Genomic DNA, 44,666 nt, shown 5'->3' with positions numbered 1-44,666 from the left:
TGATCAACAATGTCAAAGAACTCAAAGGCCGAAACCCTAAACCGCCTAACCCGCGTCGCCAATCTCGTCAGCGCCGCGCCTCGTCGGTGGAGGCGGGTTATAGGGTGCCGTCACAGAACTGTCAAACCCTTTTTGGCGAAAAAATGCATCTAAAATGCAAAAACTTCAAACGGCTTGCAAAACACTGAAAATGGCCGCTTGCCGCACTTTCACCCACTGATTGACAACATCCAGCCGTCGATAAACCAGAAGGATCAATTCGCATTCATAAGGCTCTTAATTCCTCACCTTTCCGAGACATTCAGATCTGCAAAACCAACCCCGATTTTAACCCACATATATATGTGTCTGTTTGTCGCCCCAACGCAGATCAGCTGCATCCATAAATTTCGACAAATTTCTTAGGCGTCATTGATCGCTCAATATCCAGATCAAATAACAGCACCTCCTCCTGCGAAGATGCATTTTTTTCTTCACCGGAAAAGTATAGCCCGATGCCCCACGTCGACCTGGATCAAAGCAGCCCGCATTGCCAACAAATGTTTGTTTTAATTTACGAAGCCTGCCTGGTTATCCGGGAAACGGAGCGGTTTCATTGCCCGAGAGACTGCAATTTTGATGGCGCCGAGCATCTCTTGTTATGAACTTTGGTCATTACGCGCCTTTATCTTGCCATTGTCAGGTGGCACCTCAGCGCCGCCCAACATCGAAATGGCGCGTAACTTCTTCAACGGTTCGTAAAGGAAATAGCGCCATGATGTCCGATAGGGCAATGCAATACCCTTGTTAATTGGCATTTCACAACGGCCTGACTTTTTTGTATAAGGTTTCTGGCCGATGTTGCCAAAAAGAGCAACGGGTTGAGCATACTGCATTTTTGGTTCTAGGGGAGTTCTACGGCGATGGCCGGAAGAGACTTGGCATCTATTGTCACTGTGATGGCAATTCTGGGGGGAACAGCGGGATATCTGCTTTCCGATCATTATTCCAACGCTACAGATACAGCCTTATCGGCGAGTGCTGCTGAAACACAGCACTCGGTTGAAAGCATCACCGAAACAGCAAGTATTCCCGATCAGACACCCCGTCATGAGACGGTCGTGCTTGAGCAGGGATCAAACTTGATGGCAGTTTTAACTGCCAGCGGGCTTGAGCGCACCATCGCCTATGATGCGATTGAAGCGCTGCGGGATGTTTACAATCCGCGCAAACTTCGCGCCGGTCAGGAATTTGAACTGGTGTATTCCGGTGACACGCAAGACAGTTATGAACTGCTTGATGTTTTAAGTTTTCAGCCAGACCCGGAAACAATTGTTTCCGTCTCACGCACTGACGATGGTTTTAATGCATCATCAGATAAGATCGAACTGACGACGGCCCAGAATGTTGCCGCTGGTACGATCGAACAAAGCCTGTTCCTTGCCGCAGAGCGTAACGGTGTCCCCCTGCCGGTTCTGATGGAAATGATCGAGCTTTATTCCTATGAAGTCGACTTCCAGCGCGACATCCAGCCGGGTGACAGCTTTGAAGTGATGTATCAGGAACTGAACAACGATGCAGGCGAACGCGTTCGGTATGGCGATGTGATCTACGCCAGCATGACACTAAGCGGTCATGAAGTCCGGCTTTATTCCTATACCGACAGCCATGGCGACACCGACTTCTATAATCAGAAGGGTGAGTCTTATCGCCGTGCCCTGATGCGTACCCCGATCAACGGCGCACGACTGTCGTCGGGCTATGGTGGTCGCAAGCATCCGGTTCTTGGCTATACCAAAATGCATAAGGGCGTCGATTTTGCCGCCCCACCGGGCACCCCGATCTTTGCGGCCGGTAACGGCAACATCGCGCGGATTGGCCCCTATAGCAGCTATGGCAACTATATCCGCATTCGTCACAATGATTCCTATTCAACCGCATATGCCCACATGACAGGCTTTGCCAAAGGCCTGCGTCAGGGGTCACGCGTTAAACAGGGCGACGTTATTGGTTATGTCGGCGCAACCGGCCGTGTCACCGGACCGCACCTGCATTATGAAATCCTCAAAGACAACGTGCAGGTCAATCCGATGCGGATCAAGATGCCAAGTGGCAAAATGCTTAAAGACAAAGAGCTTGAGACATTTCTGGCCGACGCACAAATCCTGCGCAAACAATATGCCGAGCTGTCACTTGAAAACAGAAAGATCGCCAGCGCGGATTAAACACCACCAAACACGGCAATATATTGCCAGACAAAAGCCCGCCAAACCGGCGGGCTTTTTTGTTGGCGGCATCGCCCGGTCCTTCACCCGCTAACGTCATAGCACTGAAGTACCAACAAAAAAGCCCCTAACCAGCTGGCAGGGGCTTTTGTCATAGAGCATCAAATCAACAGTGAGACTTTAAGGTTGTTAGGCAGCATCGCGTTCAAATTGCAGCTTTGCCAAGCGCCCATACAGTGGTGAGCTTTCGAGCAATTCTTGATGGGTGCCAATGGCAACCAGTTTACCATCATCAATCACCGCAATCCGGTCCGCATGCAACACGGTTGCCAAACGATGGGCAATGACCAGTGTGGTGCGTTCTTTCATGATGGTTTCAAGTGCTTTTTGAACAACCTGTTCGCTTTCGGCATCGAGCGCACTGGTGGCTTCATCAAGCAACAACACCGACGGGTTGCGCAAGATCGCACGTGCAATGGCAATACGTTGGCGTTGTCCGCCCGACAATCGAACGCCCTTTTCGCCAAGGAAACTGTCGAAACCTTCGGGCAAGCGTTCAAGGAATTCAGTGGCGTATGCGGCGTCGGCTGCTGCACGGACATCCTCATCGGACGCGCCCGGACGGCCATAGCGGATATTTTCCCACGCATTGGCCGCAAAGATCACCGGATCCTGCGCAACAAGCCCGATCCGTTCGCGCACCTCAACCGGGTTAGCATCGCGAATATTGACATCATCAACACAAATGATCCCGCTATCGGGGTCATAAAACCGCAGCAAAAGCTGAAACACCGTGGTTTTTCCTGCACCTGACGGCCCGACAAGGGCAACCGTTTCACCGCGTTTTACCTTAAGCGAAAATCCTTCAAGTGCGGAATTATCCGGTCGTGCAGGGTAATGGAATGTCACATTGTCAAAGCTGACATACCCCTGATGGGGTACTGGCAAGGCAATTGGATTTTCAGGTGCGTCGATTGACGGCTTGGTCGCCAGCAACGCCACCAGCCGTTCGGCTGCACCCGCAGCGCGCTGCAAATCCCCGATCACTTCGCTAATCGCGCCAACCGACCCGGCAACCACCACCGCATAAAAGACAAATGCTGAAAGCTCCCCCGCCGAGATCGTGCCATCAAGAACATCATGCCCGCCAATCCAGAGGATCGTTCCAACCGCGCCAAACACCATGACAATAACAATGGCGGTCAAAAGAGCGCGCGCCGAGATACGTGCAACTGCGGTTTTAAAGGCCCCTTCAACGAAACCGCCAAATCGGGCACTTTCAATTTCTTCGTGGGTATAGGCCTGCACCGTGCGCAAGGCATTCAACGTTTCTTCGGAAAAGGCGCTAACATCGGCAACCCGGTCCTGGGATTCGCGTGACAAACGCCGCACGCGCCGCCCGTAACCAATGATCGGCACAACCACCAATGGCACGACAAGAAGCACAAGTGCCGTCAGCTTGGGGCTGGTAATGGCAAGCATCGACAGCCCACCAATGAACATCAGGATGTTACGCAGGGCGATTGAAACGCTAGACCCGATAACGGCCTGAAGCAGTGTCGTATCGGTGGTAAGCCGCGACAGAACTTCACCCGTGCGGGTCACTTCAAAGAATCCCTGATCAAGTCGTATGATATGGCGATAAACAGCCGAACGGATATCAGCGACCACACGTTCGCCAATCCAGGACACCAGATAAAACCGCACATAACTTGCGCCAGCCAGCAGTACAGTCACCCCAAACAGCACAAACAGCGCACGATCAAGCAGCGTGCCATCACCTTCGGCAAAGCCCTGATCGACCAGCATGCGCAAGCCATTGCCCAAGGCCAATACAGTGCCGGATGCCGTCACCAGCGCAAGCAGCGCCCCGACAAGCTGCAGGCGATAGGGCGCGATAAACGGCAAGATTGCCCGTAAAGAGGACATATCCCGACTTGTTTCGCGGTCGGACAATTTTGCGGAAGCAGAAGGTCTACGCGCCACGGCACCCTATCCCGTATTCAAAGGAAACACGAAAGCCAATCACAGATCAGCCAAGATCAAGCTTATGCCCGGTCTTTACAGCCAGATCGGCAGATAATTGATCGTTTAAGGTCGTGGATCCACGGGTCGAGGTCCAGGTCTCATTATCGTCGTCAAAGTCATAATGGCTGGCACCACTCACAGGTGACGAAAGCCAGACCTGACGGTTGGGACCGTGCTTATTGACGATGAATTGCTCACCCGAATCGAGTTCGATGGTCAGAATTCCTGACTGCAAATCGACGTCAATGGAGTCCCCCAGCGCGTCATCAATGGTGTCGGAGAGATTTTCAATGGTGTCGTCTGCAATCTGATGAAAGCGCGTTTCCTCAAGGGCCACAGTCCTGTTCTCCGTCTGTCATCGCGGGAAACCAAGCCCCCGCATAGGCGATAATCGTTTGTTGGCGCACCATACTATATAAAGAGTGCTGTGCAAGTATGCATAAGAACGTGCCTGCGAGAAAAGCTTGAAACGTGGGCTGCGGACTGCTAAACGACCGCGAGATCGCTACTGCACTCCCTATCTATTTACGTTAATCGGATAATTACCGGTTACAGGGGTTGCGCGAGCCGATTTTTTACACTATACACCGCGCTTCAAATTCCGGAGTGATTAGGCGATGAAAAAAGATATCCATCCCGATTACCATGAGATCACCGTTCAGATGACTGACGGCAGCAGCTTCACCACACAGTCGACCTGGGGTAAACCTGGCGACCTGATGAAGCTCGACATCGATCCAAAAAGCCACCCGGCTTGGACTGGTGTTCACCGTCTTCTCGATAGCGGCGGGCAGCTTGCGAAATTCAAAAAGCGCTTCGCTGGTTTCAACATCGGTAATTAAGCAAAGAACACTTCTTTGTGTTCTTACGGATCAGCGCCCGCCGCATCTTCTTGATGCCGCGGGCGTTTTTCTTTGCCAAGGGACTAAATCGACGGCTCCATCCGATAGAAAAGCGGTTGAAAACCTTCAAATAATCAACTGCACCGTCATATCTGATGGTGAATCGGGCATTTTTTTGCCATAATTCACAATTCGCCGTACTGCGACAGCATCGAATTTGCTGTCTGTTTCGGTTTGTAAGAGTTACCAGGCTTGTAAATGAACCAAGTGGCTGCGCGTAACCAGATAAGTTATGAGGTCTATGTAAAAGACCGTTCAGGGCGTTGGCAAATCCACGCCCACTTTAGTGGTGCGCAAAAAAAGCAGGCCGAAGAAGAAGCAAAGCAGATCGAACGCGCCGCACATGTATCCGCGGTAAAGGTGATTCGCGAAGTTTACAATCACGGCACCAACAGCTCCGACGACTACGTCATTTACGAAACCCGCGATAAAGGCGGCAAAGCGTCCCCCGACAAACAAGCCAAGGCACCTGCGCCAAAACCTGCTGCCAAACCGGCAGCGTTTGAGCAGCCTGTGGCAAATTGTACCCCAAAAGCACAAAAACCTGCACCGGCCAAAAAAACCGTCGTAAGACACAACAGTACTGAATCCGGTGAACATGGGCTGATCGGTCTTATCCTGAAGATGGCGATCGCCTTTTGTGTCTCTATCGCGATTGGGCTCGCCGCAATGCTTGCCGCGGCAAAGGGGCTTGAATATCTGCCCAGTATGGGTGTTACCATTAGTCAGGGTTTCTACGACAAGGCCAACTTCGTCTCCTTTACCGTCGGCTTCCTTGCCAGCGTCGTACCGATGCTGATGTCGGTTACCAAAAAATACAAAGGTAACGGCAGAAACCCGTCATCAGCACGAACATCACAACCGAACCAGCGCAGCGTAAAAGCGGCTCAACCGCGCGGCCATGGATCGTTTGGGGGGTATAACTCCTCGGAAATGTCTGGATCGAAGAAGTCGGCTGCCGAGCTTGCCGCTGAAATCAGCGAAAACGATGTCCCGCAGGATTGCGAAAACACCGATCCGGTATCAGCCGAGGATAACGTCGACGGCAACGAAAATGCACAAAGCGACGATATCCCTGATGCACCGCTTGTCGAAACGCCCGATATGCGTAAGACCCGCGACAAAATGAAGGCATTTATCTCCGGCTCAATGCGCGCAATTCGCAAAAATGTCCCCAATCTGGATGCCTATCACAAATTCGGTGTGAACCTTTATGTCGCCGGGGCGTGTGATGCATGCAGTGAGAAGAATGCTCTTCAACAAAAAGATGGCCGCGCGGTTCTACGTGATTGCATCACTGCCCTTGGTGCCAACAAAGGCATGGCAGACACGTTTTGCAAGAATGTAGACAACTACATCCTTGAGCCAAAATATAAGGACATGTATGGCGCTGGGCGCCAATCCATGGCTTCTTATATCGAAGATGAAACCAGCATAAATGTGTCTGTCTCAAAGGCATTGGAAAGCTGGAGCGAAAAGCCCGCCGCCGGACCACAAGGTACTGCTGGAAAAAAACTGCATGCGCTGATGTTCACCGATATCGTCAATTCGACCCAGAAAACACAGGAACTGGGAGATCACGGCGCGCAGCAGATGGTCCATATCCATAACCAGATCGTACGGACGGCCTTGATCAATAACTATGGCAAGGAAGTCAAACATATGGGTGACGGCATCATGGCTGTCTTCCCGTCTTCGGCCAGCTCCGTTGAAGCCGCAATTGAAATCCAGAAGAACATGGCGTCACATAACGCCAGTCAGGACCTGAAATTCCAGATCCGGATCGGTATCAATAGTGGCGAGGCCATTGCCGAAGAAAATGATCTGTTTGGGACTGTCGTTCAGCTTGCCGCGCGCGTTTGCGCCCAAGCTGGCGGGGATGAAATTCTGGTGTCCCAGAACACCAAGAACACCTATGCCGGCAGTCGCGCCAACTTTACCTCTCAGGGCACGCGGACAATGAAGGGCTTCGCCGAGCCGATTGAAGTCTTCTCCGCGACCTCACGCACCTAAACAGCTCAACCCAACACCTTTCCCCAGCAAACATACTTCTAGTGACATTCCATACTCCGGAACGGGTCGTTAACCTTGTATGGGCTTATGAGACTGCGCTATGGCGCTCAGTCGCGTCTGTTGAGAGGAATTTGCGGTCAGGCATTGCACCGTGCAGCCACCTGAAGCTCCATCCGCGCAGCACGCATATAAAGCCCATGGGCGCGCTCCATGAGATCAAGCAACTCTGGCGACAGGAATGCACATTGTGCGCGTTGATCATCAATGCAGACCCTAAGATCAGTCATGAGGTTGTCCGTATCAACGGCTTCGTCCCAGTCTATTTCACCGGCCTCAACCGCCCGCACCGTCAAAAGCCACCCCATCGCGCGGATCAAACGCGTTGTCATACGCATTTCTTCCAAGCATTGCGTCATGGCGTCAATAGATCGCCCCGGTTTTCCGCGATTTTTTCTATGTGCAGAAAGGTAATTTCGTGCCTCCACAAGCAAGGTGAAGGCCTCATCATAGGTTCGCGAAAAATGAACGACTGCGAAATTGCTTTTGTAGGACGCCTGACCTGACGCCGCTGGGTGCTCTTGGTCCATTTAAAGTATATTGGAAATACACAGGCAGGCTTCAAGGATCGTTCTATTGAGCACCAAATAGAAAGACCGCCCTTTTTAGGGCGGCCTCACCTCAACCTGCTAAACTTGCCGGACTTTTTTTAAGTTTTGTTCTTCTTGTGCACGAACATTAGCCAGCGGTTCATAAGCGGTCAAGGCTATTAATTGCACAATTGTGACAATACGTATTAACCCGTATGTCCCTGCGCGATCTTTCTCACAGGGGACAAGCCCGCTTACACAAGCAGTTCCCTAATCAACTAAACAAAAAGAACCGCCCTAATGAAGGGCGGTCCAGTTTAACAGGGAGGCATCGAAACATCACGTTCGACAAGGGGTCAACAAGTGACCCGTATTCCATATATAAGACCGCAAGTTTAAATTTCAATTAACCCAAGGTTTAAAAATTTATCCTTACGTCTAATAAACGGTGACACCTGATACGCACAACATGCACCGGGCAAGACCACGGCCAAATGATTGCTTGGAACGAGGACCTTGTCTGCTTTGCTAGACAGCTCGATATTGCCATCAGGACTTAAACAGCGCCTGTGCACCAGCCAACGCACCTTCGCGGTGTGAAAGCGCATACTCGACATTGGCAATCTCTTGTTCCAATGCGGTGCGATAGGCATGCAAACTGTCTACAGACATGCCTTCAAGATTACGTGGCAAACCAAATTCTTTCGCCTTCGCAGTTACCAGATCATCCTCGTTCACGACCATCCTCCATTAAATTGCTGCGAATATCATACCTGCACGCGTTCGTTGATTTAAGGGTTTGTTGGTTTTCCCAGTCGCCTTTTACCGTTATGAGATAGGCACAAATGTTTCCATTCGCCACGGAGGTCGTTATGTCACAGTCCGATTTGCAAAAGCCCGACTTGCCCAAACACATGCAGGCCATCGAAATACGCAACGACCGTGAAAAGCCTTATTTGGCATTGGGGGAAACGGCTCTCCCGGAATTTGGACCAGAAGACGTTCTGGTGCGTGTTCGTGCAAGCGGGGTCAACCGCCCTGATCTGATGCAGGTTGCGGGCATGTACCCACCACCAGCCGGTGCATCCTCAATTGTCGGGTTGGAACTGGCCGGTGAAATCGTTGCCGTCGGTGCAGATGTCACTGACTGGCAGATTGGCGACACAGTCTGCGCCTTGGTGACCGGGGGTAGTTATGCCCAATATACTGCGGTACCCGCTGCACAGTGCCTTCCGGTGCCAAACGGGCTTAGCATGGTTGAGGCGGCTGGCCTTCCCGAGACGTTCTTTACCGTCTGGCACAACCTGTTTGACAAGGCCGGTTTGAGCGCGGGCGAAACATTGCTTGTGCACGGCGGGACGTCGGGCATTGGCACAACCGCCATTCAGTTGGCCAAGGCATTTGACGTCAAAGTCATAACAACCGCTGGAACTGACGAGAAATGTCAGGCCTGCCGGGAACTTGGCGCCGATATCGCCATCAATTACAAGACCCACGACTTTGTCGAAGAAGTCAAAACCGCCACCGATGGCAAAGGCGCAAACGTCATCCTTGATATGGTTGCGGGTGATTATGTCAGTCGAAACTTCAAGGCCGCTGCCGTCGAAGCGCGTATTCTGATTATTGCTTTCCTGAATGGTCCAAAGGCCGAAACCAATTTCACCCCGCTATTGCTTAAACGCCTGACCCTGATGGGATCAACACTGCGCGCACAACCCGTGGCAAACAAAGGTGCGATTGCACAAAGCCTGCGTGAAAAGGTATGGCCATTGATTGAGTCGGGCAAAATCGCACCGGTGATTTATAAAACATTGCCGCTTTGTGATGCCGATGACGCCCACGCGATTTTGAAGGGTGGCGCCCATGTCGGAAAAGTGATACTTGAGGTGTAGATTGAGGCACTTTCAATCGCTTACGGATAACGGTTGGCACGTAAAGTCTGACCGATCTTGGGTGACAGTCCATAGATTGCGGCACGCGGAAGAAATATTCTTTTGGCAAACCCGCAACAGATTGTTGCATTTAACCGCGCATTGATCGAAAAGAACGCTGTGGCGGGTCCGTTGATGCGCGGCAACACTCGTGGTTGCCTTCGCAGCATTGCCGGATCACCAAAAGAGATTATATTCTGGGGCATACATTCCTGCGTATTTGGGCTTAGACCCATCGCCGGTCTCCAGAGAGATAAAAGGAAACTAGGAGGAATTATGGCACAGCCCCTCATGCCCAAAGCAACCGCTGTATGGCTTATCGACAATACCGGCTTGTCGTTCCGGCAGATTGCTGCCTTTACCGAACTGCACGAGCTGGAAATTCAGGCCATTGCCGACGGTGACGTCAGTCAGGGCATTGTTGGCCGTGACCCGGTCGCCAACAGCCAATTGACCCAGGAAGAAATCACGCGTTGCGAACAAGACCCGCGTGCTCTTTTGAAAATGGCCAAAAGCGATTTGCCGCGCCCGCGCGCGCAGTCCAAAGGTGCCCGCTACACCCCGGTTTCCAAGCGCCAGGATCGCCCGAATGCGATCGCTTGGCTGCTTAAGCATCACCCGGAATTGTCGGACGCACAGGTTTGCAAACTGATCGGCACCACCAAGGACACGATCGGCAAAATCCGTGACAAGAGCCATTGGAACTCAGCAAACCTTGCACCGCGTAACCCGGTGACAATGGGCCTTTGCACCGAACTTGACCTTGAAAAACAGGTCGTGATCGCGCGTTCCAAAAATCCCGAAAAGATTGTCACCAACGTCGAGCCCGATCCGCTGCCAGAAGAATTGCAGATCAATCCGGAACCAGATTTCCCGGGCAAGAAAAAAAGCGACAAGAAAGAAGACCTCAAGACTTCCGATTATATGGAAGCCGCGGAAAACCTCTTCCGTTCCTGATTTCTTTCAAAAGGCCGCCTTTTACAGGCGGCCTTTTTTCTTTGAGCCGCCCCACAAAAAACGCGTATGATTTGTTTCATATGAACGCCGTTAAACTGTAACGGAACCGACATGCGCGCAGCATACCATGCGCCAGCTTTTCAGACGAACAACACCGAAGAAACGTTTCCATGCAAAAACGTCCAACCGAACGCCAAGCTGGCATTGTTGAACTTGTTCGCGCCGATGGTTTTCGCACCATCGAGCAACTCGCAGAACGCTTTGACGTCACACCACAAACGATCCGACGGGATGTAAACGCCCTGTGTGACGAAGGGCTCTTGCGCCGTCGCCATGGCGGCGTTGAACCCGCCCTTGAACATGAAAACATCGCTTATCGGGCGCGCAAGGTTCTCAACGTTAACGAAAAACGTAAAATTGCGGCACTGGTTGCACGTGCAATTCCCGACGAAGCATCGCTTTTCTTTTCCATTGGTACCACACCGGAACTGGTGGCAAGCGCGCTGTTGCAACATCGCAATTTACGGATATTCACCAACAATCTGAATGTTGCCTATGTTGCTGCAACCAATGACAGTTTTGACGTTACCTTGATCGGTGGGCGCTTGCGCAACCGCGACCGGGACGTGCTTGGCCCGGAAGTCGAAGAGTTCTTTAACAGCTACAAAGTCGATTACGGTATCTTTGGGGTCGGCGGAATTGAAAGCGACGGCAGTCTGCTTGATTTCGACGAACAGGAAGTCCGTGCCCGGTCCGCTATCCTGAAAAATTCGCGCAAAAACTATCTGGTTGCGGATCACACCAAGTTTGGACGCAACGCGGTTGTTCGCGGCGGCTCCATCACACAGGTTACCGCATTCTTTACCGACCGCCTGCCGCCTGATCACATCTCACAGATGATCTCAAAGGCCGGAGTTGATCTTCACATCCCCGAAGCAAACGCCGATTTCCCGACCTTTTTCATGCCAAACGACGATAACTAAGGTTCGCCCTCTCGCTCTTGGTATCGAACGTAACAGCACGCACAAAGAAACACCCGTCATTGTGAAAATGACGGGTGCCAATTTGCTTCATGCAAGCAAGGTGAAGGAGTTTGCGTTATTTGGCGTAACCGATCTCTTTAAGCGCATCAGCGATTTCTGGCAAAATCGCCGGATCATCAATCGTCGCCGGGGTGTTGTAACTTTCCCCATCAGCAATCGACCGCATTGTTTTACGCAGTATTTTACCCGACCGGGTTTTGGGTAACCGATCCACAATCGTTGCCTGCTTGAATGCTGCCACCGGGCCGATCTGATCGCGGACCATCGCAACAATTTCAGCAATGATCGTATCATGCGGTCGGGTCACCCCGGATTTCAGCACCACAAAGCCCAGCGGTAATTGCCCCTTAAGATCATCATGCACGCCAATGACCGCACATTCGGCAACATCCTGATGGCCCGACAGAACTTCTTCCATCCCGCCCGTCGACAAACGATGCCCGGCGACATTGATAATGTCATCGGTACGCGACATGACATAGATATAGCCATCTTCATCAATAAAGCCGGCATCCCCGGTGGCGTAATATCCCGGGAATTCTTCCAGATAGGATGATTTAAATCGTTCTTCGTTCTGCCAAAGCGTTGGCAGTGTTCCCGGCGGCAATGGCAGCTTGGCAACCAATGCACCAATCTTGCCACGTTCAAGGCGATTGCCGCCTTCGTCCACCACCTGAACATCCCAGCCACAGACAGCAACCGTCGGTGACCCATATTTAATTGGCAGCAATTCGACCCCGCGCGGATTGGCACAAATCGGCCAGCCGGTTTCGGTCTGCCACCAATGATCAATCACCGGCACACCCAGACTTTTCTCCGCCCATTGCAGGGTATCGGGATCGGAACGCTCCCCGGCCAGATAAAGTGCTTCAAAACAGCTTAGATCGTAATCGCCCATCAACTTTGCATTGGGATCATCACGCTTGATCGCACGAAAGGCCGTTGGGGCCGTAAACAGCACCTTGACCCGATGCTGTGAAATCACCCGCCAGAACGCACCGGCATCAGGTGTGCCAACCGGTTTTCCTTCATACATGATCGTCGTACACCCGGCCAAAAGCGGCGCATAGACAATGTATGAATGACCGACCACCCAACCAACATCGGATGCCGCCCAATAGACATCACCGGCCTCAACGCCGTAGATGTTTTTCATCGACCAGTGCAATGCGACCATATGTCCACCATTGTCGCGCACAACGCCCTTTGGCTGGCCGGTGGTGCCCGACGTATACAGGATATAAAGCGGATCGGTGGCCGCGACCGGCACACAGTCTGCTGGAGCGGCCTTGGCACATTCAACAACCCAGTCATAATCCCGACCATCTTGCATCGGTGCCTCGCATTGCGAACGCTGAAACAGCAAAACACTCTCGGGTTTGTGATCAGCACGCTCGATCGCGCGATCAAGAAGCGGCTTATACTCAATCACCCGACTTCCTTCGACGCCGCAACTCGCTGCCATAACCAGTTTTGGTTTTGCATCATTAAAGCGCGTTGCCAGCTCGTTGGCCGCAAAGCCCCCGAACACCACGGAATGGATTGCCCCGATCCGCGCACAAGCCAGCATTGCCATCGCGGCCTGCGGGATCATCGGCATATAGATAATCACCCGGTCGCCTTTGGTCACACCGCGTGCTTGCAACGCCCCGGCAAGACGCGCAACCTCGTCGCGCAAACGGGTATAGGTGAATGTTTCAACTGTGGACGTTACTGGGCTGTCATAAATCAGGGCCGCCTGATCACCGCGTCCGTCTTCGATATGGCGATCCAGCGCGTTGAAGCACGTATTGACCTCGCCACCGCTGAACCATCGATAAAACGGGGCGTTGCTGTCATCGAGAACCCGATCCCACTTTTTATACCAGGACAGTTGTTGGGCGGCTTCGGCCCAGAATTCTTCCGAGTGGGTCATCGAACGATCATAGAGTTCCTGATAGCGACCGGTCATAGGCAAAACGTCCTCCCGCAAAGTTGGGTCTGATGCCCAAATGGTATGCGTCTGTGTGGCGCGCAGTCCCCTGACCGATAAATCAAACGGTGACAATCAGGTCAGAGGGCAGTTGAACTGGCATGCGCCAATAAATCGGCATCATAATACCGATTTAATTTCCAATTACCCCTTAGACATTGGTAGAGAACCAAAAATCCGCAGAAACGTGCAGATTATTATTACTCCAAAACACCTGTCATTTGGCCGACCTGATCTAGGTGCGTCGGCCTCACCGTATATTTGGGGAGGATTAATATGATTGAAAGGCGCCCACGAGAATGCCGCCTCACGTCGTGGGCGACAGTCGGAGGCGGCAAAAGATAAAGGATTGGATTTTACGAGGTCGCTACACCGTCAGCACTGGCACGTTCACGCTGATCATCACGTGATTACGGCCATGCCCGGACGGCTAATGGGTTATTCGGTTTATCTCGTCCTTGATTTCAAGCTTGCGACGTTTAATGTCTGCGACAAGGGAATCATCTGGCGCCGGTCGGCGCTGCTCGTGATGGAGGTCCTGCTCAAGTGCAGCGTGTTTGGCAGTTAGAGCTTCGATATGGCTTTGAACGCTCATTCGCCTACTCCTTATATCTGACATTGCCCACAAGAAGATGGTATTAATTTTGTAACATGATTTCCAGTGTTTCAATCATCATCGTGAACAAGAACACAGTCCAGCAAGGATCGGCATGACGCAAAAAGATCGACTTATCATTGGCATAACCGGTGCTTCCGGGGTGATTTACGGCATACGATTTTTGCAGTTGCTCAAAAACACGCCGATTGAAACCCATCTGGTTCTTTCCAAGGCGGCCGAGCGCACCATCGCCTATGAAACCGATTACAAAATTCGCGAAATCAAAGACATGGCGGACGTGCTACATGACAATGCGGACATTGGGGCCCCGATTGCGTCGGGGTCGTTCCGGGTGCGCGGCATGGTCATCGCCCCTTGCTCGATGAAGTCATTGGCCGAGGTTGCAAGCGGAGTCGCAGATAATTTGATCGCGCGGGCTGCTGATGTGATGCTTAAGGAACGCCGTCGCCTTGTCCTGATGGCGCGCGAAACCCCGCTGCATGCCGGACATATCCGCAACATGGCGCAAGCCACTGAAAACGGTGCGATTATCGCCCCACCCGTTCCGGCCTTTTATGCCCGTCCGACATCCCTTGATGAGATGGTCACCCAAAGCTGCGGGCGGATTCTTGATCTGTTTGACATTGATCTGCCCGAAACCGCACGCTGGGGCGATGAAGATGCCCAAAACCACATCCCCGTTACCGGCAAGCCGCGAAACCGCGAATAACCTCGGGCCGCGACGCAGTATGGTCTGCGTCGCACCGATGCGCTGAACATCAGCGTGTCAGCGCAAACCCATCAATCGACAAAGCTGATCAAACGCATCATCACATTCCGCCTGCGTCAAATCAAAGCGGTTTGGCGATAAATAGGCATGGGCCGCTGCCAACGGATCGGTGGCCTCAATCGTTTCAACCGCGTCGCACAGGATATGCTGTTCAATGCGTTCGGCCTGCAATTCGTCTGATTTGACTTTCTGCCGTAAGGCCTGCGCGGTTTCGCGGGATTGATTTTTCAAATAGCGCCGCGTTTGGCGCAACGGAATAATGACCTTGTCGCGCCAGTCCTTCACCGCCATTTCAAGTGCCGAAATGCTATGTGGTGCACGCCCTTTCTGCCCCAGATAGAACATGAACAACATCATGTTCACATCCAGTCCACATCGCTCCTGAAGGGTCAAAAATAATGGCGCGACCCCGTCACGGCCATACATCTCGACCGTAAAACGCCAGACATCTTCATGGTCCATCAAAAACCCAACCTGTTTGTTTCTTGTTTTCTTTAACGTGTCTTGCTGTGGTGTGGTGATCACACCGTCTTTGCCGTGCGTGTAATCTTTGGCGGTTGCCCGATATAGGCCCCAAGCCCCTTGGCCGTTGAAACCATCGTGCCCGCGGTATCGACCAAGCGCGGGCCAACAATAACATCCTTCACCGCAACATCGATCACTTTGCGTTTGGACCATGCCACGACACGGTCGAATTTCTGATCGGCGATCAGGTCAACCGCATGTACACCAAAGGCCGATGCAATCACCCGATCACGTGGGGATGGAATGCCGCCGCGCTGGACATGGCCCAGAACCGTCACACGGGTTTCCCAGCCTGTCCGCGCGCCCAACTCATCAGCCAACCAATGACCAATGCCGCCATAGCGGTTTTTTTGCCCGTCATGGCCTTGCGTCACGGCCGCACCGTCATCGCGTTTGACCGCCTCGGCAACAATCACCAACGCATGATTGCGTCCACGTTTACGAATGTTCAGACAATGTTCGGTCAGCGCATCCAGATCATAATCCATTTCCGGGATAAGGATGGCATCGGCACCGCCCGCAACCCCGGCAAACAGCGCAATATGCCCCGCATCACGCCCCATGACTTCAAGGATCATGATCCGGTCGTGGGATGCTGCGGTCGGCTGCAACCGATCAAGCGCCTCAACCGCAACATTCACCGCCGTGGTAAAGCCGACCGAATATTCGGTTAGGGCCAGATCGTTATCGATGGTTTTGGGAATCCCGACCAGATTGATACCGCCCTTTATGGCCAGCCGATGCAGGATTTCCATGCTGCCATCCCCACCAACCCCAATCAGCGCATCCAGCCCCAAGGTGCGATAACCTCTAATCACGTCATCGGAACGGTCGGCAAAGCTGCCATCTGGCATGGGATAGTTGAACGGATCGCCCTTGTTAATCGTGCCAAGGATCGTCCCGCCCATGCGCAGCATCGCGTCATTATTGACATGATCATTCAGATCAATTGCCTGCGGCGGGTCCTGCATCAAACCGTGTGCACCCTGACGGATACCAATCACGTCCCAGCCATAACCAAGCACCGCACGGCGTACCACAGCCAGAATGACGGCGTTCAACCCTGCACAGTCGCCACCGCTGGTCAAAATTCCGATCCGCATGCACTTTCCTCCGGCTATCGGCAGATTTGTTTTAAAAGGTGGTACAAATCATATGGGTCCACTATCTGATATCTGTTAATATCATTGTCCCTTCGCGTTGATTATTAAGCTGGATCAAAAATGGACGAAATCAATCAGATCGAGATTGAAAAAAGACTGATGTCGTTACGCGAGGAACACCGGGATCTCGATATTGCCATCGAACAAATGGTTGTCGCCCCGCATCATGACCAGCTTCGTCTGGGCCGCATGAAAAAGCGCAAACTCGCCTTAAAAGACGAAATTCGCTACGTCGAGTCGCAGCTTGTTCCTGATATTATTGCCTGATTTTGGCACCTGTTTCGGCCTGATCCGAAAATTAACCACCTAGGCTTAGGTCCTGTCTTGCGCGAACCAAATGTTTGATGCATTTGGTGTCTGGCGTATGTTTTGTCACGGTGGGCAGGTGATGAAATGCAATAGTGGGCAGGATAATCTGGCACGGCAATTAACCGACCACGGCACCTTCGATCATATCCCGAAGGGGATACGTTCAAGCTGTGCCAGACGCATTTCCTTTTCCGCACGTAATGCGAAATCGGCCGCATTCAATGCTGAAGTTGCGGTATCGCCATTGCGCGCCTGATAAATCCCAAAAACCGGCTTTACGGCGATGAACTTACCCTTGTGCGAAAACGGCGACTGATTGATCTGTCGGACAACCGCATCAATACGCAAACGCGTATCGTCTTTATCAACGTTAAAAAGCAGGGCGGCAAAATCATTACAGCCCAAATATCCAAGGTGATGGGGCGACATGATAAAATCGGCCATGATCTGGTGGACGTACTTAAACAGGCCGTCTTTGCATTCCTGTCCATGACGTTGCAGAATCTCGTCGATATTTGACAATTCACACACAAGCAGCATGCGCATTGTTCTGTCTGTGCCTTGAACCGCCATTTCATTTTCAAGAATTTGCATGAAGGCAGGTCGGCTCATCGCCCCCGTAAAGGGATCGCGCCCCTCGGACCGGGCAAGATAGGCCTGATGTTTCTTAAGGTCCGACAAATTTTCACTCAAACCATTGATGCGCACCATCAACCGTCCAATCGCCTGTTCAACCGCAGGCGTCACTTGACTATCGGGAATGCCCAAAACATTGGCCATGTCTGGCGTATGAAACGGTTGATCATCAACTGCGTCGGGCAGGTTACCGGTATCAATATCAACTTCGTGATGCTGATGCATGGACGACCGACGACGCACGGCGTCCTTGCCATACGCAAACGCGCTATATTGATTTGATGAATACCGTCCATCTCCTGCCCCCATGGATGGGATCGTCGATGGGGGCCGTGTGACTTTCATGTCTGACCTTCCCGTGCTACGTGCACAGTTATATAAGCAATAAGTGAACAATAAATCAAAAGTACATTTTATTCATCATAAAATTCAACCATCAATAAGAATAGCTCAACTATTCTTACGATCAGGACCAACACATCGGCCCGCAAACAGGCACCGCATAAGGATTTTGCGAATGCGTAGGCACTCTGCAGACTTGCATGATACCGGTTGCTGCATATAATGCGGCCCTTCACGAAACCGCCCGCAAACGGAGCCGCCAACATGAGCGATCAATCCCCGGTCATCGGCATCATCATGGGAAGCCAGTCTGACTGGGAAACCATGAAAAACGCAGCAGATATCCTCGATGCGCTGAATGTCGCCTATGAGACGAAAATCGTTTCGGCCCATCGCACACCTGATCGCCTGTATGACTATGCCAAAACGGCAAAATCGCGCGGCCTGAAAGTCATTATTGCCGGTGCTGGCGGAGCTGCCCACCTTCCGGGTATGGCCGCTGCCATGACCCCGCTTCCCGTTTTGGGTGTTCCTGTCCAAAGCAAAGCCCTTAAGGGGCTTGATAGCCTGCTCTCAATCGTCCAGATGCCAGGTGGGGTTCCGGTCGGAACCCTTGCAATCGGATCAGCCGGGGCAAAGAATGCCGGGTTGATGGCCGCTGGCATCATGGCGCTGATGGATGACGGTCTGGCAAGCCGTCTTGATGACTGGCGTGCCGCCCAAACAGATGCAGTCGCCGACGCGCCGGTTGATCCGGCACCATAAAGCACTATGCGCGCCCATTCGGGCGCGTTTTTGTTTTGGCAATTGGGTTAAGACCCTAAATACCCTGTGCCGGAAATCGGCATCCAATGATCATTCGAGGAAGACATGACGCAGGACTTCGAAACGCGCGTTATCGCACCGGGCAGCACCATCGGCATCATGGGCAATGGCCAGTTGGGCCGCATGGCGGCATTCTGTGCCGCAGAACTCGGCTATAAAGTTCATGTCTTTGGCCCCGGCGCAGACAGCCCGACCGAACAGGTCTGTGCAAAGGCAACCGTTGCCGATTACAGCGATCTGGACGCTCTGCGCGCCTTTGCTAATGACGTCGATGTCGTGACATTTGAATTTGAAAATGTCCCGCATGACAGCGTCAAGCTGCTGTCTGAACTGGTCCCGGTACGTCCGGGCTGGAAATGCCTGCATCTTTCCCAGAACCGCCTGCGCGAAAAAACCTTCTGTAATGATCATGGTATTGGCACCGCACCGTTTGAAGCCGTCCGTTCACTTGCTGATCTAAAGGCCGCCGTTGCCAAACTTGGCCGTCCGTCGGTTCTAAAAACCACCGAGATGGGCTATGACGGCAAAGGTCAGGTCAAAATCACCGACGATACCGACCTTGCCTCGGCATGGGCTGAAATGAAGGACGCCGAAGCCATCCTTGAAGGCTTCATTTCGTTTGAACGCGAAATCTCGGTCATTGTCGCGCGCGGTGTCACCGGCGATACAGCCTGCTTCTGCCCGGTCGAAAACGTCCATACCAATCACGTTCTTGATGTGACTGTCGCGCCAGCCGAAATTGCGCAAGGCCTGTCAAAAAAGGCCGAAGACATCGCCATCAAGCTGGTTACGGCAATGGAGTTTGTCGGGCTTCTGGCGGTTGAAATGTTTGTCACCACCGATGGTCACATTCTGGTCAATGAAGTCGCCCCGCGCCCGCACAATTCCGGTCACTGGACGATTGATGCCTGTGTCACCAGCCAGTTCGAACAATTCATTCGCGCTGTTTGCGGTCTGCCACTTGGCGATCCAAGCCACCATTCCAATGCCCGGATGAAGAACCTTTTGGGCGATGACATTGACGGTTGGCAGGCAATTTTGACCGAGCCCAATGCAAAACTGCACCTGTACGGCAAGGCCGAAGCAAAACCGGGCCGTAAAATGGGCCATGTGACGTGGGTTTTACCGAAAAAAGACTGATCACATCCTCATCAACTGACGCATTATGGCTCCGGATATCATGGCATATCCGGAGCTTTTTTATGACACTTCAACACCTTACCAGAAAATGACGGACCCAAGCATTTTATGCCGGGCGAACTGGCATCAGACTTGCTGTTATGGGGGCAGGAAACTCTTTTCGGATAGAACGTCATGAAGAAAATTCTGTTCATTGCCTTGGTAACGCTTGGCCTCCTTGCCATCCAAAGCCATCAAACCCATGCGGTTGCCGCCCCCGGCGCGGCAGGCTTCCCCGAAGTGGTCGAAGGCGACAAGCTGCGGTTTGGCAACATGATTGTCGAACTGTTTGGCATTCGCGCCCCACGTACCGGCATGATCTGCCGGGCGGGCAGCATTGAATTCCAATGCGGTGCCGCCGCAACACAAGCCTTGACCCGTATCATCGAAAACTATGCTGTAAAATGTCAGCAGGTTTCCGACGTACAACTGTTTCCGATGCTGACCGAATGCACGATGGGTCGCAGTGACCTCAACCGTCTGTTGCTCCGTGCCGGATGGGCTCTGGTTGATATGGCAAGCTGCGACAGCAACCCGACCTGCCCGACCTATTTGCGCGATCAGGCCTTTGCCAAGGAAAACCGCAAAGGCATGTGGATGGGCAACCCGCCCCACGAACTGGTCGCCCTTGCCGCCAAACCCACGGCCAGAGAAATTCAGACCGAGGACGATGCAGCCAATCGCAACAAAGATGCCAAGGATGCTGACACCCAACAGCATTTCTTCAAATCGCCGTTTGGCATTGACCTTGCCGCCGACCTGAAAAGAGCCAACGAACCGGATCGCACACTTCTAAGCTTCCTTGACCCGACGTCCTAACAGGACGGACGACCGGCCCAAGAGTTTCCTGTGCTAAAATCAAAAACGCCACCGCGCTTTATGCCGGTGGCGTTTTGTTTAGGGTCTGTAGCCTTGCAGTTACCCGCCGAACTGACGGCGAACCCGTCCCGGGGTCGGCATGCAGCGTGCAAGCTTTACACCAAGCTTTAACGGTGCAGCGGCAAATTGCCCGGCCTTGCTGATCTTGCCGGTGATTTTCGGGATTTGCATCACATTGCCAATACGACGATCCAGAAATGCCCAACTGTCGCTGTGACCTTCGGACGTGTCATCCAGCCAATAAGCAAGGGTTGAGCCATAGACACCCGCAAGCAACATTCGCTTGGTGTACCAATTGTGGTCGGTCGATGTATCGCCCGCCGCAATCCACATTTTATCAACCGTGCCGTGGGTCAGCTTAAGCCCCTTGGCCACATTCTGTGGCAGGGCCGTCCAGGCAACGGCGGCACGCACGGCGTCTTTGTGATTTTCAACCAGATCAAGACGCGTTTTAACTGCAACGGCAATCCGCTCACGAATTTTCATTTGATCAAGTTCAAGCGCGTCAAGGGCATCGACCATCTTGCGGTCGGTCATCTCGACATAGGTTACAATGGCTTGCCCCGTCCCCTTGGGCAACAGACGGTCAATCTCGCCCGGTGCAAGGTCAAGGTCCTCGGCCCCGGCGATCAACGCCTGTTTGGTCCAACCATCAAAAGGCACATGTTCCAATGCGGCTTCGACCAATTCTTCGCGCTGGGCGCGCAGTCGGGACATGCTTTCGGAAACGGTCATTTATGCCTCCTTAAGGTTCATCAGGGTGTGCCACCACATCATCTGATGCCGCAGCTTGCCTGAAGGTGGTTTCAGGCGGGTATTCGCGTAATTCTTCGTTAAATCCAAGCAACGTCATGTCTTCTATACGTTCAGGATACATTACACCGATCAAATGATCATATTCGTGTTGAACCACGCGCGCATGAAAACCACCGGCGATGCGTTCAACCTCATCGCCCTTCTCATTTAACCCGCGGTAACGGATTTTGTTCCAACGCGGCACAACGCCCTGCAATCCGGGAATGGACAAACACCCTTCCCAACCATCAACGATTTCATCGCCAATCGGCTCGATTTCCGGGTTAATCAGAACGCTAACTGGCACTTCACCGTCATCGGGATCATCGCTTTTGCGTAAACTCGGCACGAAATAGACCATGATCGCCTTGGACACAAACACCTGCGGTGCCGCAAGGCCAACGCCCCCGGCATCCTTCATGGTTTCCTTCATATCCACAATCAGACGCTGAATTTCAGGGTCATGCGGGTCTTCTACCCGATCTGCGACAGCGCGCAAAACCGGGTGGCCCATCCGGGCAATTTTAAGGATCGACATATCTCTATATCCAACCAAAATTGCCCGGCTGTAAAGCCCCTATGCGCCTCGCGATCCTAATGCCCGGTAAGAACCAGTGTCTGGACCGGCCACAGAAGTGCCTGAATACGCAGCAACAAGGCATGCACGACCCCAACCGTTTGGACCATATGCAGGAACATCCAGCGCCCCGCACCAATTTCCGGATCTTCAAGTTGATCATGGGTATTGGTATAGGCATTGGCAACGCACTGGCTGCCCCACGGCACATCCTTGATCTGCTCAGGGTAAAGCGGCACCATCTTGGCCAGAAACGTTCCCGGCGCGCCGCGTTCGGTTATATCAAGCAACCTGTCGGTCGGTCGGAACTGACCGGCAGCAATGACCGGCTGCACGCTTGAGAACACCATCGGAATGACTTCAAATGGCAGCGAAGCACATGTCATTTCCGCAAGTCCGCCGACTTTGACAACTTGTGCCGATACCTGCTGGAAGCCTGCCTGAAACACCACTTCCTTGGGCTTGTCGGGGATCAGGATGCCCGCCGGACGCAATAACGGGTTCACCACATCCCCAATTTGCAATGCAAACTGCTGTACGGTGCCATCAACACCGGCACGAACAACTGTTTTGCCCAGCGCCACCTGTGCTGCACGCAAGGATGCCTCTGCACTTGAAAGCTGGGCGGGCAACAGGGTTTCCATTTTGGTCTGAACGGCGTTAACACTCGCCTTTGCCGAATTCACCCCACCCTGTCGTGTCGTCAACGCGACTTCAAGCCGTTCGACCTCGCGCCGGGAAACCGCGTTTGTGCCACGCGACAAAAGATCCGCCTTCACCGACAGTTCCTCGCGAACCTGCTCATAGGCACCTTGTGCCTGTTCCAGATTCCCTTGCGCCACTGCAAGATCGGCCTCGGTGACCGCCATCTGGGCACGGATTTGTTCGACTTCTTGCTGGGCCATTTCGACTGATTCTGTTTCTGCGCGGTCATCAAGCCGGAACAACGGTTCGCCCGATTTTACCCGGCGATCATTATCGACATATATTTCAACCACCCGACCGTTCTTTTCGGGCAGGATTGTCAACGTCCTGAAGAATGACCCGACGTTGTGACTTGATGGGTGAAAATAGAAAATCAGCGTGATCAGCGACAGCGTCAGAATCGCACATCCGGTGATGCCATAGCGCAACTCATACCAGACGGAAAACAACGTGATTTCTTTGCCGATACGTTTGCCCTGACGATACCGGCGCACCAGATAATCCGGCAGGATGGTAAACATTGAACACAGAAGAAGCTCAAACATCTTTTGGGTTCTCCTGCTGGGTCATATCGGGGGTTACGGATGCCTCCGTCACGGGCTCGTGCCGGGTCGAGTCGCCAAACTCGCCCTTGTTCCTTGCAATTGTTTTCAAGGAATCTGCAATTGCCTGAATTGGGGAAATAAAGTCGGGGAACCGGACAACCGCAAGAACCAGTGCTGCCACCCAGAAAACACCGTTATGGGTAAACAGCGCCAAAAGGGTCAGAACACCGATCAACTGTATCTGCGTGTGATTGGCGTGATGCGCCAGTTTCTCAGGCAAGGCATGCAAGGTCAGATAGAACGCGCCAAGCGCAAACACCGCCAAAACCACAAACCATGCGATACCGTGGAACAGAATATCTGTTTCCCCCGGTGCTGTAATAAAGAAAGGCGCATGCGCAATTGCCGCCTCCCGCAGACTGTTTTCCATCGTCTAATCCCCAACCAAAACGCGGACAGACCCCACCGGGACCCTATTTGCAGGATGCCCTGCCTGCTTACCAATCCATTGATATATTGAATTTTGTTAGACCATTATAACCACTTTTGGGATATTTATTATCCATTAAATTCCCGTTTGAGGTGGAAACAGGAGACTGCCTCTCAAATGCGATATCCATGCCTTGGCGTTTTGCACCCATTGGCCGAATAAACGCCCAAGGCGAATATCCTCTTCCCTCTTTTCTTTTTGGCCGGTTTGAACTATATACAGCCCACGGTCATGTTGACCGTAAATCCAACCGGTAGGCATTCCGCCTTTCCGGGTGTTTTTGTTTTTTTGAAAGGAGCGTGGTTTCCGTGCAGGTAATCGTTCGCGACAACAATGTCGATCAGGCTCTGAAAGCCCTTAAGAAAAAGATGCAGCGTGAGGGCATTTTCCGTGAGATGAAACTCCGTCGTCACTTTGAAAAGCCGTCGGAGAAGAAAGCTCGCGAAGGGGCGGAAGCAGTCCGTCGTTCCCGCAAGCTGGAGCGTAAGCGCATCGAGCGTGAAGGCTTCTAGTCTTCTTTTTCACTTTCGGGGTTCCTCGAACGTGATACTGCATGGTCGAATTTAGCTTGCTAAGTTCGGACCCGTGCGCCAAGCCCGCCTCGGAGCAATCCAGGCGGGTTTGGTTTTTCTACGGTCCATTTTTGCAAACATGACAATTGTCATGGCAAACCTGTTTGAAACCTTTCAGAGCTTCGGCGCGTAGCTGTCATTACACGATGACAATGACCGGGGAACACTTCATGTCTTCATTGCGATCACAGGCACATATCGGGATCCGCATTTTATGCGTGATCGCGCTGATGCTTGTCGGTTTTTCGCATAAGCTGGCATCCTTTGGAACGCTTCCCCAAAACACGCAAGCCAGCCTGACAAGCTATGCCCTCCCCGATGGCACATTGCCGATCTTATGCCTTGGCGGACAGGCGGCCGATCCCGATAATGACCGTGGGATGCTTGATACTTGTGAGTTTTGCCGGATCGCCGCATCGGTCGCCCTGCCGGATAATCCGCAGTTGCCCGAACCAGTTGAGTTCGTCTCACGTGCACTCGCGCATTTGCCCGCCCGTGTTGAACGGCACGCAACCACCTATGACACGCCAGCCGTCCCCCGCGCGCCACCCGTTATCATCTGATCTGCCCCAATCGCACGTTTTGCACGCCGCTTATCTGGCACAGCAATACCGTGCTTTACGCATTTTCGATGATACAGGTGAACTTGATGACAACCCATCCCGCACAGTCGGCGGATGCGCCTCAGCGCGACCGCGAAAACCGTACGTTAACCCGTAAATTCTATATGGCTGCATGGCGCTGGCATTTTTATGCCGGGCTTTATGTTGTGCCGTTCCTCCTCATGCTGGCGATCACCGGCCTGACGATGATGTATTTCAATGTCATTGAAACCCGGTTTGGCGACCGCATTCTTGCCTCCGACGGTCCGCACCAAAGCCTTCAGATACAGGCCGATGCTGCGGCCTCCTCCCTGCCCGATGCCACGGTCAGCCAATATATCGCCCCGATCGAAGATGATCTTGCCACCATGTTTCTGGTCGATAGTGGCGGCAAGCAGCATGTCGTCACGGTCGATCCCGTCACAACCGACATCCGCGAAACCATCATCACCGATGACAGCTGGTTTTACTGGGCCAATGGCATTCACGGCGAACTTCTGATGGGCGATCTTGGCGACCGATTGATCGAAATTGCCGCCGGGCTTGGCATTATCCTGATCGTAACCGGGCTTTACATGTGGTGGCCGCGCGACGGCAAACGGTTTGCATCTGTTCTTTGGCCAGATTTCCGCGCAACCCGCCGGACTTTCTGGAAAGAACTGCATGTCACAAGCGGCTTTTACATCTCGGTCATTTTGTTCTTCTTTTTGATTTCCGGCCTGTCATGGGCGGGCATCTGGGGTGGTCAGTTTGTTCAGGCCTGGCGCACTTTTCCCGCCGAAAAATGGGATAATGTCCCGCTATCTGATGACATTCACGCCGATATGAACCACGGAGTTTTGCATGATGCACCCTGGGGACTTGAACAAACACCAATGCCTGCATCGGGATCAGATGCCGGGATCACCGGCCTTGCCGATGGCACACCGGTTAATCTTGATACCGTGACCGCCTTTGCGCGCAGCATCGGCTTTGTTGGCCAATTCCGCGTTAATCTGCCGCAGGGTGAAAATGGTGTTTACACCCTCTCGGCCGACACCATGAGCGGCGACAGCGTCTCGCCCACCGGCGACCGCACCATCCATGTTGACCAATACACCGGCAAGGTTCTGGCCAATGTTGGCTTTGCTGATTATTCACTGGGGGCCAAAAGCATGGCAGTTGGTATTGCCCTGCATCAAGGCGATCTTGGCTGGTGGAACGTGATTGCCAACACACTATTTTGCCTGACCGTGATTTTCCTGTGCATCAGCGGCATTGTCATGTGGTGGCAGCGCCGCCCGGCATCCGGCAGTCTACACCTGTCACCCCCGCCCCTTCCCAATAACCTACCACTTTGGAAAGGTGCAGTATTTATGATGTTAGCGCTATCATTAGCCTTCCCGCTGACCGGCATCACGCTGGTCACAGTTCTGGCACTTGATGTTCTAATCGTCTCAAACGTGCCGGTTCTTAAGCGCGCCTTTGGCTAAACCGTTTTAAGCCCCGCCCGACATATGTCGGGCGGGTATTTTGCGTTTAGCAACCTCTGTTAAAGTCCCGGAACAGAAACCCGCTTTTCGACAAACAGCAAAACCTGTGCGACCACACTGGTCATGACCACATAGATTGCTGCGATCAATAAAAAGACCTCGAAAAACTGGAACGTTTCATAGCCAATCTTTTCAGCACGGGCGGTAATTTCGGTCACCCCGATGGCATAGGCGATAGAGGTATATTTCAGCTCTAAAATCGCTTCATTCGACCACTGCGGGATAACCCGGCGCAATGCCTGCGGCAAAATGATGTTTTTAAAACCCTGAAACTGCCCCATGCCAAGTGCACGGGCCGCTGCCATCTGCCCGATTGGGACAGAGCGCACAGCCCCCCGGAAGTATTCCGCCTGATATGCTGCTGTATTCAGACCGATGGCAATGATTGCGGCAGTAAGCGGGTCAAAGACAATACCGATTTCGGGCAAGCCCAGATAGATGAACAACATCTGGACCAGCATCGGGGTGCCGCGAAATATCTCTACATAAATCGTGGCTGCCAAATAGATCGGGCGACTGCCATAAATGCGCGCCCACGCCAGAACAAGCCCCAATGCCGCGCCAATAACCATGGCCGACGCCCAAAGTCCCAACGTGGTGGGAATCCCTTGGAGCACATAGGGCAAATGTTCAATTGCAAAATCGAACCACTCGCTCATTCATGGCCTCCGTGCTCTATCACGTTCAAGAACGCACGCGTTCGATCTTGCTTGGGGGCTTCAAAAATCTGTGACGGCGGCCCTTGTTCAATGATTTTGCCACCTTCCATGAAGATGATTTCATCGGCTGCCTGACGGGCAAACCCGATTTCGTGGCTTACAACCAGCATCGTCATCCCTTCAGATGCCAACTTGTTCATCACTGAAACCACTTCGCCGGTCAATTCCGGGTCAAGCGCACTGGTCGGTTCATCAAACAAGATCAGCTTGGGCTCCATCGCAAGCGCACGCGCGATCGAGGCACGCTGCTGCTGCCCACCAGAAAGTTCAGCCGGATACGCATCCGCACGATCAGAAAGTCCGACACGATCCAGTTCCTGATAGGCAAGATCAAGGGCGGCCTTTTTATCAAAACCACGTAATTTACGCGGCCCGATTGCGACATTGTCCACCGCACGCAAATGGGTAAACAAATTGAAATCCTGAAACACAAACGCAACCTTTTGACGCATGGCATTCAGGTTCTTTGGCGTAAGTTCTTCGCCGTCGACAAAGACATGCCCCTTATCAGGCTCCGTCAAATGATTGATGCACCGAAGAAGGGTCGATTTCCCCGTGCCCGATGGCCCCATAATAACCTTGGATTGCCCCGGCTCCATATCAAAGGAAACGCCCTTGAGTATTTCCGCATCGCCATAACTTTTATGAATACTTTCAACGCGCAACAACATCAGGCGTCTCCTCTGTGTTCAAAGCCCGGAAGAGCAAGACGGTTCTCAAGCCGGTATAGGGCCCAGTTGCCTGCGCGATTGACGATGAAATACATCAACGCAACCACCGCAAAAACGATCAGGATGTTTCCCTGCGTATTGGAAATGATGTATTTCGCCTGACGGGTCAGTTCGACAACACCGATGACATAGGCAAGCGATGTCGCCTTGAGTTCACTGGAAAATTCGTTGGTCCACGGCCCGATGGACATGCGCAGTGCCTGCGGCAGGACAATGTCACGTATCGCCTGAAACTTGTTCATGCCCATCGCGCGCGCCGCCATCATCTGTCCTTGGGGAACAGACAGGAATGCCCCCCGAAAAATCTGCGACTGATACGCTGCGGACCGAAGGCCCAAAGCAAGAACAGCCGCCATGAATGATCCCATTTCAATGAAATCGGTGACGCCATAGTAAAACAGCAACAGCAACACAATGGCCGGAATGCCACGGAAAATACGTTCAAACACCGTACATGGAATGCGCAACGTCCAGTGCCCGTAGACTTCCGCAACCGACAGCAGCAACCCCAGAACAAGCCCCAATGACAACAGGCAAACAAGCAACGCAATTGCCACGGACAAGCCGTGCACCAGATAGGGCATCTGGCTCAATATTGTTTCGAAAATCATGATTTATGCCCACAGGAACAAAAAATTAGGCCGTATCGCAACAGCCAAGGCGGCTGCAGCGATACGGCCCGAAATCAGCTACTTCGAGTAACCGGGAATATCGCCCTGATAGGTATCGACATAATCAGGCATCGAGGTCGGAATATCGCGAATGGAAGACTGCGGCGCATATTTATGGACAATTTCCGCCCATTTACCGGATTTATAAATGTTCATAATCCCGGCATTGATTTTGCCCAAAAGTTCCTTCGGATCACCTTTTTCAACAGCAAGTGCCTGCGGCTGGTTCTGTTGAATGGTCCCGGCGATTTTGACCGGGCGCCCTTTGGCGATGAAGTCCTCGGCGGTATCGGTCGAGGTCACAACAGCGTCCAGACGCCCCGCAAGCATATCTTCAATGGCGGTGACATAGTCCTCATAGCCACGCAGGGTCACATCGACGTCGTCATTGGACGCCAGATTGTCTTCAAGCCATTTAAACTGGGTTGCACCCCCCTGCGCACCAACCGTCGCGCCACAGCACATTGCGGTAATCAGGTTTTTGTCGGAATCCTTGGGCACAAGAATTTCGTCGTCATTTTCCCACCACGGAATGGTGAAATCAAGCGCATCGGCGCGTTCCGGCGTCACGTTAAGCCCGGTGACCAAAAGGTCAATACGCCCTTTAACAAGGGCCGGAATCAACGACGGCCATGGCAAATCCTTGAACTCAACGTCCATGCCCTGATCTTCGGCGATGGCACGCATGGCATCAATCGCAATGCCTTTATACTCGCCACTCTCGACATAGGCCCACGGCGGGAAAGCGGCTTCAACACCCGCGGTCAGGGTTTCAGCCTGCGCTGCGTTTGACCCAAAGGATGCTAGGGCAAGCATCGCGGCAGCCGGGATCAGTTTCCCAAATCTATTTTTCATATATGCCTCCTGATTAGATAATTGCTGCTATGGGCCTTGTCTGTTCACAGGTGATTTCCCCAAAATCCCAGTACAAACATCAAGCACCAACAGCAAAGTTTTTGAAACATACTTACGAAATAAAACAATGTCGAATCTAAATGGCGCAATGTGAAAATACATACCAACAATTACTTACAAGACATAAACTCAAAAAAAGATGAGTTAAATTTGTCAACTCATCTAAAAAACTACACCTTTAATATCAATCAACACTTTTATTTATTTACAGTTCAACCTTAAAATCAATTTACGCCTCACATTACCTTGTTTGTATCATGACAAAAATTATCCTTCATTGTCTCCGGCAATCCAGAGCTCGACATGCCGTGCTTCAAGCATTTCCGATGACAAAGGTAAACTTGATGAAGGCCTTGTTAGCGGGCATCACAGGCCATTATTGGCAATTGGTACTCTAATCACCTCAAACGTGCCGGTTCTCAAATGCGCTCTTGGCTAATAAAAAGAACCCCGCCCGAAAATCAGGGCAGGGTCCTGTCCTTTACGCCGCCTTGCAGATCGACGTGCCGCCATCGACAAGCATTGCCGATCCGGTCACAAAGCTTGAAGCATCCGACGCCAGAAACAGGGCTGCCTTGGCAATCTCGGATGGATCCGCAATACGGCCCAAAGCATGGAACTTCTCAACCATCGCACGGGTTTCCGGATCACTGGTAAAGCTTGCCGCCATCGGCGTATCGGTCCCGCCCGGCACCAGTGCGTTGACCCGGATATTGGCCCCGCCGTGCTCCACCGCCAGACATTGCGCCATCCCCAGCAACCCCATCTTACTGGCGGCATAGGCCGTCATGCCGGGCATTCCAATGGTATGCCCGACAAAAGTCGATGTGAAAATCACCGATCCACCGCCCCGCTTGGCAATCTCGGGCAGCTGATATTTCGCGCCGAACATTGCCGATGTCAGATTGGCACGCAGCGTCTTGTCCCAGTCATCAACCGTAATATCATCAAGCGATCCAAGCGTTCCCAGCCGCCCGGCATTGTTAAACCCGACATCAAGCCCGCCATATTCCCCAACAGCAGCATTGACCAGTGCCTTGGCGTAAGCTTCGTCACAAACATCACCCGCCAGACCAAAGGCCTCGCCACCGGCACCGACGATTTCCGCGACAACCTGATCAAGCCGGTCCGCACCACGTGCGCCCAGCACAAGCTTGGCACCTTCGGATGCAAACAGTTTTGCCGACGCAGCACCGATGCCGCTGCTGGCCCCGGTGATGATGACAATCTTATCTTGAAGTAACATGATTTTTCCAATCCATCTGGCAGCGGGCATATGATCAACCCGGTGCGGTTCACGATGGAAAGAAAGATATGACGCCCCCGAAATAGCCGCTCGCCAGTTTCGGACCTGACGTTTTTATCGCTTAGTTCCCGCCGATCCAACTTCTGACTTGCCCCAAGACAGACGCCTTTTCCCCAATCGGCTCAGGCTTGGGTTCGCTTCGAACAAGAAGGCCAAACTGGGTGCGATAAACGGTATAGACCGCATCTTCGGAAATGTCGGTGAAGGTCGAACTGCCGTATTGGGCATCCATCAAAAAGGGCAGCTTTACCAGCAGATACCCAAAATCAAACCCACCGTCAAAACCCAGTTCATATGCGATATGCGGCTGGGTATTTTCGCGTTCGATATCGCTATACCGGCCTTCAAACCGCACCAGCTTATAGCGCGCGTCCATACCCAGAATATTGGCCCACGGCTGAAGCTTCATGAACGCAGCATCAATGCGCCATTGGTCCCCGTAAAGCTTATAGGTCCCGTCAACATCCGTATGCGGGGAGCTCAAATGCGCGATGAATTCTTCGTCGGCAACCGGTTCAAAATACAGCGACGCAATCGGCTTTTCATCGGTCAGGCGCGTATAGGTCAGAATGGTTAGTGCTACAGAACCGGCTAAGGCCACTGACAACACCACAACCAAAAGCAAAGAAACCCTCACTAGTCGAAACATCAAACTTGCCGATTTTTGTTCTAATATACCAACATCGATTGATGTTTAGCCGACTGAGCAGGCGAAAAAAAGGCGACCCACAGGAGATCATCTTCACTTTCTCTGATAGAGAGCCACACTAGAAAAGTGTGTGTCGGGTTTATCCCTAGTTGTTCCGGAAATCTAAATTGGGCCAATGTGTATATTCTGCAAGCTCTGCTTTTAGTTGAGAAAATTCATTATCAAAAACGATCAACAAAGCGGTCATTACACTTAGGTAATCTAATATTACACTGTTTTTTTTATCAATTTTATCCACCTCATCGTAGACAATTTTCCCCTCAGAAGGGTCAAAGTTATGTCCAACTATCGATGAGCAGAAATTTGGATGACAAAACTCAGACAAGAAGTCGTATTTATCCCGCAAGTCCAATTTTTCTTTTTGTTCATTTAGCCTTGGGAAGTACTTCTCTGACTTTTCCACATAGTACAAAACATTTATCGGATTTGGAGCATAAGAAAACATTTCGTGTGATGCACCTATGGTCGCTTTCAACAGTTTTTCGTAGAGGCTTTTATAAGCAGTATTTCCATCCAAAAATGATCGAACAACCGCACAATAGTACCCAATCTGGCAAGTACTCTCCATGTGCGCCCTAGTTATCAATGCCAAACCCAGAACATTTTCACTTTCAATCATGTGAAATCCGCCGCGGGTTAGAGAAACCACTCTTCGCAGCGCGTTTTGCCTCATCATTGAGCAGTTCTGTAGAATTATGGACTTACTGCAATGACTACCTTTTGGTCTAAAAGTGACGACAGCTTCGCATCTGTCAGAGGCTTCAAGGTAATGTTCTAACATCGCCTCAAACACTTCTGAGCACCCGATACGGTCAGCAACCTCTTTGGCTTTTTCGAACAATACTCTCACCACTTTGGAAAGGCGTTTTTGGGAACTGCGAGCAACAAAAATCAATTTACGCTGAAAAACGAAGAAAACAAAAAAAGGCGGCCCCAATGGAGCCGCCTTTTGCCTTCACAAACCAGACGGTTCGATCAGTCATCAAGATGCATGACGATTTCTTCGCACATCTTTTTGGCATCCCCAAACAGCATCATCGTGTTGTCCTTAAAGAACAATTCGTTCTGAATGCCGGCATATCCAGCAGACATGCCACGTTTGATGAACAGCACGGTTTTGGCTTTTTCGACCTCAAGGATCGGCATGCCAAAGATCGGGCTGGCCGGATCGGTTTTGGCCGCCGGGTTGGTGATGTCATTCGCACCGATGACAAACGCCACGTCCGCAGACCCGAAATCACGGTTGATTTCGTCCATCTCCATGACGTCCTCGTACGGCACATTTGCCTCAGCCAGCAGCACGTTCATGTGACCCGGCATACGTCCGGCCACCGGATGAATGGCGTAACGGACTTTGACACCTTCGGCCTTAAGGATATCAGCCATTTCACGCAGTGCATGCTGTGCCTGTGCGACCGCCATGCCATAGCCCGGCACAATGATCACACTTGATGCATTTTTCATGATGAAGGATGCATCATCAGCCGACCCGGATTTAACCGGACGATCCGCATCCCCGCCTGCAACGGCGGCACTTTCGCCTTCGGCACCAAAGCCGCCAAAGATGACATTAAAGATCGAGCGGTTCATGCCCTTACACATGATGTAGGACAGGATCGCACCCGATGCACCCACCAGCGCGCCGGTGATGATCAGGGCATTGTTCTGAAGCGTAAAGCCGATGCCACATGCTGCCCAACCCGAATAGGAGTTCAGCATGGAAACAACAACCGGCATGTCCGCCCCGCCAATCGGAATGATCAGCGTGATGCCCAGAACAAGTGCTAATGCCACCAGTATCCAGAACGCCATATGGCTTTCGGTCGTGACCAGAATGATGCCAAAGACAACAATCGCAATCCCGATGGCAAGGTTCAGCATATGTTGCCCGGTAAAGCGCACGGGCGTTCCCGAAACAATACCTTGTAGCTTGCCAAAGGCGACAAGCGAGCCGGTAAAGGTGATCGCACCAATCGCAACACCCAGCCCCATTTCAATCAGGCTGGCCGCACCGATATTGCCCGCTGTACCAAGGCCATAGGCGCCCGGCGAATACAGTGCCGCACCGGCGACAAACACCGCCGCCAGACCAACAAGCGAGTGAAAGGCCGCCACCAGTTGCGGCAAGGCCGTCATTTTGATCTTGAGCGCGATCACAGTACCGATCGAGCCGCCAATCAGAATGCCGACGATAATGGTGGTGTAAGACAGCACTTGGGGCGACGCCAGCGTGGTCGCAATGGCAATTGCCATCCCCACCATGCCAAGGATGTTGCCCGTACGTGCAGAGTCAGGTGACGACAGCCCGCGCAATGACAGGATGAAGCAGACCGAGGCCACCAGATACAGGAAAGCCGATAGGTTTTCCGACATTGTGTGTTCCCCCTACTTCTTTTTCTTGAACATTTGCAGCATGCGCTGCGCAACGATGAAGCCGCCAAAGATGTTCACGGACGCCAACACCACGGCGAGGAAGCCCATGACCTTTGACAGGTTCATGTCAACCGGACCGGACGCCAGAAGCGCGCCGACAATGATCACCGATGAAATCGCATTGGTCACCGCCATCAAGGGCGAATGAAGGGCCGGGGTGACTTTCCACACAACGTAATAGCCGACAAAACAGGCCAGTACGAAAACGGTCAACCCCATCACGGTCGGGCTGACACCCGATCCTTGAACAGTGGTTGTGACCGTCATTGCCGCATCACCCGCACCATTGGCCAATTTATCGGCCAGTTGTGCAGCCTGTTCGGCCAGTCCAAGGGCTGCATCGCGCAGCTCGTTTGCATTCTGGGTAACGGATTGATCAGCCATTTGCGACCGCCTCCCCACCGAATTTCGGGTGAACAATCTTTCCATCATGGGTCAGGCGGGTTTCGGCAATGATCTGATCTTCGCCGTTAAACACTAATGCGCCCTTCTCCGTATCAACGGAAAGCGTGATGAAATTCAAAAGGTTCTTGGCATACATCGCGGTTGCATCGGTTGCGACCGCACTTGTGATGTTTTCCGAACCAATCAGCTTGACCCCGTTGGCCGTCGTGATGGTCTGACCAAGTTTAACCCCGGCGACATTGCCACCGCGTTCGGCCGCCAGATCAATGATCACCGAACCCGGCTTCATGCCTGCGACCATGTCGGCCGTGACAATTTCCGGGGCCGGACGGCCGGGAATAAGGGCGGTGGTAATGACGATATCGGTTTTCGCCAGAACCTCTTTAAGCTTATCGGCCTGCTTTTTCTTGTAGTCGTCCGACATTTCCTTGGCATAGCCGCCCGATGTTTCGGCAGCGTCCGCTTCGTCGTCTTCGACTTCAATAAATGTCCCGCCAAGCGACTGGACCTGTTCCTTGACCGCCGGGCGCACATCAAATGCCGACACCACGGCACCAAGGCGCTTGGCGGTTGCAATCGCCTGCAAACCGGCAACACCGGCCCCAACCACAAGAACACGCGCCGGGGCAAGTGTCCCGGCTGCTGTCATCATCATCGGATAAATGCGGCCAAACTGATGGGCGGCCTCCAGCACGGCGCGATAGCCCGCAAGGTTCGATTGCGATGACAGAACATCCATCGACTGCGCACGCGAAATACGCGGCATCAGTTCCATGGAATAGCCATCAACACCGGCCTTGGCCATCGCATCAAGCAGCTCTTTGCGATCAAACGGCTCAAGCAGGGCCACAACCGCGGCCCCCTTTTTATAGGCGGTCAATTCGTTGGTTTTGCCGTCAATGACAGGTGGACGTACCTTAAAGATAACGTCGGCATCCTTGACGGTGGTTTTCATTGTTTTGGCAATGGTTGCCCCGGCATCGACAAATCGATCATCCGGTATGGCGGCATCTATTCCGGCGCCAGCCTCAATTGCAACGTCAAACCCCAGTGATTTCAGCTTCTTGACTGTCTCTGGCGTGACGGCAACGCGCTTCTCTCCGGGCCATATTTCCTTTGGAACGGCCAGTTTCATCGCGTTCGACCTCCTTCCCTAAATCATATGATAAGCATGGTGTTTTTTATTATTTACGGTGTGATCGATATCAGGACATCACAGTGCGCCCTGTTTGCATCCGATTACAAGCTTCCCTTGCCAAGTAAAGAACCAGAAAAGAAAAAGGCGGTTCTTCCAGCTTACGCAGAAGAAACCGCCCACTTTCCCACCACGCATTCCAAGGCGATAAAGCCTTGGCGACATGTCAGGTCCCACCCGTCATCGGTGCTCAGGACAAACAATCAATGACGCCCTGCCATGTCTGCGTTGAAAGCAAGATGCGATTTCCGACCGATAACCTCAATATCAAAAAACGACGAAAAAGCACTTTAACCGAAATTAAGTTTAATCATTTTCACGCGATTAATGTGCGATTAACCGCACAGTTTATTTCCACTGTGGAACAGGTCTTTGAACCCATACTCACACAATAGATCCTTGATATTGGGCAGTTTCCCTCATTTTACCCCCACGCGGTAAGTGAACATTATCTTACAAAAGAACGCAGAAGTCTGCATCAATAAGCACGATAACAACTCTAACGGAACGCGCAATAAGGCAAAAGGTTCTCGAAAAAAAATGCCGCAGGCTTCAAACCCGGCGGCATTTTCAAATAATATTAAGTGGCTTTGGGGGAAACATCCGGCAGTGATATCGCGATTCCGGCACGTTTCTGAGAGAATCGCCACGCGCCCACCACCAACCGTTTGCGCCTTTACTTATGGGCGTTCCAGCCCAACCGACTGAAGTGCAGCATCCTGATTGGCTGCAAGCTTGGCCGGATCAAAATCCCCGACAAGATCATGGAACAGCTGATACCAGTTCACATGCGCATCAAGGCGCAAAAATACCGCACCAAGCCCCACGGCGGCCCGATCCACCAGAACAAACTCACGCGGCGGCTTTACCCCGCCAACGGCTTTAAGTTCCTTATGAACTTTTGCCGCGACCTCCGCGCCATAGGCGACCGAGTTGGTTTCACCCATTTTGCGTTTGCGATCATCCAAAATCGGCCCATAGACAAAACTGGCCCAGATGTTGAGCACATCAATCAATTCACGCGACGGATTTTCAAAGCCCCAGCTTTCATAAGCCGAAACCGCCTTGTCCTCATCCCCGTCACGCAATGCCTCATAAAGGGTCAGCACCGCGTGCACGAAATCGGGTTTAAAAATGCGGATACAGCCGAAATCAAGAAGGTTCACCGACCGATCTTCGCGCAACGTATAATTGCCCAAATGCGGATCACCATGGATCACGCCATACCGATAAAACGGCACATACCATGCGCGGAACATATTAAGGGCCACCTGATTGCGCGCATCCTGATCGGCATCACTATCAAGGAAACTTTGGAATTTCTGCCCGGTTTGCCAGGTCATGGTCAGCAACCGACTGGTGGTAAGTTCATCCACCGGTTCGGGCACATGCACCGCATTTTCATCAGCCAGCATGTGGCGATACAGCCGCATGTGTTTTGCTTCGCGCTTGTAATCAAGCTCTTCGCGCAGGCGGGCGGAAAGTTCTTCCTGAATATTTTGCGCATCAATCGCACTGTCGTAGCGCTTATAGATCGCAAAGGCGGCACGAAGCTGTTTGAGGTCGGCCTCCACGGTGGCGGACATATCAGGATATTGCAGCTTGCACGCAACCGCGCGCCCATCGGGCAAGGTTGCCTTATGCACTTGGCCAAGGGACGCGGCCGCCACCGCCTCGCGGCTAAAATCGGTAAAGCTTGATTGCCATCCCGCACCCAATTCGCTGCGCATCCGGCGTTTGACAAACAGCCACCCCATGCTGGGTGCGTCGGCCTGAAGAGTTGCCAAGGCCTGGGTATATTCCTTGGGAAGCGCATCGGGGATGGTTGACAGGATTTGTGCAACCTTCATCAACGGCCCCTTAAGCCCGCCCAGTGCAGATGTCAGTTCGGCGGCGTATTTGGCATGATCAACGTCGCCGCCGAACACTTTCCCGGTGGCAAGGCGCGCGGCCAGCTTGCTGGCCGACGCCCCCACCCGTGCGTAACGACGAACCCGTCCGCCAAATCGATTTTCTTCATTTGGCGCGGTATAATCGTCGTCGTTACTCATATCAGGAAAGCTCCTCCAGCTCGTCGATCATGCGTTTGATCATGTTAAGCCCGCGCTGCCAGAAGGCCGGATCAGATGCATCCAGACCAAACGGTGCGAGAAGTTCTTTATGGCGCTTGGTGCCGCCGGCTTTCAGCATATCAAGGTATTTCTGCTGGAAACCGTCTTCGGCATTTTCATAAACGTCATAAAGCGAATTGACCAAACAATCGCCAAACGCATAGGCGTAAACGTAAAACGGTGAATGGATGAAGTGCGGAATATAGGACCAGTAATATTTGTACTCGTCCTCATAGCGGATCGCATCACCCAGACTTTCATGCTGTACGGCAATCCAGATGTCGCAGATCTCATCAACCGTCAATTCACCTTCACGGCGTTTTTCATGGACGCGTTTTTCAAACTCAAAGAACGCAATCTGACGCACGACCGTGTTGAGCATATCCTCAACCTTACCCGCCAGCATGATGCGCTTCATCTTCGGATCGGTTTCTGCGCGCAACATCGACTGGAACGTCAGCATTTCACCAAACACCGATGCGGTTTCCGCCAGTGTCAGCGGCGTATCAGACAGGAAATACCCCTGCTCACCAGCCAGAACCTGATGCACGCCATGGCCCAATTCATGGGCCAGCGTCATCACATCACGGGTTTTCCCGTGATAGTTCAACAGCAAATAAGGATGGGCAGATGGCACGGTTGGGTGGGCAAAGGCGCCCGATGATTTCCCTGCACGCGGCGGCACATCAATCCATGGATTATCAAAGAATTTCTGACCAACCTCGGCCAGTTCCGGCGAAAATTCGCCGTATGCCTTAAGCACGGTCGAACGCGCAGTATCCCAGTCAATCTGACGATCATCATCATCGGGAAGCGGTGCATTACGATCCCAGTAATCAAGCTGATCGACACCAAACCATTTGGCTTTCAGACGGTAATACCGATGCGACAGGTCCGCATGGCTGTCTTTCACCGCGGTATTAAGCGCATCGACGACTTCGTCTTCGACCTGATTGGCCAGATTGCGCGATGACACCGGGGTGGCAAACTTGCGCAGGCGATCATCAATTTCCTTATCTTTGGCAAGGGTATTGGTGACATGCGCCAGAAGTTTGATGTTTTTGCCCAAAACATCGCCAATGGATTTCGCCGCAGCTTTACGCTCCTCAACCTTGGTGGAGGACAGCATATTGGCGACATCTGACATGGTCAGCTCTTCGCCGTTGATCGGGAACCGCAGTTCGGCCATGGTTTGATCAAACAGGCGCACCCATGCGGCCGACCCGGCCACACGGCGTTCATGCAAAACCTGCTCGACCTCATCTGAAAGCTGATGCGGGCGGAATGCACGGTTTTCATCCAAAAACGGACGGTACCGACGAAGTTCTTCGCTTTGGGCGTATTTGGCGTCAAGCGATGCGTCGTCGATGCGGTTGATCTCAAGCCCGAAGAACAAGGTCAGGCTGGAAATGCCGGTCATTTCTTCTTGAACCGACTGATAGAACTGACCAATTGCCGCATCCGAGCTATCCCCGGCATACAGCAACTGCGCATATGACCCGATCTTGCCGCAAATTTCGCTGACGGCTTCATATTCGGCGATGGCTGTCATCAGCTCATCCCCGGTCAGATCATTCAATTTGCCCTGAAAGCTTTTCTGGAACGCTTGCGAGCGGGACTTGGCATCATCAAGATCGCGCCGGATGGCCGGGTCTTTCGGATCGTTATAGAGATCAGTCAGATCCCAGGTCGGCAAATTCTTGTTGATCGCGTTCATTTGTCCTCCAGACGGTCGGCGTTATGTATCTTATGCGCTGCATCTTATGGGTTGGGCAGGCCGATGCGCAACGATCATATATGACGCGCATGCGGCCTGTGCCAGTCCCTATGCTCAGACCAGTCGTTATATCCGGCCTTGTCTTGTTGCTGAACATATAAGTCATGATGCGGGCTGCAACCAAGATCACACCTCCGATTGCCCAAATCGGTGTATTATTTCTGCACGCCAGATCACAAGATTGCGATTTCATGACAGGGATTGTCATTTTCCGGCTGCGAAACGACTTAATCCCTGATAACAAAAAGAAGATGGATTGCGCCTGTAGATTTCGCCGCTACATCGTGCGCATGCCGCCATGATCTCTCTCACGCGGATCACGTATCAAGTGACTTGAAATCCATCTGATGCGATAAATAGAAACGAAAACAAGGCAAGGAAACGTCATGACAAGCCTGCAGGATTATGCCAACTGGCAGAACTTGCCCTCGATGTTTTTCGAAAAAGCCCAGACATACGGCGATGCGCCGTTTCTGTGGACCAAGGATAGCGAGACAGGGGAATTTGTCGCGACCTCATGGGCGGAGGCCGCCGATCAGGTGCGCGCACTGGCCCGGTCGCTCTATGACATTGGGGTGCGCAGTGGCGACCGTGTTTTGCTGGTGTCGGAAAACCGCACCGAATGGGGCATTGCCGACCTTGCCGTGATGTGTGTCGGCGCCATGACTGTTCCGGCCTATACCACCAATACCGAGCGCGACCACTTGCACGCGATCGAAGACAGTGGTGCGGCGATTGCCATCATTTCGACCAAAAAACTGGCCCAACCCTTTTTGCATGCCGCCCTTGATAGCGGGCGCTGCCGTCATGCGATCATGATGGAAGAATGGGGCCAAAGCTTTGTCGGCGATATCACCATCACCCGCTGGAGCGACGTCATCGCCAAGGGCCGTGGCCTTTCACATGATATTGACGAATGGGTTGCCAACATCAAACGCGATGATCTGGCCTGCCTGATCTATACATCGGGCACCGGTGGCGCGCCCAAGGGCGTGATGCTGTCGCACGGGGCGATCATATCAAACTGTATGGGCGCGTTTGATATCATTGAAACGCTTGGCATCGGCGAAGAAGTATTTCTGTCATTCCTGCCGCTGTCACATTCCTATGAACATACTGCCGGGCTATATTTCCCGATCAGTATCGGTGCTCAGATTTACTACGCCGAAGGCATCGACAAGCTTGCCGCCAACCTGACCGAAGTCCGCCCGACCATCATGACGGCTGTGCCGCGTCTTTATGAGATGCTCTATCAACGCATGAGCCGCATGGTCGAAAAGGAAGGCGGCATCAAACAAAAACTGTTTGAACTGACCCTTCGCCTTGGTCGCAAAACCTACGAAGGTGAGCATCTTGGCCTGATTGAAAAGCTCCAGAACTTTGCCTGCGAGATTTTGCTGCGCCGGAAACTGCGTCAGCGTTTTGGCGGCCGGATCAAGGCCATGGTATCGGGTGGCGGGCCGCTGAATTACGAACTGGGTGTTTTGTTTGTATCGTGCGGCATTCGCATCCTGCAAGGATACGGTCAGACCGAGTTTGCCCCGGTTGTGTCGTGCAACCGTGCCGAAAACAACAAACTGCGAACGGTCGGGCCGCCGATGGTCGGAGCCGAAGTGCGCATTGCCGATGATGGTGAAATCCTTCTGCGCGGCGAAAGCATGATGAAGGGATACTGGAACCTGCCCGACGTGACCGCCGCGACGATTGTTGATGGCTGGATTCAGACAGGCGACATTGGCAAGTTCGATGAACAGGGCAGCCTGATGATCACCGACCGGAAGAAAGACATCATCGTCAATTCCGGCGGTGACAATATTTCGCCGCAGCGGATCGAAGGCCTGATGACCTTGGAAACCGAGATTTCCCAAGCCATGGTCTACGGCGATGACAAACCGTATCTGGTGGCGGTGATCTGGCCGGACGAAGATTTCATGCGCGAATTTGCCCGTGACAATTCGATCAACAATGACATTGACGAACTGTCGCAGAATGACACGTTCCGCAAAATTATCCGCTCCGCGATTGACCGGGTGAATACCCGCCTGTCGACGATTGAAAAAGTGCGCAGCTTTATGTTCGCCGAGGCCGCCTTTGGCATCGACAACGAAATGCTCACACCATCAATGAAAATTCGCCGTCATAAAATCCGCGATGCCTATGGCCAGCAGCTTGACGGGCTGTATCAACGCAAACGCAAAGGGCAGTAACCGTCACGATGGGCAACCCCGATGACGGCAAACAACAAACCCTGACCCTGATCCGTGGTCTTCCCGGATCAGGGAAATCAACCATGGCCATTGCCTTGGCCGCCCAAACCGGCGCCACGCACCTTGAAGCCGATCAATTTATGGTCGACCGGGCGGGGAAATACCGGTTCGATGCGCGAAAACTGCGCGAAGCCCATCAGCACTGCGAAACCGCATGCGATGAGGCCCTCCATACCGGCAACAGCGTCATTGTTGCCAATACCTTCATCCAGATATGGGAAATGCAGGCCTATCTCGACATGGCAGACCGCCATGGCGCTGCCCTGCAAGTCATCGAATGCCACGGCCAGTTTGACAATATCCACGACGTGCCGGTTGATAAGATCAAGGCGATGCAGGACCGCTGGGAAGCCCTGCCCGCCAAATATCGCTAAGGTTTGATCTTAATTCGCGGCGGAAAACACCTTTTTGAGCACATCCGTTGTCCAGCGCGCCGGGTCACTGCGGATATCGGCTTCCTGAAGCGCGATATAATGGAAAAGCCCCTCCATTGCTTTATCCGTCGCATGATCGGTCAGCGACGTTTTCAAATCGGGTACAAACGGCAATGTATCATATTGCCCAACCATCTGATCATACATCGAAAGTGCCCCGGTATCGGCCAAGGCATCGGTAATCACCGGGCGCAGGCGGGCTTCGATATCACTGCCCGAAACGCGACGGAGATAGCTTGTCGCCGCGTCATCCGGGCCGCTCAGAATGCCCTTGGCATCCTCAAGCGTCATCTGACTGACCGCATTGACCAAAATATCACCGGCCTCGCTCATGGTATCTTCCGCCGCACGGTTCATGCGCAATTCGATTTCATCGGCATAACTGCCAAGTCCGGCCTTATTCATCAATTGCTGGGCGGTTTTCACACTGTCAGGCAGGGGGATATGCGCCACCGGATCGGCATTAAAGCCATCCTTCACGCCAAGCTGGGCAGTCACGGCCTCAACACCGGCATCAAGTGCCTGTTTTAGGCCCTGCTCAACCGTGTCTGACGACAGGGCCGACACGGCCGAATTGCCCGCAGTTCCAGAAGACGTACTGCCACTGCCATTTTGCTCCATAACATCGCCCAGCGCGTCCTTTGCCTTGTCAAAAAACGACTGCGCCATCACCGGCGACGCGATGCCGCCTGCCATGATCGCAATGGCAAATGTCACGGCACCCACGCGCATTGCCGAATGGTTTTTCAAAAGCTGCATTTCATATCCCGGTCTGTCATGTGTGTTTACTGGCGATTGTTACATGGTGGCCAATAATCATGGCCCGAAAAAGACAAAACCCCGATGCGATGATCGGGGTTTTGCATGTATGCGGTTAGGCCGCATTATTCAACGACATCGACCTTTTTACCATTCAGCAAAAGATCGGAACCCTTGGCAGAAACCGGGACTTTATCGCCATCCTTGATCCCGCCTTCCAGGATTTGCATCGCCAACGGGTTTTGCAGATACCGCTGGATCACGCGTTTAAGCGGACGCGCACCATAGACCGGATCATAACCCTTTTCGGCCAGCCAATCCTTGGCGGCATCATCCAGTTTCAGATCAATCTTGCGATCAAACAGAAGCTTTTCCAAACGGCTAAGCTGGATTTCAACAATCGTGCCCATCTGTGCGCGCTGCAAACGATGGAACAAAATCACCTCGTCCAGACGGTTCAGGAATTCCGGGCGGAACGATGCCCGGACAATTTCCATCACCTGACTGCGAAGCTCGCCACTGTCATGACCTTCTTCCTGATTGGCAAGGATCTCACCGCCCAGATTGGAGGTCAGGATAATCAGCGTATTGCGGAAATCGACAACACGTCCCTGCCCGTCGGTCAGACGCCCTTCGTCAAGAACCTGCAAAAGGACGTTAAACACATCAGGATGTGCTTTTTCGACCTCGTCAAACAGGATCACCTGATACGGACGGCGACGAACAGCCTCGGTCAAGGAACCGCCTTCTTCGTAGCCAACATAGCCCGGAGGCGCGCCGATCAGCCGCGCAACGGCGTGCTTTTCCATGAATTCGGACATATCAATCCGCACCATGGCCTGTTCATCATCAAACAGGAACTGCGCCAGTGCTTTGGTAAGCTCGGTTTTACCCACCCCGGTTGGGCCCAGGAACAGGAACGACCCCATCGGACGGTTCGGGTCCTGAAGGCCCGCACGTGCCCGCCGCACCGCGTTGGAGATCGACCGCACGGCTTCGTCTTGTCCGACCACCCTTTTGCGCAGGGTATCTTCCATTTCAAGCAGCTTTTCGCGTTCGCCTTCCAGCATCTTATCAACCGGAATACCCGTCCAGCGTGACACGATGGATGCGATGTGCTTTTCAGTCACCGCCTCTTCCTTCATGCCATCGGCCTGATCGTCCTCGGCTTTTTCAAGCAGACGTTCAAGGGCGGGGATTTCTTCGTATTGAAGCTGCCCGGCACGATCAAGCTTGCCATCACGCATCGCACGTTCAAGTTCACCGCGTGCCACATCAAGCTGTTCCTTGATATGGGTCGATGCCGCCATTTCGGTTTTCTGTGCTTCCCATTTCGCGGTCAGCGATGCCGAACTGCTTTCAAGGGCCGACAGCTCCTTATCAAGGCGACCAAGGCGATCTTTCGATGCCGCATCGTCTTCTTTCTTAAGGGCTTCACGTTCGATTTTAAGTTGGATGATCCGACGATCAAGTTCATCGATTTCTTCTGGCTTGGAATCCAGTTCCATGCGCAGCCGCGATGACGCCTCATCC

45 protein-coding genes (1 of these 45 running past the window's edge) are annotated in these 44,666 nt (G+C 52.7%); 17 read left to right on the top strand and 28 right to left on the bottom strand.

Annotated features, from left to right (window positions below):
• Positions 1 to 188: hypothetical protein (locus AMM48_RS22325; RefSeq protein ID WP_206748219.1), on the top strand; the 188-nt coding region annotated here is incomplete at its 5' end.
• A gap of 450 nt (positions 189 to 638) precedes the next feature.
• On the opposite strand, the gene AMM48_RS15725 is transcribed toward AMM48_RS22325, so the two are convergent.
• Positions 639 to 875, bottom strand: coding sequence for a hypothetical protein (locus AMM48_RS15725; protein ID WP_022733137.1), 237 nt, complete (start codon positions 873 to 875; stop codon positions 639 to 641).
• 27 nt (positions 876 to 902) lie between these two features.
• Between AMM48_RS15725 and AMM48_RS15720 the strand changes: the two genes are divergently transcribed.
• Positions 903 to 2,204 carry a M23 family metallopeptidase gene (locus tag AMM48_RS15720; RefSeq protein WP_244271254.1) on the top strand — a complete coding sequence of 434 codons (1,302 nt, stop codon included), beginning with the start codon at positions 903 to 905 and terminating at the stop codon, positions 2,202 to 2,204.
• 189 nt (positions 2,205 to 2,393) lie between these two features.
• Here the strand turns inward: AMM48_RS15720 and AMM48_RS15715 are convergent, their stop codons facing one another.
• Together AMM48_RS15715 and cyaY are read right to left on the bottom strand one after the other, a co-directional pair.
• Positions 2,394 to 4,133, bottom strand: coding sequence for an ABC transporter transmembrane domain-containing protein (locus tag AMM48_RS15715; protein WP_101299946.1), 1,740 nt, complete (start codon positions 4,131 to 4,133; stop codon positions 2,394 to 2,396).
• A 103-nt stretch (positions 4,134 to 4,236) separates the two neighbouring features.
• On the bottom strand, positions 4,237 to 4,569 hold the full coding sequence (gene cyaY, locus AMM48_RS15710) for an iron donor protein CyaY (protein WP_022733133.1): 333 nt from the start codon (positions 4,567 to 4,569) through the stop codon (positions 4,237 to 4,239).
• Between the two features lie 280 nt (positions 4,570 to 4,849).
• On the opposite strand from cyaY, the gene rpmE reads away from it, so the two are divergent.
• On the top strand, positions 4,850 to 5,074 hold the full coding sequence (gene rpmE, locus AMM48_RS15705; RefSeq protein WP_022733132.1) for a 50S ribosomal protein L31: 225 nt from the start codon (positions 4,850 to 4,852) through the stop codon (positions 5,072 to 5,074).
• Between the two features lie 258 nt (positions 5,075 to 5,332).
• Positions 5,333 to 7,147: an adenylate/guanylate cyclase domain-containing protein gene (locus AMM48_RS15700; RefSeq protein WP_102784799.1), complete on the top strand. Its 1,815-nt coding sequence runs from the start codon at positions 5,333 to 5,335 to the stop codon at positions 7,145 to 7,147.
• Between the two features lie 137 nt (positions 7,148 to 7,284).
• Here AMM48_RS15700 and AMM48_RS15695 read toward each other — a convergent pair whose 3' ends face one another.
• Positions 7,285 to 7,734: a DUF1465 family protein gene (locus tag AMM48_RS15695; RefSeq protein WP_102784798.1), complete on the bottom strand. Its 450-nt coding sequence runs from the start codon at positions 7,732 to 7,734 to the stop codon at positions 7,285 to 7,287.
• A gap of 549 nt (positions 7,735 to 8,283) precedes the next feature.
• Positions 8,284 to 8,478: a DUF1192 domain-containing protein gene (locus AMM48_RS15690; RefSeq protein ID WP_101299941.1), complete on the bottom strand. Its 195-nt coding sequence runs from the start codon at positions 8,476 to 8,478 to the stop codon at positions 8,284 to 8,286.
• A 128-nt stretch (positions 8,479 to 8,606) separates the two neighbouring features.
• Here AMM48_RS15690 and AMM48_RS15685 point away from each other — a divergent pair, with 128 nt between their 5' ends.
• The 3 genes from AMM48_RS15685 (at position 8,607) to AMM48_RS15675 (ending at position 11,605) form a co-directional block, all read left to right on the top strand.
• Positions 8,607 to 9,626, top strand: coding sequence for an NAD(P)H-quinone oxidoreductase (locus tag AMM48_RS15685; protein ID WP_244271253.1), 1,020 nt, complete (start codon positions 8,607 to 8,609; stop codon positions 9,624 to 9,626).
• A gap of 315 nt (positions 9,627 to 9,941) precedes the next feature.
• A complete protein-coding gene (locus tag AMM48_RS15680) occupies positions 9,942 to 10,622 on the top strand; it encodes a DUF1013 domain-containing protein (protein ID WP_022733126.1) in 681 nt (226 codons plus the stop codon).
• Positions 10,623 to 10,792: 170 nt separating this feature from the next.
• Positions 10,793 to 11,605 carry a DeoR/GlpR family DNA-binding transcription regulator gene (locus AMM48_RS15675; protein ID WP_102784797.1) on the top strand — a complete coding sequence of 271 codons (813 nt, stop codon included), beginning with the start codon at positions 10,793 to 10,795 and terminating at the stop codon, positions 11,603 to 11,605.
• 115 nt (positions 11,606 to 11,720) lie between these two features.
• Here the strand turns inward: AMM48_RS15675 and AMM48_RS15670 are convergent, their stop codons facing one another.
• Positions 11,721 to 13,658 carry a propionyl-CoA synthetase gene (locus AMM48_RS15670; RefSeq protein ID WP_279627497.1) on the bottom strand — a complete coding sequence of 646 codons (1,938 nt, stop codon included), beginning with the start codon at positions 13,656 to 13,658 and terminating at the stop codon, positions 11,721 to 11,723.
• A gap of 409 nt (positions 13,659 to 14,067) precedes the next feature.
• Positions 14,068 to 14,232, bottom strand: a complete 165-nt coding sequence (locus AMM48_RS15665) for a DUF465 domain-containing protein (RefSeq protein ID WP_081649532.1) — start codon at positions 14,230 to 14,232, stop codon at positions 14,068 to 14,070.
• A 115-nt stretch (positions 14,233 to 14,347) separates the two neighbouring features.
• Between AMM48_RS15665 and AMM48_RS15660 the strand changes: the two genes are divergently transcribed.
• Complete coding sequence (locus tag AMM48_RS15660) at positions 14,348 to 14,965, top strand: UbiX family flavin prenyltransferase (protein ID WP_101299938.1); 618 nt, start codon at positions 14,348 to 14,350, stop codon at positions 14,963 to 14,965.
• A 57-nt stretch (positions 14,966 to 15,022) separates the two neighbouring features.
• Here the strand turns inward: AMM48_RS15660 and AMM48_RS15655 are convergent, their stop codons facing one another.
• Both AMM48_RS15655 and AMM48_RS15650 read right to left on the bottom strand, forming a co-directional pair.
• The gene (locus AMM48_RS15655; protein WP_102784814.1) at positions 15,023 to 15,487 is read right to left on the bottom strand and encodes a TIGR02444 family protein; all 465 of its coding nucleotides are present in this window, start codon (positions 15,485 to 15,487) and stop codon (positions 15,023 to 15,025) included.
• A 59-nt stretch (positions 15,488 to 15,546) separates the two neighbouring features.
• A complete protein-coding gene (locus AMM48_RS15650) occupies positions 15,547 to 16,653 on the bottom strand; it encodes an ATP-dependent 6-phosphofructokinase (RefSeq protein ID WP_102784795.1) in 1,107 nt (368 codons plus the stop codon).
• A gap of 120 nt (positions 16,654 to 16,773) precedes the next feature.
• Between AMM48_RS15650 and AMM48_RS15645 the strand changes: the two genes are divergently transcribed.
• Positions 16,774 to 16,980: a DUF465 domain-containing protein gene (locus AMM48_RS15645; RefSeq protein WP_022733119.1), complete on the top strand. Its 207-nt coding sequence runs from the start codon at positions 16,774 to 16,776 to the stop codon at positions 16,978 to 16,980.
• Between the two features lie 183 nt (positions 16,981 to 17,163).
• On the opposite strand, the gene AMM48_RS15640 is transcribed toward AMM48_RS15645, so the two are convergent.
• Positions 17,164 to 18,003, bottom strand: coding sequence for a diguanylate cyclase (locus AMM48_RS15640; protein WP_244271252.1), 840 nt, complete (start codon positions 18,001 to 18,003; stop codon positions 17,164 to 17,166).
• A 261-nt stretch (positions 18,004 to 18,264) separates the two neighbouring features.
• Between AMM48_RS15640 and purE the strand changes: the two genes are divergently transcribed.
• The 3 genes from purE (at position 18,265) to AMM48_RS15620 (ending at position 20,823) form a co-directional block, all read left to right on the top strand.
• Positions 18,265 to 18,765 carry a 5-(carboxyamino)imidazole ribonucleotide mutase gene (gene purE, locus AMM48_RS15630; protein ID WP_102784794.1) on the top strand — a complete coding sequence of 167 codons (501 nt, stop codon included), beginning with the start codon at positions 18,265 to 18,267 and terminating at the stop codon, positions 18,763 to 18,765.
• A 105-nt stretch (positions 18,766 to 18,870) separates the two neighbouring features.
• Positions 18,871 to 19,965, top strand: coding sequence for a 5-(carboxyamino)imidazole ribonucleotide synthase (locus tag AMM48_RS15625; protein ID WP_102784793.1), 1,095 nt, complete (start codon positions 18,871 to 18,873; stop codon positions 19,963 to 19,965).
• 174 nt (positions 19,966 to 20,139) lie between these two features.
• A complete protein-coding gene (locus tag AMM48_RS15620; protein WP_102784792.1) occupies positions 20,140 to 20,823 on the top strand; it encodes a thermonuclease family protein in 684 nt (227 codons plus the stop codon).
• 99 nt (positions 20,824 to 20,922) lie between these two features.
• Here AMM48_RS15620 and AMM48_RS15615 read toward each other — a convergent pair whose 3' ends face one another.
• From AMM48_RS15615 to AMM48_RS15600, 4 genes are read right to left on the bottom strand one after another with little or no spacing between them, the layout of a single operon-like run.
• Positions 20,923 to 21,618, bottom strand: a complete 696-nt coding sequence (locus AMM48_RS15615) for a COQ9 family protein (protein WP_102784791.1) — start codon at positions 21,616 to 21,618, stop codon at positions 20,923 to 20,925.
• A gap of 10 nt (positions 21,619 to 21,628) precedes the next feature.
• Positions 21,629 to 22,216, bottom strand: a complete 588-nt coding sequence (gene def, locus AMM48_RS15610; protein ID WP_102784790.1) for a peptide deformylase — start codon at positions 22,214 to 22,216, stop codon at positions 21,629 to 21,631.
• 56 nt (positions 22,217 to 22,272) lie between these two features.
• Positions 22,273 to 23,505, bottom strand: a complete 1,233-nt coding sequence (locus tag AMM48_RS15605; RefSeq protein ID WP_102784789.1) for a biotin/lipoyl-binding protein — start codon at positions 23,503 to 23,505, stop codon at positions 22,273 to 22,275.
• Positions 23,498 to 23,935 carry a hypothetical protein gene (locus tag AMM48_RS15600; protein ID WP_102784788.1) on the bottom strand — a complete coding sequence of 146 codons (438 nt, stop codon included), beginning with the start codon at positions 23,933 to 23,935 and terminating at the stop codon, positions 23,498 to 23,500. Before AMM48_RS15600 ends, AMM48_RS15605 begins: the two co-directional genes overlap by 8 nt.
• A 368-nt stretch (positions 23,936 to 24,303) precedes the next feature.
• On the opposite strand from AMM48_RS15600, the gene rpsU reads away from it, so the two are divergent.
• The 3 genes from rpsU (at position 24,304) to AMM48_RS15580 (ending at position 26,641) form a co-directional block, all read left to right on the top strand.
• A complete protein-coding gene (gene rpsU / locus AMM48_RS15590) occupies positions 24,304 to 24,507 on the top strand; it encodes a 30S ribosomal protein S21 (protein ID WP_007091098.1) in 204 nt (67 codons plus the stop codon).
• A 230-nt stretch (positions 24,508 to 24,737) separates the two neighbouring features.
• On the top strand, positions 24,738 to 25,130 hold the full coding sequence (locus AMM48_RS15585; RefSeq protein WP_102784786.1) for a hypothetical protein: 393 nt from the start codon (positions 24,738 to 24,740) through the stop codon (positions 25,128 to 25,130).
• 86 nt (positions 25,131 to 25,216) lie between these two features.
• Positions 25,217 to 26,641, top strand: a complete 1,425-nt coding sequence (locus tag AMM48_RS15580) for a PepSY domain-containing protein (RefSeq protein WP_102784785.1) — start codon at positions 25,217 to 25,219, stop codon at positions 26,639 to 26,641.
• 59 nt (positions 26,642 to 26,700) lie between these two features.
• Here AMM48_RS15580 and AMM48_RS15575 read toward each other — a convergent pair whose 3' ends face one another.
• The 12 genes from AMM48_RS15575 to AMM48_RS15515 form a co-directional block, all read right to left on the bottom strand.
• Positions 26,701 to 27,360, bottom strand: coding sequence for an amino acid ABC transporter permease (locus AMM48_RS15575; RefSeq protein ID WP_102784784.1), 660 nt, complete (start codon positions 27,358 to 27,360; stop codon positions 26,701 to 26,703).
• Positions 27,357 to 28,091 (bottom strand): amino acid ABC transporter ATP-binding protein, encoded by a 735-nt coding sequence (locus tag AMM48_RS15570; RefSeq protein ID WP_102784783.1) that lies wholly within the window; start codon positions 28,089 to 28,091, stop codon positions 27,357 to 27,359. Before AMM48_RS15570 ends, AMM48_RS15575 begins: the two co-directional genes overlap by 4 nt.
• Positions 28,091 to 28,762, bottom strand: a complete 672-nt coding sequence (locus AMM48_RS15565) for an amino acid ABC transporter permease (protein WP_101299911.1) — start codon at positions 28,760 to 28,762, stop codon at positions 28,091 to 28,093. The genes AMM48_RS15570 and AMM48_RS15565 overlap by 1 nt, the downstream gene beginning before the upstream one ends.
• Before the next feature lie 78 nt (positions 28,763 to 28,840).
• Positions 28,841 to 29,677 carry a transporter substrate-binding domain-containing protein gene (locus AMM48_RS15560; protein WP_102784782.1) on the bottom strand — a complete coding sequence of 279 codons (837 nt, stop codon included), beginning with the start codon at positions 29,675 to 29,677 and terminating at the stop codon, positions 28,841 to 28,843.
• A 541-nt stretch (positions 29,678 to 30,218) separates the two neighbouring features.
• Positions 30,219 to 30,983 carry an SDR family oxidoreductase gene (locus AMM48_RS15555; protein ID WP_102784812.1) on the bottom strand — a complete coding sequence of 255 codons (765 nt, stop codon included), beginning with the start codon at positions 30,981 to 30,983 and terminating at the stop codon, positions 30,219 to 30,221.
• Between the two features lie 121 nt (positions 30,984 to 31,104).
• Positions 31,105 to 31,653 (bottom strand): hypothetical protein, encoded by a 549-nt coding sequence (locus AMM48_RS15550; protein WP_244271255.1) that lies wholly within the window; start codon positions 31,651 to 31,653, stop codon positions 31,105 to 31,107.
• A 184-nt stretch (positions 31,654 to 31,837) separates the two neighbouring features.
• The gene (locus tag AMM48_RS15545) at positions 31,838 to 32,689 is read right to left on the bottom strand and encodes a hypothetical protein (RefSeq protein ID WP_102784780.1); all 852 of its coding nucleotides are present in this window, start codon (positions 32,687 to 32,689) and stop codon (positions 31,838 to 31,840) included.
• A gap of 38 nt (positions 32,690 to 32,727) precedes the next feature.
• Positions 32,728 to 34,125, bottom strand: coding sequence for an NAD(P)(+) transhydrogenase (Re/Si-specific) subunit beta (locus AMM48_RS15540; RefSeq protein ID WP_102784779.1), 1,398 nt, complete (start codon positions 34,123 to 34,125; stop codon positions 32,728 to 32,730).
• Positions 34,126 to 34,137: 12 nt separating this feature from the next.
• Positions 34,138 to 34,569, bottom strand: a complete 432-nt coding sequence (locus AMM48_RS15535; RefSeq protein ID WP_022733102.1) for an NAD(P) transhydrogenase subunit alpha — start codon at positions 34,567 to 34,569, stop codon at positions 34,138 to 34,140.
• Positions 34,562 to 35,725, bottom strand: a complete 1,164-nt coding sequence (locus tag AMM48_RS15530; RefSeq protein ID WP_102784778.1) for a Re/Si-specific NAD(P)(+) transhydrogenase subunit alpha — start codon at positions 35,723 to 35,725, stop codon at positions 34,562 to 34,564. Before AMM48_RS15530 ends, AMM48_RS15535 begins: the two co-directional genes overlap by 8 nt.
• 740 nt (positions 35,726 to 36,465) lie before the next feature.
• Positions 36,466 to 37,836 carry an AarF/UbiB family protein gene (locus AMM48_RS15520; protein ID WP_102784776.1) on the bottom strand — a complete coding sequence of 457 codons (1,371 nt, stop codon included), beginning with the start codon at positions 37,834 to 37,836 and terminating at the stop codon, positions 36,466 to 36,468.
• Position 37,837: 1 nt separating this feature from the next.
• Positions 37,838 to 39,613 (bottom strand): M3 family oligoendopeptidase, encoded by a 1,776-nt coding sequence (locus AMM48_RS15515; RefSeq protein WP_102784775.1) that lies wholly within the window; start codon positions 39,611 to 39,613, stop codon positions 37,838 to 37,840.
• A gap of 446 nt (positions 39,614 to 40,059) precedes the next feature.
• On the opposite strand from AMM48_RS15515, the gene AMM48_RS15510 reads away from it, so the two are divergent.
• Both AMM48_RS15510 and AMM48_RS15505 read left to right on the top strand, forming a co-directional pair.
• The gene (locus tag AMM48_RS15510; protein ID WP_102784774.1) at positions 40,060 to 41,880 is read left to right on the top strand and encodes a long-chain fatty acid--CoA ligase; all 1,821 of its coding nucleotides are present in this window, start codon (positions 40,060 to 40,062) and stop codon (positions 41,878 to 41,880) included.
• Between the two features lie 8 nt (positions 41,881 to 41,888).
• Positions 41,889 to 42,314: an ATP-binding protein gene (locus AMM48_RS15505; RefSeq protein WP_102784773.1), complete on the top strand. Its 426-nt coding sequence runs from the start codon at positions 41,889 to 41,891 to the stop codon at positions 42,312 to 42,314.
• 9 nt (positions 42,315 to 42,323) lie between these two features.
• Here AMM48_RS15505 and AMM48_RS15500 read toward each other — a convergent pair whose 3' ends face one another.
• Positions 42,324 to 43,133, bottom strand: a complete 810-nt coding sequence (locus tag AMM48_RS15500; RefSeq protein ID WP_102784772.1) for a DUF4197 domain-containing protein — start codon at positions 43,131 to 43,133, stop codon at positions 42,324 to 42,326.
• 125 nt (positions 43,134 to 43,258) lie between these two features.
• Positions 43,259 to 44,666 carry the 3' portion of an ATP-dependent chaperone ClpB gene (gene clpB, locus AMM48_RS15495; RefSeq protein WP_102784771.1) on the bottom strand. Its footprint extends 1,184 nt past the window's final position, so only the last 1,408 of its 2,592 coding nucleotides appear in the window; the start codon falls outside the window, past its right edge; its stop codon occupies positions 43,259 to 43,261.

This window comes from Thalassospira sp. GB04J01 (assembly GCF_000751115.1).
GTDB classification, from domain to species: Bacteria; Pseudomonadota; Alphaproteobacteria; order Rhodospirillales; family Thalassospiraceae; genus Thalassospira; species Thalassospira lucentensis.
The sequence above is the reverse complement of the archived record's forward strand: the minus strand, read 5'-3'. Positions and strand labels throughout refer to the sequence as shown.

Bases quoted from the DNA above. Each gene is read 5' to 3' on its own strand.
- AMM48_RS15725 (WP_022733137.1), bottom strand. From the start codon at position 875: ATGCAGTATGCTCAACCCGTTGCTCTTTTTGGCAACATCGGCCAGAAA.
- AMM48_RS15720 (WP_244271254.1), top strand. From the start codon at position 903: ATGGCCGGAAGAGACTTGGCATCTATTGTCACTGTGATGGCAATTCTG.
- AMM48_RS15715 (WP_101299946.1), bottom strand. From the start codon at position 4,133: ATGTCCTCTTTACGGGCAATCTTGCCGTTTATCGCGCCCTATCGCCTG.
- rpmE (WP_022733132.1), top strand. From the start codon at position 4,850: ATGAAAAAAGATATCCATCCCGATTACCATGAGATCACCGTTCAGATG.
- AMM48_RS15700 (WP_102784799.1), top strand. From the start codon at position 5,333: ATGAACCAAGTGGCTGCGCGTAACCAGATAAGTTATGAGGTCTATGTA.
- AMM48_RS15695 (WP_102784798.1), bottom strand. From the start codon at position 7,734: ATGGACCAAGAGCACCCAGCGGCGTCAGGTCAGGCGTCCTACAAAAGC.
- AMM48_RS15690 (WP_101299941.1), bottom strand. From the start codon at position 8,478: ATGGTCGTGAACGAGGATGATCTGGTAACTGCGAAGGCGAAAGAATTT.
- AMM48_RS15685 (WP_244271253.1), top strand. From the start codon at position 8,607: ATGTCACAGTCCGATTTGCAAAAGCCCGACTTGCCCAAACACATGCAG.
- AMM48_RS15680 (WP_022733126.1), top strand. From the start codon at position 9,942: ATGGCACAGCCCCTCATGCCCAAAGCAACCGCTGTATGGCTTATCGAC.
- AMM48_RS15675 (WP_102784797.1), top strand. From the start codon at position 10,793: ATGCAAAAACGTCCAACCGAACGCCAAGCTGGCATTGTTGAACTTGTT.
- AMM48_RS15665 (WP_081649532.1), bottom strand. From the start codon at position 14,232: ATGAGCGTTCAAAGCCATATCGAAGCTCTAACTGCCAAACACGCTGCA.
- AMM48_RS15660 (WP_101299938.1), top strand. From the start codon at position 14,348: ATGACGCAAAAAGATCGACTTATCATTGGCATAACCGGTGCTTCCGGG.
- AMM48_RS15655 (WP_102784814.1), bottom strand. From the start codon at position 15,487: ATGGACCATGAAGATGTCTGGCGTTTTACGGTCGAGATGTATGGCCGT.
- AMM48_RS15650 (WP_102784795.1), bottom strand. From the start codon at position 16,653: ATGCGGATCGGAATTTTGACCAGCGGTGGCGACTGTGCAGGGTTGAAC.
- AMM48_RS15645 (WP_022733119.1), top strand. From the start codon at position 16,774: ATGGACGAAATCAATCAGATCGAGATTGAAAAAAGACTGATGTCGTTA.
- AMM48_RS15640 (WP_244271252.1), bottom strand. From the start codon at position 18,003: ATGAAAGTCACACGGCCCCCATCGACGATCCCATCCATGGGGGCAGGA.
- purE (WP_102784794.1), top strand. From the start codon at position 18,265: ATGAGCGATCAATCCCCGGTCATCGGCATCATCATGGGAAGCCAGTCT.
- AMM48_RS15625 (WP_102784793.1), top strand. From the start codon at position 18,871: ATGACGCAGGACTTCGAAACGCGCGTTATCGCACCGGGCAGCACCATC.
- AMM48_RS15620 (WP_102784792.1), top strand. From the start codon at position 20,140: ATGAAGAAAATTCTGTTCATTGCCTTGGTAACGCTTGGCCTCCTTGCC.
- AMM48_RS15615 (WP_102784791.1), bottom strand. From the start codon at position 21,618: ATGACCGTTTCCGAAAGCATGTCCCGACTGCGCGCCCAGCGCGAAGAA.
- def (WP_102784790.1), bottom strand. From the start codon at position 22,216: ATGTCGATCCTTAAAATTGCCCGGATGGGCCACCCGGTTTTGCGCGCT.
- AMM48_RS15605 (WP_102784789.1), bottom strand. From the start codon at position 23,505: ATGTTTGAGCTTCTTCTGTGTTCAATGTTTACCATCCTGCCGGATTAT.
- AMM48_RS15600 (WP_102784788.1), bottom strand. From the start codon at position 23,935: ATGGAAAACAGTCTGCGGGAGGCGGCAATTGCGCATGCGCCTTTCTTT.
- AMM48_RS15585 (WP_102784786.1), top strand. From the start codon at position 24,738: ATGTCTTCATTGCGATCACAGGCACATATCGGGATCCGCATTTTATGC.
- AMM48_RS15580 (WP_102784785.1), top strand. From the start codon at position 25,217: ATGACAACCCATCCCGCACAGTCGGCGGATGCGCCTCAGCGCGACCGC.
- AMM48_RS15575 (WP_102784784.1), bottom strand. From the start codon at position 27,360: ATGAGCGAGTGGTTCGATTTTGCAATTGAACATTTGCCCTATGTGCTC.
- AMM48_RS15570 (WP_102784783.1), bottom strand. From the start codon at position 28,091: ATGTTGTTGCGCGTTGAAAGTATTCATAAAAGTTATGGCGATGCGGAA.
- AMM48_RS15565 (WP_101299911.1), bottom strand. From the start codon at position 28,762: ATGATTTTCGAAACAATATTGAGCCAGATGCCCTATCTGGTGCACGGC.
- AMM48_RS15560 (WP_102784782.1), bottom strand. From the start codon at position 29,677: ATGAAAAATAGATTTGGGAAACTGATCCCGGCTGCCGCGATGCTTGCC.
- AMM48_RS15555 (WP_102784812.1), bottom strand. From the start codon at position 30,983: ATGTTACTTCAAGATAAGATTGTCATCATCACCGGGGCCAGCAGCGGC.
- AMM48_RS15540 (WP_102784779.1), bottom strand. From the start codon at position 34,125: ATGTCGGAAAACCTATCGGCTTTCCTGTATCTGGTGGCCTCGGTCTGC.
- AMM48_RS15535 (WP_022733102.1), bottom strand. From the start codon at position 34,569: ATGGCTGATCAATCCGTTACCCAGAATGCAAACGAGCTGCGCGATGCA.
- AMM48_RS15530 (WP_102784778.1), bottom strand. From the start codon at position 35,725: ATGAAACTGGCCGTTCCAAAGGAAATATGGCCCGGAGAGAAGCGCGTT.
- AMM48_RS15520 (WP_102784776.1), bottom strand. From the start codon at position 37,836: ATGAGTAACGACGACGATTATACCGCGCCAAATGAAGAAAATCGATTT.
- AMM48_RS15515 (WP_102784775.1), bottom strand. From the start codon at position 39,613: ATGAACGCGATCAACAAGAATTTGCCGACCTGGGATCTGACTGATCTC.
- AMM48_RS15510 (WP_102784774.1), top strand. From the start codon at position 40,060: ATGACAAGCCTGCAGGATTATGCCAACTGGCAGAACTTGCCCTCGATG.
- AMM48_RS15505 (WP_102784773.1), top strand. From the start codon at position 41,889: ATGGGCAACCCCGATGACGGCAAACAACAAACCCTGACCCTGATCCGT.
- AMM48_RS15500 (WP_102784772.1), bottom strand. From the start codon at position 43,133: ATGCAGCTTTTGAAAAACCATTCGGCAATGCGCGTGGGTGCCGTGACA.